49 protein-coding genes (2 of these 49 only partly in view) are annotated in these 56,499 nt (G+C 68.3%); 22 read left to right on the top strand and 27 right to left on the bottom strand.

Annotation, left to right across the window (positions count from 1 at the left end):
• Nucleotides 1-2,784, top strand: the 3' portion of a protein-coding gene (locus tag AC3DEZ_RS00285; protein WP_488386416.1) for a TonB-dependent receptor domain-containing protein. It extends 300 nt beyond the left edge of the window; 2,784 of the gene's 3,084 nt are visible here — the last part of the coding sequence; the start codon falls outside the window, past its left edge; it ends in the stop codon at nucleotides 2,782-2,784.
• A 95-nt stretch (nucleotides 2,785-2,879) separates the two neighbouring features.
• Here the strand turns inward: AC3DEZ_RS00285 and AC3DEZ_RS00290 are convergent, their stop codons facing one another.
• From AC3DEZ_RS00290 to AC3DEZ_RS00300, 3 genes are read right to left on the bottom strand one after another with little or no spacing between them, the layout of a single operon-like run.
• A complete protein-coding gene (locus AC3DEZ_RS00290; RefSeq protein ID WP_488387023.1) occupies nucleotides 2,880-3,440 on the bottom strand; it encodes a lysophospholipid acyltransferase family protein in 561 nt (186 codons plus the stop codon).
• Nucleotides 3,441-3,486: 46 nt separating this feature from the next.
• Nucleotides 3,487-3,921, bottom strand: coding sequence for an alternative ribosome rescue aminoacyl-tRNA hydrolase ArfB (arfB, locus tag AC3DEZ_RS00295; protein WP_447103837.1), 435 nt, complete (start codon nucleotides 3,919-3,921; stop codon nucleotides 3,487-3,489).
• Nucleotides 3,922-3,978: 57 nt separating this feature from the next.
• Nucleotides 3,979-4,854, bottom strand: a complete 876-nt coding sequence (locus AC3DEZ_RS00300) for a DUF5694 domain-containing protein (RefSeq protein WP_488386417.1) — start codon at nucleotides 4,852-4,854, stop codon at nucleotides 3,979-3,981.
• A 163-nt stretch (nucleotides 4,855-5,017) separates the two neighbouring features.
• On the opposite strand from AC3DEZ_RS00300, the gene AC3DEZ_RS00305 reads away from it, so the two are divergent.
• Nucleotides 5,018-5,572 (top strand): DUF2059 domain-containing protein, encoded by a 555-nt coding sequence (locus tag AC3DEZ_RS00305; protein ID WP_447103839.1) that lies wholly within the window; start codon nucleotides 5,018-5,020, stop codon nucleotides 5,570-5,572.
• An 86-nt stretch (nucleotides 5,573-5,658) separates the two neighbouring features.
• Here AC3DEZ_RS00305 and ung read toward each other — a convergent pair whose 3' ends face one another.
• From ung to rhlB, 5 genes are all read right to left on the bottom strand, one after another.
• Entirely contained in the window at nucleotides 5,659-6,381 is a 723-nt protein-coding gene (gene ung / locus AC3DEZ_RS00310; RefSeq protein ID WP_488386418.1) for a uracil-DNA glycosylase, read from the bottom strand.
• A gap of 133 nt (nucleotides 6,382-6,514) precedes the next feature.
• Nucleotides 6,515-7,342, bottom strand: coding sequence for a response regulator (locus AC3DEZ_RS00315; protein WP_447103841.1), 828 nt, complete (start codon nucleotides 7,340-7,342; stop codon nucleotides 6,515-6,517).
• Between the two features lie 9 nt (nucleotides 7,343-7,351).
• Nucleotides 7,352-8,293 carry a permease-like cell division protein FtsX gene (gene ftsX / locus AC3DEZ_RS00320; protein ID WP_488386419.1) on the bottom strand — a complete coding sequence of 314 codons (942 nt, stop codon included), beginning with the start codon at nucleotides 8,291-8,293 and terminating at the stop codon, nucleotides 7,352-7,354.
• Nucleotides 8,290-8,976: a cell division ATP-binding protein FtsE gene (gene ftsE, locus AC3DEZ_RS00325; protein WP_488386420.1), complete on the bottom strand. Its 687-nt coding sequence runs from the start codon at nucleotides 8,974-8,976 to the stop codon at nucleotides 8,290-8,292. The genes ftsX and ftsE overlap by 4 nt, the downstream gene beginning before the upstream one ends.
• Nucleotides 8,977-9,066: 90 nt before the next feature.
• On the bottom strand, nucleotides 9,067-10,749 hold the full coding sequence (rhlB, locus tag AC3DEZ_RS00330; RefSeq protein ID WP_488386421.1) for an ATP-dependent RNA helicase RhlB: 1,683 nt from the start codon (nucleotides 10,747-10,749) through the stop codon (nucleotides 9,067-9,069).
• Between the two features lie 222 nt (nucleotides 10,750-10,971).
• Between rhlB and trxA the strand changes: the two genes are divergently transcribed.
• The 4 genes from trxA to AC3DEZ_RS00350 all read left to right on the top strand — a co-directional run bounded on the left by trxA (nucleotide 10,972) and on the right by AC3DEZ_RS00350 (nucleotide 15,272).
• Nucleotides 10,972-11,313 carry a thioredoxin TrxA gene (trxA, locus tag AC3DEZ_RS00335; RefSeq protein WP_295375247.1) on the top strand — a complete coding sequence of 114 codons (342 nt, stop codon included), beginning with the start codon at nucleotides 10,972-10,974 and terminating at the stop codon, nucleotides 11,311-11,313.
• Nucleotides 11,314-11,506: 193 nt separating this feature from the next.
• Complete coding sequence (gene rho / locus AC3DEZ_RS00340; protein ID WP_447103845.1) at nucleotides 11,507-13,177, top strand: transcription termination factor Rho; 1,671 nt, start codon at nucleotides 11,507-11,509, stop codon at nucleotides 13,175-13,177.
• A gap of 70 nt (nucleotides 13,178-13,247) precedes the next feature.
• Nucleotides 13,248-14,156, top strand: coding sequence for a LysR family transcriptional regulator (locus AC3DEZ_RS00345; RefSeq protein WP_488386422.1), 909 nt, complete (start codon nucleotides 13,248-13,250; stop codon nucleotides 14,154-14,156).
• A 117-nt stretch (nucleotides 14,157-14,273) separates the two neighbouring features.
• Nucleotides 14,274-15,272: a cyclase family protein gene (locus AC3DEZ_RS00350; RefSeq protein WP_488386423.1), complete on the top strand. Its 999-nt coding sequence runs from the start codon at nucleotides 14,274-14,276 to the stop codon at nucleotides 15,270-15,272.
• 115 nt (nucleotides 15,273-15,387) lie between these two features.
• On the opposite strand, the gene AC3DEZ_RS00355 is transcribed toward AC3DEZ_RS00350, so the two are convergent.
• The 3 genes from AC3DEZ_RS00355 to AC3DEZ_RS00365 form a co-directional block, all read right to left on the bottom strand.
• Nucleotides 15,388-16,269 (bottom strand): energy transducer TonB, encoded by an 882-nt coding sequence (locus AC3DEZ_RS00355; protein WP_488386424.1) that lies wholly within the window; start codon nucleotides 16,267-16,269, stop codon nucleotides 15,388-15,390.
• Nucleotides 16,270-16,488: 219 nt separating this feature from the next.
• Entirely contained in the window at nucleotides 16,489-17,286 is a 798-nt protein-coding gene (locus AC3DEZ_RS00360) for an energy transducer TonB (protein WP_488386425.1), read from the bottom strand.
• Between the two features lie 40 nt (nucleotides 17,287-17,326).
• Nucleotides 17,327-18,121 (bottom strand): energy transducer TonB, encoded by a 795-nt coding sequence (locus AC3DEZ_RS00365; protein WP_488386426.1) that lies wholly within the window; start codon nucleotides 18,119-18,121, stop codon nucleotides 17,327-17,329.
• Between the two features lie 121 nt (nucleotides 18,122-18,242).
• On the opposite strand from AC3DEZ_RS00365, the gene AC3DEZ_RS00370 reads away from it, so the two are divergent.
• Nucleotides 18,243-20,066, top strand: coding sequence for a monovalent cation:proton antiporter-2 (CPA2) family protein (locus tag AC3DEZ_RS00370; RefSeq protein ID WP_488386427.1), 1,824 nt, complete (start codon nucleotides 18,243-18,245; stop codon nucleotides 20,064-20,066).
• 36 nt (nucleotides 20,067-20,102) lie between these two features.
• Here AC3DEZ_RS00370 and AC3DEZ_RS00375 read toward each other — a convergent pair whose 3' ends face one another.
• A complete protein-coding gene (locus AC3DEZ_RS00375; RefSeq protein ID WP_488386428.1) occupies nucleotides 20,103-23,417 on the bottom strand; it encodes an ankyrin repeat domain-containing protein in 3,315 nt (1,104 codons plus the stop codon).
• On the bottom strand, nucleotides 23,410-23,667 hold the full coding sequence (locus AC3DEZ_RS00380; protein WP_488386429.1) for a YcgL domain-containing protein: 258 nt from the start codon (nucleotides 23,665-23,667) through the stop codon (nucleotides 23,410-23,412). Before AC3DEZ_RS00380 ends, AC3DEZ_RS00375 begins: the two co-directional genes overlap by 8 nt.
• A 169-nt stretch (nucleotides 23,668-23,836) precedes the next feature.
• Between AC3DEZ_RS00380 and AC3DEZ_RS00385 the strand changes: the two genes are divergently transcribed.
• The 4 genes from AC3DEZ_RS00385 (at nucleotide 23,837) to hemF (ending at nucleotide 29,364) form a co-directional block, all read left to right on the top strand.
• On the top strand, nucleotides 23,837-26,221 hold the full coding sequence (locus AC3DEZ_RS00385) for a S9 family peptidase (RefSeq protein ID WP_488386430.1): 2,385 nt from the start codon (nucleotides 23,837-23,839) through the stop codon (nucleotides 26,219-26,221).
• Nucleotides 26,222-26,227: 6 nt separating this feature from the next.
• Nucleotides 26,228-26,767: a hypothetical protein gene (locus tag AC3DEZ_RS00390; protein ID WP_488386431.1), complete on the top strand. Its 540-nt coding sequence runs from the start codon at nucleotides 26,228-26,230 to the stop codon at nucleotides 26,765-26,767.
• 64 nt (nucleotides 26,768-26,831) lie between these two features.
• Nucleotides 26,832-28,382: a hypothetical protein gene (locus AC3DEZ_RS00395; protein ID WP_488386432.1), complete on the top strand. Its 1,551-nt coding sequence runs from the start codon at nucleotides 26,832-26,834 to the stop codon at nucleotides 28,380-28,382.
• Nucleotides 28,383-28,452: 70 nt separating this feature from the next.
• Nucleotides 28,453-29,364, top strand: a complete 912-nt coding sequence (hemF, locus tag AC3DEZ_RS00400) for an oxygen-dependent coproporphyrinogen oxidase (RefSeq protein ID WP_488386433.1) — start codon at nucleotides 28,453-28,455, stop codon at nucleotides 29,362-29,364.
• Nucleotides 29,365-29,424: 60 nt separating this feature from the next.
• Here the strand turns inward: hemF and AC3DEZ_RS00405 are convergent, their stop codons facing one another.
• Together AC3DEZ_RS00405 and polA are read right to left on the bottom strand one after the other, a co-directional pair.
• Nucleotides 29,425-29,901: a DUF421 domain-containing protein gene (locus AC3DEZ_RS00405; RefSeq protein WP_447105180.1), complete on the bottom strand. Its 477-nt coding sequence runs from the start codon at nucleotides 29,899-29,901 to the stop codon at nucleotides 29,425-29,427.
• Nucleotides 29,902-30,290: 389 nt separating this feature from the next.
• Nucleotides 30,291-33,056: a DNA polymerase I gene (gene polA, locus AC3DEZ_RS00410; RefSeq protein ID WP_488386434.1), complete on the bottom strand. Its 2,766-nt coding sequence runs from the start codon at nucleotides 33,054-33,056 to the stop codon at nucleotides 30,291-30,293.
• Nucleotides 33,057-33,152: 96 nt separating this feature from the next.
• Here polA and AC3DEZ_RS00415 point away from each other — a divergent pair, with 96 nt between their 5' ends.
• The gene (locus AC3DEZ_RS00415; protein WP_488386435.1) at nucleotides 33,153-33,458 is read left to right on the top strand and encodes a DUF2782 domain-containing protein; all 306 of its coding nucleotides are present in this window, start codon (nucleotides 33,153-33,155) and stop codon (nucleotides 33,456-33,458) included.
• Nucleotides 33,459-33,705: 247 nt separating this feature from the next.
• Here the strand turns inward: AC3DEZ_RS00415 and AC3DEZ_RS00420 are convergent, their stop codons facing one another.
• From AC3DEZ_RS00420 to AC3DEZ_RS00430, 3 genes are all read right to left on the bottom strand, one after another.
• Complete coding sequence (locus AC3DEZ_RS00420) at nucleotides 33,706-34,152, bottom strand: universal stress protein (protein ID WP_488386436.1); 447 nt, start codon at nucleotides 34,150-34,152, stop codon at nucleotides 33,706-33,708.
• An 83-nt stretch (nucleotides 34,153-34,235) separates the two neighbouring features.
• On the bottom strand, nucleotides 34,236-36,413 hold the full coding sequence (gene uvrD / locus AC3DEZ_RS00425; protein WP_488386437.1) for a DNA helicase II: 2,178 nt from the start codon (nucleotides 36,411-36,413) through the stop codon (nucleotides 34,236-34,238).
• Between the two features lie 48 nt (nucleotides 36,414-36,461).
• Entirely contained in the window at nucleotides 36,462-37,109 is a 648-nt protein-coding gene (locus AC3DEZ_RS00430; protein WP_488386438.1) for a TIGR00645 family protein, read from the bottom strand.
• A 110-nt stretch (nucleotides 37,110-37,219) separates the two neighbouring features.
• Here AC3DEZ_RS00430 and AC3DEZ_RS00435 point away from each other — a divergent pair, with 110 nt between their 5' ends.
• From AC3DEZ_RS00435 to AC3DEZ_RS00445, 3 genes are all read left to right on the top strand, one after another.
• Complete coding sequence (locus AC3DEZ_RS00435) at nucleotides 37,220-37,921, top strand: glutathione binding-like protein (protein ID WP_488386439.1); 702 nt, start codon at nucleotides 37,220-37,222, stop codon at nucleotides 37,919-37,921.
• Nucleotides 37,922-37,995: 74 nt separating this feature from the next.
• Entirely contained in the window at nucleotides 37,996-40,173 is a 2,178-nt protein-coding gene (locus tag AC3DEZ_RS00440; RefSeq protein ID WP_488387024.1) for a S9 family peptidase, read from the top strand.
• Between the two features lie 4 nt (nucleotides 40,174-40,177).
• Nucleotides 40,178-40,624: a cytochrome c oxidase assembly factor Coa1 family protein gene (locus tag AC3DEZ_RS00445; protein WP_488386440.1), complete on the top strand. Its 447-nt coding sequence runs from the start codon at nucleotides 40,178-40,180 to the stop codon at nucleotides 40,622-40,624.
• Nucleotides 40,625-40,642: 18 nt separating this feature from the next.
• Here the strand turns inward: AC3DEZ_RS00445 and AC3DEZ_RS00450 are convergent, their stop codons facing one another.
• From AC3DEZ_RS00450 to AC3DEZ_RS00460, 3 genes are all read right to left on the bottom strand, one after another.
• Nucleotides 40,643-42,379 (bottom strand): hypothetical protein, encoded by a 1,737-nt coding sequence (locus tag AC3DEZ_RS00450; protein WP_488386441.1) that lies wholly within the window; start codon nucleotides 42,377-42,379, stop codon nucleotides 40,643-40,645.
• A 320-nt stretch (nucleotides 42,380-42,699) separates the two neighbouring features.
• Complete coding sequence (locus tag AC3DEZ_RS00455; protein WP_488386442.1) at nucleotides 42,700-43,401, bottom strand: penicillin-insensitive murein endopeptidase; 702 nt, start codon at nucleotides 43,399-43,401, stop codon at nucleotides 42,700-42,702.
• A 9-nt stretch (nucleotides 43,402-43,410) separates the two neighbouring features.
• Nucleotides 43,411-43,860 carry a hypothetical protein gene (locus tag AC3DEZ_RS00460; RefSeq protein ID WP_488386443.1) on the bottom strand — a complete coding sequence of 150 codons (450 nt, stop codon included), beginning with the start codon at nucleotides 43,858-43,860 and terminating at the stop codon, nucleotides 43,411-43,413.
• 131 nt (nucleotides 43,861-43,991) lie between these two features.
• Between AC3DEZ_RS00460 and AC3DEZ_RS00465 the strand changes: the two genes are divergently transcribed.
• The 5 genes from AC3DEZ_RS00465 (at nucleotide 43,992) to hemB (ending at nucleotide 48,696) form a co-directional block, all read left to right on the top strand.
• Nucleotides 43,992-45,014 (top strand): chorismate transformation FkbO/Hyg5 family protein, encoded by a 1,023-nt coding sequence (locus tag AC3DEZ_RS00465; RefSeq protein WP_488386444.1) that lies wholly within the window; start codon nucleotides 43,992-43,994, stop codon nucleotides 45,012-45,014.
• Between the two features lie 64 nt (nucleotides 45,015-45,078).
• Nucleotides 45,079-45,327 carry a hypothetical protein gene (locus AC3DEZ_RS00470; protein WP_488386445.1) on the top strand — a complete coding sequence of 83 codons (249 nt, stop codon included), beginning with the start codon at nucleotides 45,079-45,081 and terminating at the stop codon, nucleotides 45,325-45,327.
• A gap of 178 nt (nucleotides 45,328-45,505) precedes the next feature.
• Entirely contained in the window at nucleotides 45,506-45,964 is a 459-nt protein-coding gene (locus AC3DEZ_RS00475) for a post-PEP-CTERM-1 domain-containing protein (RefSeq protein ID WP_488386446.1), read from the top strand.
• Nucleotides 45,957-47,573 (top strand): PA domain-containing protein, encoded by a 1,617-nt coding sequence (locus AC3DEZ_RS00480; protein WP_488386447.1) that lies wholly within the window; start codon nucleotides 45,957-45,959, stop codon nucleotides 47,571-47,573. Before AC3DEZ_RS00475 ends, AC3DEZ_RS00480 begins: the two co-directional genes overlap by 8 nt.
• A 133-nt stretch (nucleotides 47,574-47,706) precedes the next feature.
• Entirely contained in the window at nucleotides 47,707-48,696 is a 990-nt protein-coding gene (hemB, locus tag AC3DEZ_RS00485; protein WP_447103871.1) for a porphobilinogen synthase, read from the top strand.
• Between the two features lie 202 nt (nucleotides 48,697-48,898).
• On the opposite strand, the gene AC3DEZ_RS00490 is transcribed toward hemB, so the two are convergent.
• Nucleotides 48,899-49,795, bottom strand: a complete 897-nt coding sequence (locus AC3DEZ_RS00490) for a TolB family protein (RefSeq protein ID WP_488386448.1) — start codon at nucleotides 49,793-49,795, stop codon at nucleotides 48,899-48,901.
• A gap of 48 nt (nucleotides 49,796-49,843) precedes the next feature.
• Between AC3DEZ_RS00490 and aroE the strand changes: the two genes are divergently transcribed.
• The gene (gene aroE / locus AC3DEZ_RS00495; protein ID WP_488386449.1) at nucleotides 49,844-50,692 is read left to right on the top strand and encodes a shikimate dehydrogenase; all 849 of its coding nucleotides are present in this window, start codon (nucleotides 49,844-49,846) and stop codon (nucleotides 50,690-50,692) included.
• 19 nt (nucleotides 50,693-50,711) lie between these two features.
• On the top strand, nucleotides 50,712-51,062 hold the full coding sequence (locus AC3DEZ_RS00500; RefSeq protein ID WP_488386450.1) for a hypothetical protein: 351 nt from the start codon (nucleotides 50,712-50,714) through the stop codon (nucleotides 51,060-51,062).
• A gap of 27 nt (nucleotides 51,063-51,089) precedes the next feature.
• On the opposite strand, the gene AC3DEZ_RS00505 is transcribed toward AC3DEZ_RS00500, so the two are convergent.
• The 5 genes in view from AC3DEZ_RS00505 to AC3DEZ_RS00525 are tightly spaced (each overlapping or abutting the next) and all read right to left on the bottom strand, a layout consistent with a single transcriptional unit that may run on beyond the window.
• On the bottom strand, nucleotides 51,090-52,388 hold the full coding sequence (locus AC3DEZ_RS00505) for a DUF58 domain-containing protein (RefSeq protein WP_488386451.1): 1,299 nt from the start codon (nucleotides 52,386-52,388) through the stop codon (nucleotides 51,090-51,092).
• Nucleotides 52,385-53,377, bottom strand: coding sequence for an AAA family ATPase (locus tag AC3DEZ_RS00510; protein ID WP_488386452.1), 993 nt, complete (start codon nucleotides 53,375-53,377; stop codon nucleotides 52,385-52,387). The genes AC3DEZ_RS00505 and AC3DEZ_RS00510 overlap by 4 nt, the downstream gene beginning before the upstream one ends.
• Nucleotides 53,374-54,552 (bottom strand): DUF4350 domain-containing protein, encoded by a 1,179-nt coding sequence (locus tag AC3DEZ_RS00515; RefSeq protein ID WP_488386453.1) that lies wholly within the window; start codon nucleotides 54,550-54,552, stop codon nucleotides 53,374-53,376. The genes AC3DEZ_RS00510 and AC3DEZ_RS00515 overlap by 4 nt, the downstream gene beginning before the upstream one ends.
• Nucleotides 54,549-56,111 (bottom strand): DUF4129 domain-containing protein, encoded by a 1,563-nt coding sequence (locus AC3DEZ_RS00520; protein WP_488386454.1) that lies wholly within the window; start codon nucleotides 56,109-56,111, stop codon nucleotides 54,549-54,551. The genes AC3DEZ_RS00515 and AC3DEZ_RS00520 overlap by 4 nt, the downstream gene beginning before the upstream one ends.
• On the bottom strand, nucleotides 56,101-56,499 hold the end of the coding sequence (locus AC3DEZ_RS00525; protein WP_488386455.1) for a stage II sporulation protein M. 597 nt of this gene lie beyond the right edge of the window; 399 of the gene's 996 nt are visible here — the last part of the coding sequence; its start codon lies off the right edge, out of view; its stop codon occupies nucleotides 56,101-56,103. The genes AC3DEZ_RS00520 and AC3DEZ_RS00525 overlap by 11 nt, the downstream gene beginning before the upstream one ends.

Genomic DNA, 56,499 nt, shown 5'->3' on the forward strand with positions numbered 1-56,499 from the left:
CGCCAGGATGCCCCGCCGCGTCCGGCCCCCGCCGCCCGCCCTACTCCGGCTCCCACCGGCCAGTCCGTTGACGCCGCCGAGGAGCCTGTCACCCAACTCGAGAACGTACAGGTCACCGGTTCGCGCATTCCGCGCGCGCAGATCGAAGGCCCGGCGCCGATTACCGTGGTCACCGCGGAGCAGATCCAGGCCGCCGGCTTCACTTCGGTCCCCGACGTGCTGCGCTCGCTCAGCCAGAACAGCGGCAGCGTGCAGGGCCAGCAGAACACCACCAGCGCCCAGTCCACGCCCGGCGCGCAGGCAGTCGATCTGCGCGGCCTCGGCCCGAACCACACCCTGGTGCTGATCAACGGCCGCCGCATCGCCGACTTCCCGCTGCCGCTCAATGGCCGCAGCAACTTCACCGACGTCGGCAACATTCCGCTCGGCATGATCGATCGCATCGAAGTGCTGACCGGCAGCGCCTCGGCGGTCTACGGCTCCGACGCGATGGCCGGCGTCATCAACTTCATCCTCAAGAAGTCCACCGACGGCACCACCATCGACTACCGCTATGGCGACACCAGCCGCGGGGGCGGCGAGTCGCACAAACTCACCCTGACCACCGGCTTCGAGCGCGGCGAGTTCAGCGGCATCGTCGGCGTGGAATTCCTCGACAAGCGCCCGCTCTGGGGCTACGAGCGCAGCGTCCAGGATTCGACTCTGGATGCGCCGACCTCGCGCCGCCGGCTGCCTCGCCTCACCGCGCAGCTCTATGACTGGGACGATGACGTCAACATCGCGCCGGCGGACGGTTGCGCCGCGATGGCCGGCCTCAACGAGGGCACCACCGTGCTGGCCGAGGATCGCTTCGGCCAGCCGTACTGCGGCAGTGAACGCGCCATCGCGTATCGCACCATCCAGAACGAGCGCAAGGGCTACAACGCGTATGGCTCGTTCGAATACCGCTTCTCCGACACCCTGTCCTGGTTCGCCGATGTCCAGCTGGGCCGCCAGGAGGTCAAGCTGCTCACCGGCACCAACGGCAATGACGTGGTGAGCGATGTGATGGGCTGGGAATTCCACGACCCGGCGTCGACCGACAACAACGACAAGGTGTTCTACAACGCGACCACCGGCCACTACGAAACCTGGTCGCGCCAGTTCACGCCGGAGGAAATGGGCGGCCTGCGCAACCGCATGAACACCACCACGCAGAAGACCTTCGCGGTCACCACGGGCCTGCAGGGCGCTTTCGGCGAAGCCTGGAACTGGGAAGCGGCCTACAACCATTCGCAGTACAAGGCCGACGTGGGCATGCCCCGCATCCGGGCCGACGCGGCCAATCGCCTGTTCCTGGGCGAGCGCCAGGGCTATGACGCCGACGGTTACGCGATCTACAGCCCGGATCCGGCGCGCCTGTTCACCCCGCTGACGCAGGCCGAGTTCGCCAGCATCGCGGCGATGTCCACCTTCCATCCGAAGGCCGACAACGACAACCTGAGTTTCACCCTGGATACGCCGGCGCTGTTCACCCTGCCCGCCGGTGACGTCGGCTTCGCCGCGGCGGTCGAATACGGCAAGCAGTCATACGAGGTCAATCCCGATCCCTACGCGCTGACCGCCGACGCCTACTACGGCCCGCGCTATGGCGACGGCGAAGGCGATCGCGATCGCTGGAGCGTGGCGGGCGAATTCCGCCTGCCGCTGCTGTCCTCGCTGCAGGCCAGCCTCGCCGGCCGTTATGACCGCTACAAGTACGGCAACAAGAATCCGGGCAAGTTCACCTACAGCGCCGGCCTGGAATGGCGCCCGTTCGAAACGCTGCTGGTGCGTGGTTCCTACGGCACCGGTTTCCGCGCGCCGGACATGCACTACCTGTTCGCCGGCGATGACTTCTACCGCACCGTGTCGACCGACTACTACCAGTGCCGGACCGACGAGCCGGGCTTCAGCGACGGCGACTGCTACGACGACGGCAGCTGGGACATCAACACGTTCGACGTCTACACCGGCAACATGGATCTGGACGTGGAAACCAGCAAGTCGTTCACCGCGGGCTTCGTGTGGTCACCGGTGTCCAACTTCGATCTGGCCATCGACTACTACAAGATCGAAGTGTCCAACCAGGTGCAGACGCAGAGCCGCGAACTGCTGCGCTCGACCGAAGCCGATTGCCGCCTTGGCGTGACCGACAGCGGTGCTTCGGTCGATATCAACTCGCCCACCTGCGTGGACGCGCTCTCACGCGTCATCCGCGACCAGGACGGGTTCATCACCAGCGTGCACTTCAGCCCGATCAACATCGCCAAGGAGGAAACCTCGGGCGTCGACGTGACCGCCAACTACCGCCTGGCGACGGCCGTCGCGGGCGACTTCGCCTTCCGCGCCAACTACAACTGGACCCATCGCCACACCCGCCAGCTGTATCCGGGCGATCCGACCGAAGACATGCTGGACGTGAGCTTCGCCGACACCACGCTGCCGCGCACCAAGGGCAACGTCGGCGTGAGCTGGGACAAGGGCGCGTTCGGTGCGAGCCTGTTCGGCAACTACGTGGGCCGCGTGGCCAACTACAACAACGATGCGTGGACGCAGTCGACCTGGCGCTTCAATGCCGGCGCACGCTACGACGTGACCGATCACCTGCGCATCTCGCTGTCGATCAACAACCTGCTCGACAAGATGCCGCCGCGTGACGCCACCTGGGCGAACTATCCGTACTACGACACCTCGTGGTTCGATTCGTTCGGCCGCAGCTACTACCTGCAGTTCACCTGGAAACTGGGCGGCAAGGCGCTGTAAGCCAGCCACCGGTTCCGGATCGGCAATACGGAAAACCCGCCTCACGGCGGGTTTTCTTTTGGGTTCATTCCGACGGACGCGTCATCCGCGGGCCATCACGCGGTTCCGCGATTCTTGCCCTGCCACGGTCGGTACCAGGCGCGGATCGCGGCCATGTCGACCTCGGCGTCGCCGGTGGGGTAGTACACGTCGCCGATGCCGATGATCTTTTCGGGGTAATGGAAATAGGCCATCAGGATCGGCACCTGCGCCTGCTGGGCGATTTTGAGAAAGCCACCCTTCCACTTCTCCACCCGCTTGCGGGTGCCTTCGGGGGTGAGCGCGAACCACATCCGGTCCGAATCGCGGATCATCCGCACCGCCTGCTCCACCGTGCCCTGCGGCGAACTGCGGTCCACCGGCACCACCCCGAGCTTGCGCAGCAGCGGCGACAGCGGCCACCAGAACAGCTGCGCCTTGCCGAGCACGCGCACGTTGAAGCCCATCGCGATCTTCGCCGCCATGCCCCAGATGCCGTCCCAGTTGGACGAATGCGGCGCCACGATCAGGACCAGCCTGGGGATGTCCGGCAGCGTGCCCACCACCTTCCAGCCGAAGGTGCGCAGGAAGGTGCGCCCCATCCAGCGGGTGAACCGGTTCGGCGGCACCTGCGGCATGTTGGGCGGAATGACGGGGATGACGTCGTCGGCGTCGCTCAATCGTTTACTCCCAGTGGCTCTTCTGCGAACGACCACGCTTGACCTCGCTGCGCTCGCGCTTGGCGTCCAGGCGCCGGGCCTTGGCCGCGCGCGAGGGCTTGGTGGCGATGCGGGGCCGGGGCACGTGCATCGCCGCCGCGATGAACGTGGCCAGGCGCTCGCGGGCGTCCTGCCGGTTGCGGTCCTGGGTGCGGAAACGCTGGGCGTCGATGACCAGCACGCCGTCGTCGGTCAGGCGCCGGTCACGGCGGGCCAGCAGGCGTTCGCGCAGGGGCTCGGGCAGCGACGGCGAATGCGCCACGTCGAACCGCAGTTCGACCGCGGTGGCCACCTTGTTGACGTTCTGCCCGCCCGCGCCGCTGGCGCGCACGAACCGTTCGACGAGTTCGTCGTCCGGAATCGCCAGCGTGGGCGTGATGTCGAGTCGTCCGCTCCCCATGCGCGGATTGTAGTGGAGGTCGCATACCGCCCGCATGACAGCGGGCGGTCGCGGGGTTCAGGGACCCGCCGCCGCTCGCAGATAGGGCACCGGGTCCACCACCAGGAACGCCCCCGATTGCTCGGCGAACTGGCGCAGCAGCGGGGCGTGGCCCGCGCCGTAGATCACCAGCACCCGCTCCCGCGGTCCCGGGGCCAGGCGCACCAGCCGGGCGAAGATGCGCAGGTTGCGGCCATGCCAGTTCGCCAGCCAGTTCGACCCGGGCGCTTCGGCGTCGTCGCCCAGCATCGCGTAGTCGTAATAGCGGCGATGGCGGTCAGCCAGCGCCCGCGGCGTGTTCATGCGCGCGAGGGTGTCCGCCAGCGCGACTCCCGCGGGCATCGTGCCCTCCGCGCCGCGCGGGTCGCGGATGGCCGCCACCACGGCGTCCTTGCCGGTCCGGCGAGCGTAGGCGTCCCAATCCATGGACGCGATGTCGCCGGGCGGCATGCCGTTCCAGTCCCCGGCGTCGACGCGCGGGAGATCCAGCTGCGCGGCCAGGCGCAGGCCGATCTGATCCACTTCACTGCGCCCCAGCGCATACCGGCCGGCGCGGTAGTCCGCATAGCGCGCGTCGAGCCCGGCCTGCTCGGCGACCGGATGTTCCACCACGACCCGGGTCGGCGCGAACCTCGCGAGCGCCGCGACGAGGGTTTCGATCTCCGCCTGCCGCGCCGGGGTCATCACGTCGTCCACCTGCAGGTTCACCACGTCGCGGCCGTGATTGGCCAGGTGCGGCGTGCCGATCACCATCAGCCAGGGACGCTCGTGTGGCAGACGGTCGCGCAACAGGGATGCGGCGGCGGGCGCCACCGGCCCGGACGCGATGGCCGCGCCGCTGCACGCGGCAACCATCGACAGCAACAGGAACAACGGGAAACGGCAACGCGGCATCACGAAGCTCCGTTCATGGCGGACACGAGACAGGCTGCCGGATCCGGCTTCGCGCCTCGTGTGCGCATGGTCCCCATGACGATCGTCGGGCGCCCTCCTTTAACGCGATGTTTACTTCCACGTCGGCACCATGCAGGCCCGCCTTTGCCGCAAAGCCGCACTCATGACGAAACGCCTGATCACGCTGCGTCTGGTTTTCCTTGCCGGATGGATGTTCTTCGCGGGCGTGGCACTGGCGGCGGAACCCACGGACGCGGACATCGAGAAGCTGCTGCAGGCCTCGCGTGCGGAAAGCATGCTCAACGCGATCATTCCGCAGATGGAGACCATGCAGCGCCAGCAGTTCGATCAGCTGATGGCCGGCAAGGAAATGAGCCCCGAACAGCGCGCCGAAGCCGACCGGATCATGGCCAAGACCAACGAGATCATGCGCAAGGCGCTCTCCTGGCAGGAGATGCGGCCGCTGTACGTGGACGTCTACAAGAAGACCTTCACCCGCGAGGACGTGCGCGCGATCACCAAGTTCTATGAAAGTCCGGCCGGACGCAGCCTGCTCGACAAGACGCCCGCGCTGATGCAGAACCTGATGGGTGCCATCCAGCAGAAGATGGTACCGATGATGGAAGAGCTGCAAGCCGAGATCCAGAACGTCACCCCGGCCGCGGTGCCCGCGCCGCCGGTCACGCCATCGCAGCCGCGCCGCAAGAAGAAGCGCTGACGTAGAGCGCGGCCTGCTCCGCCGCGCGACCATCCCACACAAGAAAGCGCACCTCCGACGATTCCGCCCGCGAAGCGCGCTCCGCTCTACGCCAGAAGCGGATCCGCGGGCAGCTGCACGCGCGGTGGCAGGCGCCAGTCGATCGGGACCTGCCCGCGCTCCTGCAGGTAGCGATTGGCCGCCGAAAAATGCCCGCAGCCCAGGAAGCCCCGGTGCGCCGACAACGGCGAGGGATGCGGCGCGCGCAGCACCCGGTGCCGGCGCGCGTCGATGACCTTGCCCTTGGCCTGCGCGTAGCTGCCCCAGAGCAGGAACACCAGACCCTCGCGCTCGCGCGCCAGGGTTTCGATGACGTGGTCGGTGAAGCCTTCCCAGCCCTTGCCCTGGTGTGCGCCCGCGCGTGATTCCTCCACCGTCAGCACCGCGTTGAGCAGCAGCACGCCCTGTCGCGCCCACGGCAGCAGGCAGCCGTGATCCGGCGGCGCGATACCCAGATCGCTCTGGATTTCCTTGTAGATGTTGATCAGCGACGGCGGCACCGGCACGCCCGGCCGCACCGAGAAACACAGTCCATGCGCCTGCCCCGGCCCGTGGTACGGATCCTGGCCCAGGATCACCACCTTCGCGGCGTCGAACGGCGTGGCCTCGAAGGCGGCGAAGATCTGCGGCCCCGGCGGATAGATGCGCGCACCGGCCGCCTTGCGCTGGCGCAGGAACTCGGACAGCGCCTGCATCTCCGGCCTCAGCAGCCAGTCACCGACATGCTGTTTCCAGGAAGGCTCGAGCTTGATGCGTTCGTTGTCGGACATGGGGGAATCGGGAATCGGGAATCGGGAATCGGGAATCGGGAATCGGGAATCGGGACAAGCTTAGCCGCCATCAGGCCCATCCGCTTTCTTCGCTCTTGCGATTCCCTATTCCCGATTCTCCATTCCCGGCAACTCAGCGCCCTTCCATCCGCGCCAGCCGCAGCTGGAACAGCACCTTGGTCACCAGCAGGCGTTCCTCGATCGGCTTGAGCACCAGATCGTTGGCGCCGGCCTGCAGCAGCACGGCCTGGTTGTCGCGGTTGCTGTCGCCGGTCATCACCAGGATCGGCAGGCGGCGCTTGCCGTAGGCGAAGTCGATGCGGATCCGCTGCACCACGTCGCGACCGCTCAGTTCGCCCTTCAGGGTCACGTCGGTCAGCACCAGATCGAAACGGTGGGTGGACAGGCCGAGCGATTCGGCGGTGAGCAGGGCGAAGGCATCCTCGGCGCGCAGCACGTGCACCACGTTGAGCGATTGCCGCTCCAGCATGCGCTTGGTGGTCTCGGCGACCACGCGGCTGTCTTCCACGTACAGCACGGTCGCGCCGGCGATCGGTTCGGGCTGCACGTAGCCGCGGATGAAGGTGGCCAGCGCCTCGTGTCCGAGCGACTTGTCGAAATAGTCGGTGACGTACTCGTTGAAGCGTCGTTCTTCCAGGTGCTGCTGGGCATCACCGGACACCACGATCACCGGCACGTAGGCCTGCCCGGACGCTTCGCGCACGCTGCGCGCGATCTCCATGCCGTCGCCGTCGCGCAGCGCGAGCGCGGTGGTGACCAGGTGGATTTCACCCTCGGCCAGCGCCTTGCGCGCTTCGGCGATGCTGGCACAGCCGATCACGTTCACGCCGGGCAGATCCCGTTCGAGCACGTCGGCGATGAGCTTGCGCACCAGCTTGGAACCGTCGACCACCATCACCCGGGGGGCGTCGCTGATGAGATGCCGGAGCGCGTCGGACATGCGGGCGGGTCAGGTGGTGGTCGGGCGAGTCTGCCGCAAGAAGTGGCCGGTCACCAGCCATGCCCCCAGCCAGCCGACCACGCCCGCGCCGACCAGCACCGCGCCGGCCCGCAGCGGGTCCAGCCCGGTCAGGGCGAAGCGGCTGCCGTAGCTCTGCGCCAGGGTCGCCAGCGGCGCCTGCAGCGCGACCGCGGCGGCGGTCAGCAGCCCCAGCGCGATGGCACCCGCCACCAGACCGTACCAGGCGCCCAGGTAGATGAAGGGCCGGCGGATGAATCCGTCCGTGGCCCCCAGCAGCTGCAGCACGCCGATTTCCTCGCGCCGCGACTGGATGTCCAGGCGCACGGTATTGCCCACGACCAGCAACGCGCCGAGCCCGAACAACGCCGCCAGCACCCAGACCAGGCGTTCGCCGAAACCGAGCCAGCCGCGCAGGCGATCGCGCCATTGCGCGTCGTGCTGAACCAGATCGGCCTCGGGCAGGCGCTCAAGCATCGCCACCAACCCGGTTTCGTCGCCACGCGGCGTAATCTGCAGCAGGGTCGGCAACGGATTGCCTTCGAGTGCGTCCAGGCTGGCGCCCAGGCCGCTGCGCTCGCGGAATTCGGCCAGTCCCTGTTCGGGCGTGCGCAGTTCGACCTTGGCCACGTCGGCGCGGCCGCCCAGCTGGACCGCCAGCACCTGCGCGCGCGGCACCGGCACGTCGAGCTTGAAGAAGACGTCGATCTCGCGCGAATCACTGACGTCGCCAGCGAACTGCTCGACATTCGCCAGCGCCAGCCACAGTCCCAGCGGCAGCACGAACGCCACCGCCATCACTCCGATGGTCAGCACCGTCGCCCAGGGCCGGCGTACCAGCCGGCCGAGGCTGGAAACGAAGCTGTAGAGGTGCTGGTCCAGCCAGATGCCGAAACCGGAACGCGGACGCGAGAGGCGGTTGCTGTCGTTCATTCGGCCAGATCCGCGGGCGAGATGTCGTCGACCAGCTGGCCATGGTCCAGCACCAGCACGCGCTTGCGCATGCGCTTGAGCAGGGCCAGATCGTGGCTCACCACCAGCACGCTGGTGCCGCGCTCGGGCATCGAGGCGAACAGTTCCATGATTTCCGCGGCCAGGGTCGGATCGAGGTTGCCGGTCGGTTCGTCGGCCACCAGCAGTTTGGGTTCGGCGATGATCGCGCGGGCGATGCCCACGCGTTGTTGTTCGCCGGCCGACAGCTGGGTCGGCAGCGCCTTTTCGCGGTGCCCCAATCCCAGCCGCACCAGCACTTCGCGCGCCCGCTTATGGATATCGGTGCGCCGTTCGCCGCGCAGGATCAGCGGCAGCGAGACGTTCTCCATGATCGTGCGATCGGTCAGCAGGCGGTGATCCTGATGGACCGCGCCGACCTCGCGGCGATGCAGCGGGATGCGGCCGCCGCGTACCTTGAGCAGATTGCGGCCGGCGAACACCACCGCGCCGCGGCTGGGCCGCTCGCTCAGGTGGATCAGCTTGAGCAGCGTGCTCTTGCCGGCGCCGGAGTGGCCGGTGACGAACAGCATCTCGCCTTCGGCCACTTCGAAACTGACCTCCGACAGCGCCGTGTGGCCACCGGGGTATTGCTTGCTGACGTTTTCGAATCGAAGCACGCTCATGCCGCGATTATGCCGGAGCGCCGAACGCGGAAGCGATCCCCGCGCGTCGCCGGCACCGGTGCGTGACCGGTACCGGCCATGCCGGCGGCATCAGCCGCCGACCAGCGACTTCAGCTTGCGGCCCAGACGGCTGAAGAACGAGGGCTTCTCGTGCTTCTCGACCGCTGCCGTCGCGGACGTGGCCGAGGCGGGCTTCGCGACGGCCGCGGTCTCGGCGCCTTCCACCGGGCGGCCGTGGCGACGGCGGCGACGCTTGCGCGGCGCACGCTCGCCTTCGGGCAGCGCCGTCTGTGCGGCGGCCGGGTGGGTGACCGGGTTGGCGACCGCGTCGGGCGCCGGATGATCCGCGCGGGGCGGACGCGGCGTGCGCGGCTTGCCATCCCCGCGCGGCGCGCCTTCGCGGCGTTCGCCGCTGCGGCCACGCTCACCGCCACCGCCACTGCGACGGCGGTTGCCCTGGCCGGAGGAGGAACGCCCGCCACCGCGGCGCTGTTCCTCGGCGCTGCGCTGTTCGCGTGCCTCGCGGAAAATCTGGCCGATGCTCTCGTCTTCCCCGCCTTCGCCGCCTTCCACCGGCGCGCGCTCGGGGCGCGGCAACGCGGTCAGCACCTCGGCGGTGACCGCCTCGACCGGAATCTTCTGCTCGATGTAGGCCTCGATGTCGGGCAGCGACATCGCGTATCGCTCGCAGGCGAAGCTGATCGCGTCACCTTCGGCGCCCAGGCGGGCGGTGCGGCCGATGCGGTGGACGTAGTCCTCCGCGTCGAACGGCAGGTCGTAGTTGTAGACGTGCGAGACGCCATCGATGTGCAGGCCGCGCGCGGCCACGTCGGTGGCGACCAGGATTTCCAGCTGGCCCTTCTGGAAGCGGTTGAGCAGCGTCTCGCGCTTCTTCTGCGGCACATCGCCCGACAGGACACCGACCCGGTAGCCGGCGCGCTCCAGCGCGCGCGCGACACGCTCGACGAACGCCTTGGTGTTGACGAACACCATCGTGCGGGCGCCTTCGCTGCGCGACAGCAGGCCGAGCAGCAGCGGGATCTTCTCGTCGTCGGCCGGGAAGTACATGCGCTGGCGGACCCGCGCGGCGGTGACCGTCTCGGCCTCCACCACCAGCTTCTCCGGCTCGTTCATGTGCTCGTAGGCCAGTTCCAGCACGCGGTGGCTGAGGGTGGCGCTGAACAGCAGGGTCTGGCGCTCGGTGCGGATCGGCATGCGCCGCAGCAGGAACCGGATGTCCTTGATGAAGCCCAGATCGAACATGCGGTCGGCCTCGTCCAGCACGCAGACCTCGCAGGCGTGCAGGGAGACGACCTTGTGCTGCTTGACGTAGTCGATCAGTCGGCCGGGCGTGGCGATGATCACGTCCACGCCCTGCTGCAGCAGCTCGCGCTGCTTGTCGTAGTCCACGCCGCCATAGACCAGGGCGAAACGCAGTCCCAGATCGGCGCCGAACTTCACCGCGTCCTTGTGGATCTGGATGGCCAGCTCGCGGGTCGGCGCCAGGATCAGCGCGCGCGGGTCTTCCGGCTTGCGCTCGGCCAGCGCCGGCCGCGACAGCAGGCGGTTCATCACCGCCACCAGGAACGCCAGGGTCTTGCCGGTGCCGGTCTGGGCCTGCCCGGCGACGTCGCCTCCGGCCAGCGCGACCGGCAGCGTCAGCGCCTGAATGGGGGTGCAGCGGGAAAAGCCCGCGCTCTCCAGCCCGGCCAGCAGGGCCGGATGCAGGTCGAACGAGGAAAAAGTAATGTCGGTTAAAGGTTTGTCGCTCATGCTTTCTTCTTTGCGCCGCAGTGTTCCGTTGGCGCGACTGATAAGGGAGTGCTCGTGCTTGCATCGCCGTCGGCGGCGTCGCAAACTGCGCCCCCAAAGCCGGATCGCGCGGCCGCCAGGACTGCTTGATCTGGCCGCGGAACGCCCCAGTTTACCCCAATAGAGGTGGCCGTCCCCGGCCCCATCCGTCCGCGGCCCGCCGCGGCTCCGCAGGAGAACCCAGTGAGCGAAAAAGTAACCCATGTCGGCGACGCCGATTTCGAGGCCGCCGTGCTGCAGTCCGACGAGCCCGTCCTGGTTGATTTCTGGGCCGAATGGTGCGGCCCGTGCAAGATGATCGCCCCGGTCCTGGATGAACTGGCCCAGACCTACGATGGCCGCCTGAAGGTGGTCAAGCTCAACGTGGACGAGAACCGCGCCACCGCCATCAAGTACCACGTCCGCAACATCCCGCTGCTGCTGCTGTTCAAGGACGGCCAGGTCCAGGCGACCCAGGTCGGCGCGGTCGGCAAAGGCCAGCTGACCCAGATGATCGACAAGACGCTCGGCGCCCAGACCGCCTGAGCCGGTCCGGCCGGATGCCCGGCTGAACCCGCACGAACCCGTCGCGTCGCGGCGCTTGCCGTCGCCGCGACGCGGTGCTAGTGTCCGCACATCCGGCGCCTTTTCTGCGCCGCACCCTTCTGAGTCAACACACTCCCCGACCTGCCGCCGCGCGTTCAAGCCGGCGCTCGCCACCTTAGCGAGGAATCGCACTTTGTCCGACAGTAGCAACGAAACCGGCGCCCCCGCCGAGAAGCGCGTGCGTAAGCCGCGCGTCGCCAAATCCGTCCCCGAAGCCGCCACCGCGGCACCTCCGGCCGAAGCGCCGGCCCCCGCCGCGCCCCCGCCGCCCGCTCCGGCTCCTGCCGTCGAAGCGCCGCGCGCCGCCGCGCCCGCCCCCCAGCCGCCGGAAGGCGCCGGTGACGCCGGTGGCCAGTCGCAGCAGGGCCAGGGCGATGGCAACCGCTTCAACAACAACAACCGCCGCGACCGCTTCCGCAACCGCCGGGATCGCGACCGCAACCGCGACCGTTACAACGACGGCATGCCCGGCGACGGCAACGGTGGCGGCAACGAGAACTATGTCCCGCGCCAGATGCCGAGCGTTCCGGAAGGCTTCCCGCAGTACTCGCTGGGCGACCTCAAGCGCATGCCGGCGCCCAAGCTGCTGGAAATCGCCGAGCAGCTGAACATCCAGGAAGGCGTCGCACGCGCACGCAAGCAGGACGTCATCTTCGCCCTGCTGAAGGTGCTGACCCGCCACGGCGAAGGCGTGGCCGCCGACGGCGTGCTGGAAATCCTGCCGGACGGCTTCGGCTTCCTGCGCGCCGCCGAAGCCAGCTACCTGGCCGGCCCGGACGACGTCTACATCAGCCCCAGCCAGATCCGCCGCTTCAACCTGCGCACCGGCGATCACCTGTCGGGCCGCATCCGCTTCCCGAAGGACGGCGAGCGCTATTTCGCGCTGTCGACCATCGACACCATCAACGGCGAGCCGCTGGAAGCGTCGAAGAACAAGGTCCTGTTCGAGAATCTGACCCCGCTGTTCCCGCGTCGCCGCTTCACCCTGGAGCGCGGCAACGGTTCGTCGGAAGACATCGCCGGTCGCATCCTCGACCTGATGGCGCCGCAGGGCAAAGGCCAGCGCGCGCTGATCGTGTCGCCGCCCAAGGCCGGCAAGACGATCATGATGCAGCAGATCGCCACCGCCATCACCACCAACCACCCGGACGTGCACCTGATCGTGCTGCTGGTGGACGAGCGTCCGGAAGAAGTCACCGAAATGCAGCGCACCGTGCGCGGCGAAGTGGTGTCCTCGACCTTCGACGAACCCGCCGCGCGCCACGTGCAGGTCGCCGAGATGGTGATCGAACGCGCCAAGCGCCTGGTCGAGCACAAGAAGGACGTGGTGATCATGCTGGACTCGATCACCCGCCTGGCCCGCGCCTACAACAATGTCGTGCCCAGCTCCGGCAAGGTGCTGACCGGTGGTGTGGACGCCAACGCCCTGCATCGTCCGAAGCGCTTCTTCGGCGCGGCGCGCAATGTCGAGGAAGGCGGTTCGCTGACCATCATCGCCACCGCGCTGGTCGAGACCGGCAGCAAGATGGACGAGGTGATCTATGAAGAGTTCAAGGGCACCGGCAACAGCGAAGTGCATCTGAACCGCCGCATCACCGAAAAGCGCGTCTACCCGGCCATCGACATCAACCGCTCCGGCACCCGCCGCGAGGATCTGCTGATCGAACCGGAACTGCTGCAGAAGATCTGGATCCTGCGCAAGCTGCTCCATCCGATGGACGAAATCGCCGCGATGGAGTTCCTGCTGGACAAGATGAAGAACACCAAGTCCAACGACGAGTTCTTCGCTTCGATGAAGCGCTGAACCCGCAGCAAGACGGAAACGCCGGCCCAGGCCGGCGTTTCCATTTCCGGCCGCCTCTCCCGATACCGCCATGGATCAACTCAACGCGATGCGCGCCTTCCGGCGGGTCGTCGAACTGGGCGGCTTCGCCCGTGCCGCCGAGGATCTGGGCGTGTCGGCGGCCGGCCTGAGCAAACAGATCCGGCAACTGGAAGAACATCTGGGCGCGGTGCTGCTGCAGCGGACTACCCGGCGCATGAGCCTGACCGACGCCGGCCAGGCCTACTTCAGCGAATGCTGCCGCCTGCTGGACGAGATGGAACGGGTCGAGCAGGCGCTGCGCACGCAGGCCGGACAGGTCGAAGGCCGCCTGCGCGTCAACGCGCCGACCTCGTTCGGCCTGGCCGTGCTGTCGCCGCTGCTGGGCGGATTCCTCGCCCGTCATCCGCGGCTGAAACTGGATCTGGCGCTGGATGATCGCGTGCTGGACGTGATCGGTACCGGCTTCGACGTGTCCCTGCGCGTACGCAGCGCGCTGGAGGATTCCTCGCTGGTCGCGCGCCGGCTCGGCACCGTCCAGCAGATGCTGTGCGCTTCGCCGGACTATCTGCGGCGGCGTGGCATGCCGGGCACGCCGTCCGATCTGCTCCGGCACGATGTGCTCGCCTACGCGCTGGCCGACACGCCGGACAGCTGGCAACTTCAGGGCCCCGAAGGAACGACGCGGGTCGCGCTGCCGCCGGCGCGCACCGTCGTCAACAACAGCCTGATGCTGCGCGATCTGCTGTGCGCGGGTCTCGGCATTGGCGCACTGCCTTCGTTCCTGGCCGCGCCGGCCATCGCCGACGGCCGCCTGCAACGGGTCTTGCCGGCGTGCGGCTATCCCGCCCGGCAGGTGTACGCGATCTATCCCACCACGCGGCACCTGCCGCCCAAGGTGCAGGCCTTCGTCGATTTCCTCGCCCAGGCGCTTCCGCCGTTGCTGGCGAGCGATTCGTAACCGCCAGCGAATACTGTCCGCGCCCGCGCGGCATTTTTCGCCGCCGGTTCCACGCTCAAGCTGTGAATCCCCGGGCCGCCTGTCCCAGGCGCCTTCCCCACGAGGATTCCCGCAAACATGAGTGCTTCCCTTCCCCCCCTCCTGCGCCGCCTGGCGCTGGCCGCGCTGTTCACCGCGTCCCTGTCCGCCGCCGCGACCAGCCATGCCGGCGAAGTCGGCACCAGCCCCTGGGGGCCCGGCGATGAAATCGGCCGCCTCAACCTGATCACGCCCGAATCCCGGGCCGCGATCCTGTCGCGCGTCGACGGCCGTCGCGCCTACGACCTGGCCACCGACTACTACATCGGCATGCCCAGCTGGCAGGGCGCGGGCGACCCGCACTACCAGTTCTGGATGACCCATACGCCACGCGGCACCGCCGTCGACGATCCGATGGGCGTGGGCGATTCGCTCAATGCCAGCACCAGCTACACCGGTACCGCGTTCTCGATGTACAGCCACACCGGCACCCACATCGACGCACTCAACCATTTCGGATTGCACGGGCGGATCTGGAACGGCTTCAGCGCCGACCAGCATCTGGGCGATCGCGGCTGGCGCAAGGCCGGCATCGAGAAATTTCCGAACCTGATCGCCCGTGGCGTACTGATCGATGTCGCCGCGGCCAAGGGCGTGGAGATGCTGCCGGATCAGTACCGCATCACCCGCGCGGACCTGCAGGCGGCGCTGGCGAAACAGAAGGTGAAACTGCAGCGCGGCGACGTCGTGCTGATCCGCACCGGCCGGATGCGCCTGTTCGACCAGCCGGATGCCTACATGGCCAATCCGCCGGGCATGAGCCTGGACGCCGCGCGCTATCTGGTCGAGGACGGCGGCGCGATGGTGGTCGGCGCCGACAATCTGAGCTTCGAGACCTTTCCCTCGCAGGAACCCGAGGCCTACGTTCCGCTGCATACCTACCTGCTCGCCGAGCAGGGCGTGCCGATCATCGAACTGATCGCCCTGGACGAGCTGTCGCGCGACAAGGTCTACGAATTCGCCTTCATCGGCGGACCATTGAAGATCCGCGGCGGCGACGCGGCGCCACTGCGGCCGATCGCGCTGCCGCTGCGATAACCCCGCGGGCGATGGCGATCAATTGACCGGATCAGACGCGGCGATTGATTTCACCCGGTCATGGCAGGAACGCCCCGGCGGACGGGGCGTTCCCCGCGCCCAACGCCGGAGAGCCTCAACCCGACAGCGGCGTGAGCAGGCGCCGGCCCTTGCCGATCTCGTAGACGCCGCCGGCCACCATCGCATCCGGAGCGTCGCCCTCGCCATGCTCCGATTGCATCCACGGCACACTCTGGCGGGGGCCCGGAACATAGACCTCCCACCGGCCGTAGCCCGGCGCCTTCTTCTCGGGCATCTTGTAGTCCACGGGCACGCGCACCAGCCAGAATGCCGCGTCCGCCTCCGCTCCCTCCGTCGGCGGCTGGAAGGTCCACTTCCTCGCCACGACCAGGGCCGATTCGGAGAACGCGTCGCGGGCCTGCTGCATCAACCGCTCGTTGCCGACAAAGCCCAGATTTACCTGTTCGGCGATCACATCCGCGACCGTACCATCGCGCGCCACCTTGACCACCAGGTATACGGTGCCCTGTGCGCCCAGGCGCGCCGCGCCTCCCGGATAGGCGGGCGGCAAGAGCTTGACGCTCCGCACGGAGTCATTGCGTTTCTGGCGCTCTTCCGGACTGATCGCCTCGTCGCCGAAATGGCTGCCGCGGAGCGCCACCTGGAAGTCGCCATTCGGCAGCTTGTTGGCCACCACCCGCAGGCTCATCCGTGCCTTGCCGCGGCGCGCGATGCCATCGACCAGGATCGGTTCGAACTTCCAGCTCGCGGCGGCCTTGTCGATCAGGTCGGCTACGGCCGGTGGCAGTTTCTCGCGCTGATCGAGGTCCAGTTTGGCCACCGTGCCGTCCGGCTCGATGATGATTGCGCCGGTCACCAGCATGCTGGCTTCGACCTGCGCCCGGACTTCCTTGATGTCCGCCGCCGCCGTGCAGGCGATGCCGAGCAACAGCGCGAACGCCAGCCATCTCCCCATTCCGCGCATTTCCATGATCATGATGCTTCTCCTCTCCTGTTCGCCCGGCGCCGGAGCGCCTGCTCATTCCCCATGTGGATCAGCTTCCTCCTTCCAGCCGTCTGAAAGGCGAGTCCAACGCCATCGGGCGCTGATCGTCACCCTGCTTCATCGGCGCCACGCGTTCAGGCGCGGAAGCGCACATCGCTTCTTCATTTTTCCCTCGCCCCTCGATCTCCACGCAGGCCTTGGCGAGCGCACTCAGAGCGCGGTTCCCACCACGGGCGTCTTGAGTTTTACCGAATAGTCCAGCGCCAGCACTTCGCCATCCATCAGGCCGGTCGCATCGAATGCCTGCCGGGATGGCGCGAGCCAGGGAATCGGCCTGGCGGGACCCGCGGACTCGTAGTGCCAGCCTTCCCGGGGAGGGCGGTCCACGTTCATCCGATAGCTGATCGGCACGACGAGCGTGGTATCGCCTTCCGCGCGCAGGGCGGCGTCGACCGGCTCGAACCGCCAGCGCCGCGCGGCTTCCACCGAGGCTCCTTCCAGTAGCGCACCCCATTTCTCCGCTGCCCTGGCGTCGACTTTCTTGTAAGGCCAGGAGGTCTGCACGGCCACCGCGTCGGTCACCCGGCCCATGGCATCGACGCGAACCGCCACCAGGACATCGCCCCCCACGCCATTGATCGCCGCCTGCTTCGGATAGCGCGGCGGTTCCATCGACACGGCGTCGCGATAACCCGAGAAACGGACATTCTCGACCTGCAGCTGGAAACCTTCGGCCATCCTGCGTGCGATCAGCGTCAGATGCAGGCGTGCCTTCGCATGCGTGGCCTTGCCATCGCGCAGCACCGGCTCGAACGTCCATTGGCTTACCGAACGTTCGACCAGCGCCTTGACCGCAGGTGTCAGTTCCGTGTCGATCCGGTAGTCGAACACGGCGCCGGCGGGATCGATGCCGATCTCTCCGTTCACCGGCAATCGCAGTCCCGCCTCCTGGGCCAGCACGCTCGACGCCAGCAGCCACAGGACCAACCCCCAGAGCTTCTTCATCATTCCTTTCTCCGACTCGACACCCATGAATCCGGGTTCGGACCTAAAGCGCTGTTCCCACCACGGACGTCTTCAACTTCACCGAATAATCCAGCGCCAGGACTTCGCCCTGCTTCAGTCCGGAGGCATCGAAGTCCTGTTGTTCCGGGGCCAGCCAGGGAATGGGCATCGATGGGCCCGCCGATTCACGGCGCCAGCCCGCGTCGGGTGGCGTGGCCTCCCCCACCCAGAAATTGACCGGCACCACGAGGGTGGCATCGCCGGCTTCATGCAGCGCCGGATCCACCGGTTCGAAGGTCCATCGGCGCGCGGCTTCCAGCGATGCTTTTTCCAGCACCTTTCCCCAGTAACGCCGTCCCGCCTCGTTGACTTTGCTGTAGGGCCAGGATGTCTGCACCGCGGACGCGTCCACGACGCGTCCTTCCGCATTCACCCGGACCGCCACCAGGACACTGCCGCTGACCCCGCCCCTGGCGGCTTCCGCCGGATAACGCGGCGGCATCATCTTGATCGAAGCCCGGTAGCCGGAAAACCGCACGTGCTCCACCTGCAACTGGTAGCCGGTGGATACCGGGTGCGCGATCAGGGTCAGGTGCATGCGTGCCTTGGCATGGGTGGCGACACCGCCGCGCAGCACCGGCTCGAACTTCCATTGCCGGACCGAGCGCTCGACCAGCGCCTTGACCTGGGGCGTCAGCTCGGAGTCGATGCGATAGTCGAATACGGCGCCCGCCGGATCGATGCCGATTTCCCCATTGACCGGCATCCGCAGTTCCGCGGTCTGCGCATGGGCCACTGCAGCCAGCAGCCACAACGCGATTCCGCAAATCCCCTTCATCTCCCTCTCCCTGGATGAACCGCCGCCGAGCCTAGCGCGACGGATGGTCCACTTCAATTGGCGCGCACGCCCCGGCGGTCCGGGCCTGCCTGCATAATGACCGCCGACCCGAGGTGATTGCATGCACGGTAGCGGCCTGGAACTGACATTGGTGTTTCTGCTGGCCGCGGTCATCGCGGTGCCGGTGTTCAAGCGGCTGGGCATCGGCGCGGTACTGGCGTACCTGGTCGCGGGTGTGGTGCTGGGACCGGATGGCCTGGCGCTGGTCCGGGATGCGGACCGGATCCTGGACGCCGCTGAAATCGGCGTGGTGATGATGCTGTTCGTCATCGGCCTGGAACTGTCGCCGTCGCGCCTGCGGGTGATGCGCAAGCCGGTGTTCGGCGCGGGCGGATTGCAGGTACTGCTCACCGCGCTGGCGCTGGGCGGCATCGCCCTGTTGGCCGAACACCACTGGAAGACGTCGCTGGTCATCGGCCTGGGCCTGGCGCTGTCATCGACCGCGGTCAGCCTGCAACTGCTGTCCGAGCGCAAGGAACTGACCAGCGAGCACGGGCGCCTGGGCTTCGCCATCCTGCTGTTCCAGGATCTGGTGGCGATCCCGCTGCTGGCCGCGATCCCGCTGCTGGGCGGCGCCAAGAACGAAACCCTGACCTGGACCATGGTGTTCCAGGCCATCGGTGCGATGGCGATCGTCATCTTCGGCGGGCGCCTGGTCCTGCGGCACATGTTCCGGGTGGTGGCGCGCACGCGGATGCCGGAAGTGTTCACCGCCAGCGCCCTGCTGGTGGTGCTGGGCACGGCCTGGTTCATGCAGCTGGCCGGATTGAGCGCGGGCCTGGGCGCGTTCCTGGCCGGCGTGCTGCTGTCCGATTCGGAATTCCGGCACGAGCTGGAATCGCAGATCGAACCCTTCAAGGGACTGCTGCTCGGCCTGTTCTTCATCGCCGTGGGCATGGACATCGATCTGGATCGGGTGATCGCCGAACCGCAGATCATCAGCGCCGGCGTGCTGGTGCTGCTGCTGGTGAAGTTCGGCATCCTCTTTCTGCTCGGCCTGTGGCCGGGCCGGCTGGGCGTGCGCGGCGCGCTGATGCTGGGTGGCGCGCTGTGGCTGGGCGGCGAGTTCGCGTTCGTGGTGTTCAACGAAGCCGCGCGCGTGAAGCTGCTGGACGCCGACGTGCGCGATCGTCTGGTCGCCATCGTGGGCGTGTCGATGGCGCTGACCCCGTTGCTGATGATGGGCCTCTCGCGCTGGGTGTCGGGCATCGCCCGGCCCATGCAGGACCGGCGCGCCTTCGACGACATTCCGGATCAGACGCCGCAGGTGCTGATTGCCGGCATGGGCCGGTTCGGCCAGATCGTGGCGCGCGTGCTGACCTCGCAGCGGATTCCGTTCGTCGCGCTGGAACACAGTCCGGAAACGGTGGACACGCTGCGCCGGTTCGGCGGCGCGCGCATCTACTACGGCGATCCCACCCGCCCGGATCTGCTGCGCTCGGCCGGCGCGCAGCACGTCAGGGTGTTCGTGATCGCGATGGACGATCCGGACACCAACATCAAGGCGGTGCGGCTGATCCGCCGGATGTACCCGAACGCCAAGGTGCTGGCGCGCGCGCGCAACCGCCAGCATGCCTGGCGGCTGATGGATCTGAGTACCGAACCGTTCCGGGAGACGCTGGGAACCAGCCTGGAAATGGCCGAGCAGACGCTGGTGGCGCTGGGGCGTTCGCCGGAGGCCGCGGCCCAGCAGGCGCGGCGTTTCCGCGAGCATGACGAAAAGCTGCTGCGCGCGCAGTACCTGGTCTACGACGATGACGCGGCGGTCGTGCAGACCGCGCGCGACGCCGTCGGCGATCTGGAGAAGCTGTTCGAGGCCGATGCCAGCGACGAGGGTGCCGACGCTACCGCTCCGTCCACGGATGCCGCGCCGCGCGCGACCTGAGAGTCGCGCGCCGGGAAACCGGTTCGGGAACGGGACTCAGCCGCCGGGTTCGCGCAGGAAACGCGCCATCGACGCGCCGGGCGCCACCGGCACGAATTCGCCGGCCACGTCCACGAAACCGCGCATCACCGCGATCTCGCGCGGCGTGCGGTTGAGCGCATCGCGCAGATCCGGATCCGCGCCCGCGCGCAGCAACCGCTGGACCACCCGCAACAGGCCATGCAACGCGGCCAGGTGCAACGGCCCGAATCCGCGCGGTTCCTGGGTTTCCAGGGAAACCTCTTCATCCAGCAGGCGTTCGACGCCGGCCAGCACGACTTCCTCGTCGCAGGCCGTGCCCGGCTCCGCGCGCGCGCCCAGCAGCAGCAGCAGCGGCGTCACCGAACCGGCGGCGACCTGATCAGGTTCGGCGCCGGACAACAGCAGGGTGTCGAACAGCGCGACCAGCCGTGGCTTGTCGCGCGAGGTGAAGCCGTACAGCGCGGCGCAGTGCAGCGGCGTCAGGCCCTGCGCGTCGCCGGCATGCACGTTCGCACCCGCGGTCAGCAGGCGCGCGACGATGTCCGGCAATCCCAGCGCGGCCGCCAGCATCAGTACGGTGACGCCACCCGGCAGGCGGTGTTCCAGCGCCGCGCCGGCCTGCAGCAGCAGCGCCACGATGTCGGCCTGGCGCATGCTCACCGCCGCCGACAGCGGCGTGGCGCCGGTGTTGGCGGGGCGCTGCGGATCCGCGCCGCGGGCCAGCAACAGTTCCACCGCCGCGCGATGGCCGCCACCGGCCGCGCGCAACAGCGCGGTGCAGCCCTGGGTATCCGGCGAATCCACCGCGAAACCGAGATCCAGCAGGCGACGGACCGCGTCCGCGTCGCCGACCATCGCCGCGGCCGGCAGATCCGCTGGCCGCAGCGCACGCCGCGGCAATGCCCAGCCGCGCCAGTCCAGCCAGTCCGCCAGATCGCGACGGCCGCTGGCCAGAGCCACGCCCAGCGGCGTCTGGCCATCGGCGGCGCGCGAGTCCGGACGGGCGCCCTTGGACACCAGTTGACGCAGTGCCAGCTCCCGACCCAGGGCCGCCGCCAGATGCAATGCGGTCATGCCGTGGCTGTCACGCGCTTCGCGATCCACGCCGATGTCGAGCAGCCGATCCAGCAAACGCGACCAGCCGAGGCGAACCGCCAGCGCCAGCGGGGGATCGCCCAGCGGCGAGGACGCGAACGGATCCGCGCCGCGCTCCAGCAGATCGCAGGCGAACTGTTCCAGACCGCGCCCGACCTGTTCGCCGCGCGCGCAGGCGTCAAGGAATCGCGCCACGCCGCCCGCACCCGCCGGCGACGCCGCGCGGCGCAGCATCACCTGGATCGAGGCCATGGCGTCGCCGCCGCGCGAGAGCAGTGCGAACAGCGGCGTGTCGCCGGCCGGATCCAGCGCATCGGCATCCGCGCCCTGCGCCAGCAACCAGTCCAGCCGCGACGGCGACAACGCAATCTCGGGATCGTGCAGCAGCGTGCCCAGTTCCTGGCGCGAGGCCAGCCGGACCAGCGAGGACAGCTCGTCCCGCGGACGATCCGCGTGCAGGCCTTCGCGCAGCAGCGCGATGGGCGCGCGATCCGGTGGCGGCTGATCGTCGTCGCCGACGCTGACCGCGGACGGCAGCGGGTAGGCCGCGTCGAGCGCCGACACGATCGCCCAGCGGCCGGCCTCGGCGGCCAGATCCACCGCCCGGCGTCCTTGCGCATCGGGCTGATCCGCCACCACGCCCCAATCCAGCAGGCGCCGGATCAGGGCGGGCGAAGCGTTCTCCGAGACGCTCGCCACGCGCACGGCGTTGCGCTGCTCGGCGTCGCTCACGGTCGCGTCCACGCCGGCCTCGGCCAGCCGCTCCAGCACGGCGATGCGGCCGCCACGCGCGGCCTCCAGCCACGGCGTGCGCCCCTGGGCATCGTGCGCATGCACGTCGGCGCCTGCGGCCAGCAGCGTGTTGACGATGTCGATGTGCCCGGCCAACGCGGCCTCGTGCAGCGCGCTTCGGCGCAGGCCATCGCGGGTATCCACCTTGGCGCGGTGTTTGAGCAGCAATTGCACGCCGGCCGGATCGTCCTCCTCGGTGGCCGCCGCCGCCAGCAGCACCGGTTGCGCGTTCGCCGGCTCCGGTCGCGCGCCGCGTTCGAGCAGGAACCTGGCCAGTCGCCAGTTGCCGGCCACGCAGGCCACGCCCAAAGGCGTCAGGCCGTCCTGGTTGATGGCGTCGATCTCCGCGGCGGCGTCGCGCAGCAGCGCGACCACACCGGGATCGGAACTGCGCGCGGCATGATGCAGCGGGGTGTTGCCGTCGCTGTCGGCGACCCGCGGGTCGGCGCCATTGGCCAGCAGCGTGGTGACCGCGTCGGGGCGCCCATGCCAACTGTCGCGGGTGGCCGCCAGCAGCGGCGTCATGCCGGCATGGGCGTGGTTGAGATCCACGCCGTGGCCGATCAGGGTGCGCAGCAGGCGCAGGTCCGGCAGGACCGCCGCCAGCACCGCCAGGCTGCGCTGATCGCGGGAGGACGCCAACGGCAACGCATGCGGGTCGGCGCCCGCGTCCAGCAATTCCAGTGCGCGATCGACCCGGCCGGCGCGCGCGGCGTCGAACAGCGCCGTTTCCAGATCGACCTCATCCACCATCGGCGGAGCGACCGCTTCCTGCGTCGCCGATGCGGGAAGCGCGCCGGCGGCCATGTCCACCACCGGCAATCCGCGCGCGGCGGTGATGGACTGCATGCCCCAGTGCAGCACCGGCAGGATCACCACGTACAGCGGCGCGACGATTCCACGGGCGGCCACCGACAGCAGATCAGGCCAGGCCAGCGCCACTCCGCCGGCCACCGCCAGCGCGACCAGGGCGGCCACGCCCAGACCACGCCAGGCGTGGAAATCCCGCTCGGCCAGGGCGCGCCAATGCCAACCCAGACTGCCGGGTTCGCGCTCGATGCCCTGCCACAGCGGCCAGGTCCGCCACAGACCAATCAGCAGCACGCCCACCATCGCGCTCAGACCCAGCGCCGCCGCCAGGCTGCCGCTGTCCCGCAGGGCCGACAAAGGCCAGGCGATCAGCACCGCCACGGTGGCGAAGGCGGCTCCCCAGCCGATCAGCAGCGCCGGCAGCGACTCGCGCCAATCACGCGCGACCGGCAACGGCCTGCTGCCACGCCGCCAGGACCAGGCCAGGGCCAGGGCGGGCTGCGCCAGCCAGGCGCCCACGGCGGCGAGCGGACCGCCAACCCAGCCCAGCGCGGCCAGCGCCACGCCCAGCAGGCCGGCGATCGCGGCCAGGCGGCGCAGTCGGGATGCGGACCCGGGCACGGACTCAGGCATCGGCGCGTTCGCTGCTGTCCGGCGGTGGCGGGAACTGGATGTGGAAACCACGCGTGGCCAGATTGCCGCGCACCGCTTCGGCGTCCTCCCGGGCCAGCCTGCGGTCGGGGGTGAGGGCCAATTCCAGGACGAAGCTCAGATCGCCCAATTGGGTGCGCAGCGGTTCCGGCAGGCGGGTGAAGTCATCGCGCGTGGTCAGGTACACGTAGGTGTCCGCCTTGCGCAGGCTTTTGTAAACGAAGGCTTGCATCCGCGCGTACGCGTCCTGCCGGGAAAAGTAGGGAATGGCGGAGATTGTGGAGGAAACCGGTATGCGGCGAAACCCTGCACGTTCAGGCGTTCGCATGACCATCGGCTGGCGATGCGGACATCGCCGGCTGCTACGCTTGCGCCTTTCACACCGGCCTAACGGAAATCCCATGCGCCACGTTCTGCCTGCCCTGCTGCTGCCCCTGTCGTTGTCCCTTGCCGGGACCCTCGCCGCGCAGGAGCTCGCCGCGGACAAGACCACGCCGTTGACCATCGAACAGGTGATGGCGGATCCGGACTGGATCGGTCCGTCGGTCGAACGCGCGTGGTGGTCCTGGGATGGCCGGCATGTGCAGTACGAACTCAAGCGCCCCGGCAGCCTGGTCCGCGACACCTACGCGCAGGCCGCCGGTGGCGGCGCCGCGGCCGAACGGGTCGGCGACGCCGAACGCGGCGGACTGGATGCGCCCAACCCGCAGATCGACGCGCCCGGCCAGCGCATGGTGTTCGTCCGCAACGGCGATGTGTTCCTGCGCGATCTGCGCAGCGGCGCGCTGACCCAGATCACCCGCAGCAACGACACCGAAGCGCAGGCGCGCTTCGCCAGCGACGGTGGCGTGATCTGGCGCGACGGCAACGACTGGTACCGCTGGTCGCCGCAGGCCGGCGTTTCCCAGGCCGCGGTCCTGCGCGCGGAAAAGGATCCGGCCGCCGCGCCCAAGGCCGACGCCTTGCGCGAACAGCAACTGCGCACGCTGGAAACACTGGCGCGGGATCGCGCCCAGCGCGAGGCGGCGCGCCAGCAGGAAGCCACCTGGCGCAAGGCCGACGGCAGCCGCGCGCCGGGCCCGGTCTACCTGGGCGCCGATGTCGCCATCGCCGACAGCGCGATGTCGCCGGATGGCCGCTGGATGGTGGTGGTGACCCAGGCCAAGGGCGCGGACGAAGGCCAGGAAGGCAAGATGCCGATGTATGTCACCGAGTCCGGCTACGAGGAATTCCAGAATGTGCGCACCCGCGTGGGACGCAACGATCCGGTGCCGCAGTCGCTGTGGCTGGTGGATGTGGCGGCGGGCACGGTTCGCCCGCTCGGCTACGACGCGCTGCCCGGCATCGCCGAGGATCCGATGGCGGCCCTGCGCAAGGTGGCGGGCAAGGATCCGCTGAAGGGCAATCGCCCGGTGCGGGTGGAAAGCGAATCCACCGCCGCGATCGCGTGGAGCGACGATGGCCGCCAGGTCGCCGTGCAGATGCATTCCATCGACAACAAGGATCGCTGGATCGCCACGGTGGATCTCGCCAACGCGCGCCTGCAGCCGCGCCACCGGCTGACCGATCCGGCCTGGATCAACTGGAACAACAACGAGTTCGGCTGGCTGCCCGATGGCAGCCTCTGGCTGCTGTCCGAGCAGTCCGGCCATTCGCACCTGTACACCGTGCAGGGCGACGGCAAGCCACGCCAGCGCACCCGTGGCGACTGGGAAGCGACCTCGCCGGTACCCACCGCCGACGGCCGCGGTTTCTTCTTCCTGTGCAACCGGACCGCGCCCGGCGACTACGAAGTGTGCCGGCTCGATCTGGCCAGTGACGCGGTCACCGAGGTCACCGCGCTGGACGGCGTGGAACGCTTCGCGCTGTCGCCGGACGACCGCCGCCTGCTGGTGGCGCATTCCAGCGCCTACGTTCCCACCCAACTGTCGGTGCTCGACGCGGCCGGCGGCACGCCGACCGCGCTCACCGATACCCGCACCCCGGCGTTCAAGGCCCGCGAATGGATCCAGCCGGAAATCGTGCAGGTGCCGTCGAAGCACGGCGCAGGCAAGGTATGGGGCAAGTACTACGGTCCCAAGGTGATGGAACCCGGCAAGCGCTATCCGATCGTGATGTTCGTGCACGGCGCCGGCTATCTGCAGAACGTGCACCATCGCTATCCCACTTACTTCCGCGAACAGATGTTCCACAACCTGCTGGTGCAGCGTGGCTACATCGTGCTGGATCTCGATTACCGCGCCAGTGAAGGCTATGGCCGCGACTGGCGCACGGCGATCTACCGCAACATGGGCCATCCGGAACTGGAGGACTACCTGGACGGGCTGGACTGGCTGGTCGAGACCCGCCAGGGCGATCGCGATCGCGCCGGCATCTATGGCGGTTCCTATGGCGGTTTCATGACCTTCATGGCGCTGTTCCGCAAACCGGGCGTGTTCAAGGCCGGCGCCGCGCTGCGGCCGGTGGTCGACTGGACCCAGTACAACCACGAGTACACCGCCAGCATCCTCAACACGCCCGAGCTGGATCCGCAGGCCTATCGCGCGTCCTCGCCGATCGAATACGCCGCCGGTCTGCAGGACCACCTGCTGATCGCGCACGGCATGATCGACGACAACGTGTTCTTCCGCGACTCCGTGGTGCTGACCCAGAAGCTGATCGAACTGCACAAGGACAACTGGGAACTCGCCCCGTATCCGCTGGAGCGCCACGGCTTCACCCGTGCCGACTCGTGGCTGGACGAGTACAAGCGCGTGCTCAAGCTGTTCGAGAACAACCTGAAGTAACCGCCCATGCCGCCGGTGACCCGCTCGCAGTTCGTCACGATCATGGCCTGGCTCTCGCTGGGGCTGGCGCTGCTGGGCGTGGTGACCGGCATCCTGCAGGGCGCGATGCTGCTGGCGGCTCCGGTGGATCGGAGCCTGCTGGACACCTTTGCCGCCGGCGCCTCCGGCGTGGCATTGCCGCCGCCGCTGCCGTGGATGTTCGATCACATCGGCCTGTTGTTGCTGCTGTCCGTAATGTCTTCGGCGCTGTGGGCGGTGGCCTCCTGGGGGCTGCTGCAACGACGGGAATGGGGACGGTTCGGTTTCATCGTCCTGCTGGCCGCTGGCGCGCTGCTCGCATTCGCCGGCGCGTTCGCTTTCGATCGGCTCCTCGCCGATCTGACCCTCCAGGCCGGCATGGAGCCCGCCGATGTCGATCCCCTGCTGGCGAACATGCAGGCCGCGATGCGCGCGCTGATGTATGGCGGTGCGCTGGCGATGGCGCTTCTGCACGGCGCCATCGCATGGAAACTGTGCACGCCCGGGGTGCGCGCGGAGTTCCGCTGACACATCGGGGCGGGATGCCGTCGATATACTGGCGTGCATTTCCCCCCGAAACGAGTGTGTCTACATGTCATTTGCACGGACGCTGGCCCTGCGCGCCGCCTGCGCCTTCCTTGTCAGCCTGCCGCTCCTCGCGGTCGCGGCACCCGCGTGCGGTGTTTACCGCAGCGCCGACGGCAGTCGCGAACTCCGCATCGACAGCGCTTCGACCGCGACCGAGTACACCGACTACCAGGCGCCGCGTCCGCTGGCCCATCACACCCGGGCCGACGGCGGGATCACCGTCTTCGATCTGGCAAGCGCCTACAGCGAGACCTGGATGCCGGAGTCCGGTGATCGGGTGTTGCGTACCGAAATGAGCGAGGTGTACACGCTGGCGGAACCCGCGCGGTGCGCGTCGCCGCCACCGGCGCCCGCCGGAAGCTGCCGCGCGGATCTGGCGGGCTGCTTCGACGCCAGGCTCGACGCCGACGAGACAACCCTGACGCGCTGGTGCGAACAGGAAGGCCTGGCGTTCGCCTGTGTCGCGCTGATCGAGGGTTTCCAGGACACCGCCGACGGACAGGCGGGTGACGACACCGCGTCGGAATCGCCACCGCCGGAATGCATCGAAGGCGACCCGGCCTACTCCGCAACCGCCTGCGAGGAAAAGGCCAAGCAGGCGCTCACCCGCGCGTTCGCCGATGCGTTCAAGGGTATGTACGCGGACGATGTACCGCTTTCGGCGGCGCACCTGGACCGCAGCCTCGCACTCTGCCAGCGCGGTGGCTCGGCCAAGGTCTGCGGTGAAGCCGCAGAGAAGCTGTGGAGTGGCGGGCGTTACCTCGACGCGCGCAGCGCACTTTCCGTCGCCTGCGAGCGCGGACAGGACAAGGAAGCCTGCGGCAAGGCGACACCGTTGGCGGCATTGACCGCCGCCGATCTGATCGCCGCCGCGCCCGTCGCGCTGCCCTGCGGCGACTACGCGGCGGAGAGTGGGCTGATGTCCGAGCTCGGCTTTGGCGACGCCGGCCGGGTCGAAGGCGGCTTCGGCAGCATCATGCGCGCGCGTCTGGAGAACGGGCTGATCCGCATCCGCCATGACAAGGGCGGCGATTTCGTGTTCAAGGTGATTGGCGGTGACCGCCTGCTCGGACTGGACAGCTGGAACCGCTACGCGGTCTACCGGCGTGGCGAGGGCGGTGCGGATCGCTGTGCCCCGCCGCGCCAGTTCGTCGAGCATCCGCTGGTCGAGGACTGCCCCACCATCAGTCAGCCCGGCGGCGCCGATGCCTGCTGCAAGGCCGGCAAACTGCAGGGCTGCAACGCGCTGGGACATGTGCAGGCCTTGGCCGGCAACTGGGCCGCCGCGCAGCCGCACTACCTGCGGATCTGCGCGGCGGGCGTGCGTGTGGGTTGCGAGAACCTGACCCGGGCCCATGCGGAAACCGGCGACGAGTCCGTCATCGAATCGATGCGGGGCCTGTGCGCCAAGGATGAGCGCCACGTCGCCTGCGACGTGCTGGAAACCTCCAACTGGGAACAGATGGGCGTCGGCCGCGCGCTGCAGGACGCGCTCCGCGAACTGGAGCAGGAAGCCGGCGAAGACGCGCCGGAAGAAGACGAAACGGCGCCCTGACGATCGGCCGGCGCCGTCGCGCCGTTCCCTGGAGCGGCGGCGATGGCGCCTCGCCGTTAGAATGGCGGGCATGAACGACATCATGCCCGTCCGCGACTATCTCACCGACCTGCAGGACCGCATCTGCGCCGCCATCGAGGCGGCCGACGGGCAGGCCCGCTTCCAGGAGGATCTCTGGAGCCGGCCGGAGGGCGGTGGCGGCCGCACCCGCGTGCTGCGCGGCGGCGGCGTGTTCGAACAGGCCGGCATCGGGTTTTCGGATGTCTCCGGCAGCAAGCTGCCGCCGTCCGCCTCGGCGCACCGTCCCGAACTGGCCGGCGCGTCGTGGCGCGCGGTCGGCGTTTCGCTGGTGTTCCATCCGCGCAATCCCTTTCTGCCGACCACCCACGCCAACGTTCGCCACTTCCGCGCAGAGCGCGATGGGCAGGCGGTGGCATGGTGGTTCGGCGGCGGATTCGACCTGACCCCGTTCTATCCGTTCGACGAGGATGTGTTGCACTGGCACCGCACCGCGCGCGACTTGTGCGAGCCCTTTGGCGGGCAGGCGCGCTACGACGCGCACAAGCACTGGTGCGACGAGTATTTCTTCCTGAAGCACCGCAGCGAGACCCGTGGCGTCGGCGGCCTGTTCTTTGACGATCTGGGACAGGATTTCGATCGCGATTTCGCCTACCTGCGCGCGGTGGGCGACGGCTTCCTCGATGCCTACCTCCCCATCGTCGAACGCCGCAAGGACATGCCGCATGGCGAGCGCGAGCGAGAGTTCCAGCTGTATCGCCGCGGCCGCTACGTGGAATTCAACCTGGTCTACGACCGCGGCACCCTGTTCGGCCTGCAGAGCGGCGGCCGCGCCGAATCGATCCTGATGAGCCTGCCGCCCCATGTCCGCTGGGAATACGGCTACCGGCCCGAAGCCGGCAGCGCGGAGCAGCGCCTGCAGGACTACCTGCGCCCGCGCGACTGGCTGAACGAACTGGCCTGAGGCCGGGAGCTTCGCGGTTTCCCTGCGGATGTCTCCGGGGAAGCCGACGCGGGGCGGCCATCACGCATGTCGCGTCACCAGCGTGATGTGTCCGTTGGTTTCTAGCACCGCCAGATGGATCTCGTCGATCGCATCAATGCCCGCCTCGCGCATCGCCTTGTCGAAATCCTCGCGGCTGATCAGCTCGCGCCGCAGGACGTCCTTGTAGACCTTGCCCTCGCGCGCCAGCAGCACCGGCGAGCCTTCCACCAGCGCCTCGAACCGGCGGTTGCGCGCCGAGCCCAGCCCCACCAGCCAGTTGATCGCCATCAGTGTGCCCGCCAGCAGCAGGCCGCCGCCCACCGACGCGTCCTCGCCCAGCAGCGCGTTCTGCACCGCGTTGCCCAGCAGCACCACCAGCAGCATGTCGAACGACGTGAACTGGCCCATCGTGCGCTTGCCCGATACCCGGATCATCACCAGCAGCGCGAAGTAGACGATCACCGCGCGGGCGATGAAGCCCCACCAGGGCATCGACAGGTTGAAGGTTTGATGCAGGAAGGAATCCATGTTCGCCGCTCCGTTCGGGATGGCGACACGTTAGCGCGCCCGCTTCGCGCGGGGAGCCCGCAAATAAAAAGCCCCGAAGACCAGGGGGGGGTCATCGGGGCCAGGGGAACGGGACCTGGGGAGGGGTCGCCGTTCCGGGGAGATCGCTCCAGGGGATGGGAGAGATCCGCGACAGACGTTGCATCTGTCGCGAGTTATCTGACCATTTCCCACATGGATGGTTCGTGAAGATTACCGTTAAGAATCCGTGGAATTAAGGTCGCATTCATTTTATTGAACTGACTAGTTCAGAAATTGAAATCGCACCCTTTTTCGACATCCGCGGCGCAAGTTTCTGGTTCCCAACGGGTTTCCCGATTTGGACGTCCAAATCGATGTCAATGCGCCTGATCCCAGTCGTCGCCGACGCCGCTGTCGACCACCAGCGGAACGATGAGTTGCGCCGCCGACGACATCCGCGCACCGGCCTCGGCCACCAGCGTGGGCACGAAATCGGCATCGGCCTCGAACACCAGTTCATCGTGCACCTGCAGGATCATCAGCGCGCGCTCGCGGTGATCGGCCAGCCAGCCGTCCACCGCGATCATCGCCCGCTTGATGATGTCCGCCGCGGTGCCCTGCATCGGTGCGTTGATCGCGGCCCGTTCGGCGCCGGCACGCTGCCCCTGGGTGCCCTTGTTGATGTACTCCAGATACAGGCGACGGCCGAACACGGTCTCCACGTAGCCGTGTTCGCGCGCCTGCTGGCGGGTACGCTCCATGAAGTCGCGCACGCCCGGGTAACGGCTGAAGTACAGCGCGATGTAGTCCTGGGCCTCGCCCCGGCCGATGCCCAGCTGGCGCGCCAGTCCGAACGCGCTCATGCCGTACATCAGGCCGAAGTTGATCGCCTTGGCCGCGCGGCGCTCGTTGGAGCTGACGTCCTCCAGTCGCCGGCCGAACACTTCGGCCGCGGTCGCCTTGTGGATATCGGCGCCGGACTCGAATGCCCGCACCAGGCCGGGATCCTCCGACAGGTGCGCCATGATCCGCAGCTCGATCTGCGAATAGTCGCAGGCGATCAGCCTGCGTCCCGGCGGCGCCACGAAGGCCTTGCGGATGCGGCGGCCGTCTTCGGTGCGGATCGGGATGTTCTGCAGATTCGGGTCGGTCGACGAGAGGCGGCCGGTGGCGGCGCCGGCCTGGTGGTAGCTGGTATGCACGCGGCCCGTTTCCGGATTGACCATCTCCGGCAGCTTGTCGGTGTAGGTGCTGCGCAGCTTGGCCAGCCCGCGATACTCCAGGATGACGCGCGGCAGCTCGTGCTGGTCGGCGATCGCCTCCAACGCCTCCTCATTGGTGCTGGGCTGGCCGGTCGGGGTCTTCAGCACCGCCGGCAGCTTGAGTTCATCGAACAGCAGCGCCTGCAACTGCTTGGGCGAATCCAGGTTGAAAGTGCGTCCGGCCAGTTCGGTGGCCTTCTGCTGCGCGGCCAGCATGCGCTTGGACAGGTCCGCGCTCTGCCGGCGCAGTTCGTCGCCGTCGATGCGCACGCCGTTGGCCTCGATCCGGGCCAGCACCGGCACCAGCGGCATTTCGATGTCGCGGTAGACGCCCAGCAGGCCGGGTTCGTCCGCCAGCTTCGGCGCCATCACCCGGTGCAACCGCAGGGTCACGTCGGCGTCCTCGGCGGCGTAGCCGGTGGCATCGTCCAGCGCGACCTGCGAGAACGGGATCTGCTTGGCGCCCTTGCCCGCGACCTGCTCGTACTTGATGGTGTCGTAGCCGAGGAAACGCTTCGCCAGGCTGTCCATGTCGTGACGGTTGCTGCCGGAATTGAGCACGAAACTCTCCAGCATCGTGTCGTCGGCATAACCCTGTACCTCGACGCCGTGACGGCGCAGGACGTGCAGGTCGTACTTGCCGTGCTGGCCCAGCTTGGGCCGGCCGGGATCGGCGAACAGCGGCGCCAGCTTCGCCAGGGTCGCGTCGCGATCCAGCTGCGCGGGCACGCCCGGGTAGGTGTGGCCCAGCGGCACGTAGGCGGCCTTGCCCGGTTCCACCGCGAAGCTGAGGCCGACCAGATTGGCCTGCATCGCGTCGAGGCTGTCGGTTTCGGTATCGAAGGCGAATTCGGTCGCCGCCGCCAGGCGCGCGATCCAGGCGTCCAGCTGCGCCTCGGTCAGCACGGCCTCGTACTGCCCGGGGGCGGACAGCGCCGCGTCCACCGGCGCATCGGCGGGCGCCGATCCGGACACGAAGCCGGTTCCCCGGGCGCGTCCGGGCTCCTTCTCGGGGAGCGCGGCCCCGGTCGCGGCGCCGCCCTCCAGTTCCTTCAACGCCTGGTTGAAGCCATAGCGCGCGTACAGCTCGCGCAGTTCCTCGACATGGCGCTCGCGCAGGGCCAGCGTGTCCGGGCCGCCCTCCAGCGCGACGTCGGTCTTGATGGTGACCAGATCGCGATTCAACGGCAGCCGCGGCAACGCGGCGCGCAGGTTCTCGCCGATCTTGCCCTTGATGCCCTCCGCGGCGCCCATCACCGCATCCAGCGTGCCGTACTCGCCCAGCCATTTGGCCGCGGTCTTGGGACCACACTTCTCCACGCCCGGCACGTTGTCGACCGTGTCGCCCATCAGGGCGAGGAAATCGACGATCTGCTCCGGCCGCACGCCGAACTTCTCCATCACCGCCTCGGCCGAATCCATCCGGCTGCCGCTCATCGTGTTGACCAGCGTCACACCCGGCCGCACCAGTTGGGCGAAATCCTTGTCGCTGGTGGAAATCGTCACGTCCAGGCCCTGCGCCGCGCCCTGCAGCGCCAGCGTGCCGATCACGTCGTCGGCCTCCACGCCGTCCACGCACAGCAGCGGAAATCCCAACGCCTGCACGATCCGGCGCATCGGCTCGACCTGTGCGCGCAGTTCCTCCGGCATCGGCGGCCGGTTGGCCTTGTACTCGGGGTACAGCGCGTCGCGGAAGGTCGGTCCGCTGGCGTCCAGCACGAACGCCACGTAGTCCGGCCGTTCCTTGAGCGTGGCGCGCAGCATGTTGACCACGCCGAACAGCGCGCCGGTCGGTTCGCCTGAGGCGTTGGTGAGGGGCGGCAGCGCGTGGAACGCGCGGAACAGGTAGCTGGAGCCGTCGATCAGGACTAATCGTTTCATGCGGCGATTCTACGCTCCGACGTGGCTGCGGCGTCACGGCACCGATGCGGTGATTGGCGCATAATCCCGGCATCGGTCATTCTCCAGGAGTCCGCGATGTCCCGCATGATGTTGGCGCCCGCCGCACTCGCCGTGTTGCTGCTGGCGGGCTGCGCATCGATGGGCGGTGCCCAGGACGATCCGGCCGTGGATCTCGCCGACGCGCAGGTCGCGGTCCGCACCGAACCCAATGGCGACGTGATCGAGGAATACCGCGTGGCCGGCCAACTGCGCATGGTCAAGGTGACGCCGTCACGCGGTCCGGCCTATTACCTCATCGACGAGAACGGCGACGGCCGGCTGGACAAGAGCAAGGGCGAAGGCCCGGTGTCGCCGGTGTACTGGAAGATCTACGGCTGGTGAGTCGCGGTTTCGGTCGCGGATGGCGGTTTACGGGTTCGTGATGCCCTTCCCGCGACGGGAAGAAGACGCCTAGTTCCGGCGCGTGCCCCCATCCGCCCTTCGGGCACCTTCCCCCGCAGGCGGGGGAAGGAATTCATGTGCGCGGCCTGTGGCCGCGAGCCTTCCATCTCGCAGGGACCGGGGAGAGAAGGCCCATCCCTGTCGCGAGGCATCGGAAAGCCCGCGGCCACAGGCCGCGCGGTGAGAATCAGCGCACCACCAGCACCGGCACGTGGCTGTGGGTCAGCACTTCATGGGTCTGGCTGCCGATCAGCAGGCGGCCAAGGCCACGCCGACCGTGCGAAGCCATCACGATCAGATCCGCCTTCTGCTCGGCGGCGGCCTCGATGACGCCTTCGGCCGCGTAGCGGTCGCGGATGTGCACCGGTGTGATTACCAGGCCATGCGCCTGCGCGCGCCGGGTGACTTCCTCGAAGATCCGCTGCGCCGCTTCGTCCTGGGCCTTCTGGTACTCGGTGGAGAAGCGGTTGGCCGCGCCCCAGCCCAGGGCATCGTCGAACCCGGTGACGATGGGTTCGCTGACGGTCGCCACGGCGACCTGCGCCTTGAGCTGGCTGGCCAGCACCAGCCCCTGCTCCACGCCCTTCATCGCCAGCTCCGAACCATCGGTCGCTATCAGGATGCGTTGATACATGGGGATACCTCCGTCGTCATGGGGTGGAACCATTACACGCTGGAACGCCTCGCCATGCCTTGATCGGAATCAATCCAAGGGTGCTACACCGCCTGCAGATTGGCGTAGGCGAGCACCAGCCACTTGCTGCCTTCCTCGTCGAAACTGACCTGCACGCGCGCATGCGCGCCGCTGCCTTCGTAGTCAGTTACCACACCGCGCCCGAATTTCGCGTGCACGACGTTCTGGCCGAGCTTGAGCGTGGGCGACTCCACGGCGGCATGGCCCAGATCCCGACGCGGGCCATAGCTGGCCGCCGGACGCGATACCTGCACGCGCGGACGCACCTCGTTCAGCAGCGACGTGGGGATCTCGCGCAGGAACCGAGAGGGAATGCCGTACATGTCCTGGCCATGCAGGCGGCGCGCCTCGGCGAAGCTGAGCACCAGCTTCTGCCGCGCGCGGGTGATGCCGACATAGGCGAGCCTGCGTTCCTCTTCCAGCCGGCCGCTCTCGTCCAGTGATTTGTTGCTGGGGAACAGGCCTTCTTCCAGCCCCGCCAGGAACACCAGCGGGAACTCCAGGCCCTTGGCCGAGTGCAGGGTCATCAGCTGCACGCCGTCCTCGCCCGCCTGGGCCTGGCCTTCGCCGGCTTCCAGCGCGGCATAGGCGAGGAAGGCGACCAGATCGGTCATGCCTTCGCTGTCCTCGTCGTCGGTGCGGACGAAACGCGAAGCCACCGACACCAGTTCGTCCAGGTTGTCGGTACGCGAATCCAGCTGGCCGCGGCTCTCGGCGGCATAGTGCTCGCGCAGGCCCGAACGCATCAGCGCGTGGTCGATGCGATCCTGCAGCGGCAGCTCGCCGGTTTCGACGGCCAGCGTGTCGACCAGCGACAGGAAACCCGCCAGCGCGTTGCGCGCGCGCGCCGCCAGCTCCGTTCCGCCGGCCAGCCGGCGCGCGGCCTGCCACAGCGACAACGCATCGGTGCGGGCCAATCTGCGCACTTCGTCCATGGTGCGGTCACCGATCCCGCGCGCGGGCGTGTTGACCGCGCGCTCGAACGCCGCATCGTCATCGCGGTTGGCCATCAGCCGCAGGTAGGCCAGGGTGTCCTTGATTTCGGCGCGCTCGAAGAAGCGCATGCCGCCGTAGACCCGGTACGGCACCTGTTCCGACAGCAGGGTCTCTTCGAACGCCCGCGACTGGGCGTTGCTGCGGTAGAGGATGGCCGCGTCGTTGAGGCTGCCGCCGTCGCGCACCCACTGGCGGATGCGCTCGACCACGAAGCGGGCTTCGTCGATTTCGTTGTAGGCCGCGTAGAGATCGATCGGTTCGCCGTCGCCGCTGTCGGTCCACAGTTGCTTGCCGATGCGGCCAGGATTGTGTGCGATCACCGCGTTGGCGGCATTGAGGATGTTGGCGCTGGACCGGTAGTTCTGTTCCAGCCGGATGGTGCGCGCCTGCGGGAAATCCTTGAGGAAGCGCTGCACGTTCTCGACCTTGGCGCCGCGCCAGCCGTAGATGGCCTGGTCGTCGTCGCCCACCACGAACACGTGGCCGGTGTCGCCGGCCAGCACCCGCACGAAGGCGTACTGGATGGCGTTGGTGTCCTGGAATTCGTCGATCAGCAGCTCGCGGAAACGGTGGCGGTAGTGCGCCAGCAGCGCCGGGTTGTCGCGCAGCAGCTCGTGCGCGCGCAGCAGCAGTTCGGCGAAATCGACCAGGCCCGCGCGATCGCAGCGTTCCTGGTACAGCATGTAGGCGCGGCGCAGGGTGTCGGCCCAGATGTCCTCGCCCGGCTGCAGATGCTCGGCGCGCCGGCCCTCGTCCTTCTGCGCGTTGATCCACCAGGCGATCTGGCGCGGCGGGAACCGTGCCTCGTCCAGTTCCAGCTGCTGTACCACCCGCTTGACCAGGCGGATCTGATCGTCACTGTCCAGCACCTGGAAGGTTTCCGGCAGCTTCGCTTCCTGCCAGTGCAGGCGCAGCAGGCGGTGGGCCAGCCCGTGGAAGGTGCCGATCCACATGCCGCGGCTGCCGTTGCGCAGTTGCAGGTCCGCGCGCGCGCGCATCTCGCCGGCGGCCTTGTTGGTGAAGGTCACCGCCAGGATGCCATGGGTCGGCGCGCCTTCGACTTCGTTGAGCCAGGCGATCCGGTGGGTGAGCACGCGCGTCTTGCCGGAGCCGGCGCCGGCCAGGACCAGGTAATGGCCCGGCGGCGCGGAGACGGCCTCGCGCTGCGCCGGGTTCAGATCATCGAGTAGGTGAGAGACATCCACCGCGGCATTTTACAGGACACCGAGGTGGAAGCTCCGTCGGAGTGCGCCTCAGTGGGCGGCGGCGTGCTCGCGCTTGGGAGCGATGCTGCTCATCACCTTGTCGGTGTAGGCGATGCCGATGGCCGAAAGGATGAACGCGCCGTGGATGATGGTCTGCCACATCACGCCGACCGAGGTGACGGACGTGCATTTCACCGCGCCCAGGTCGTAGCCCGCCTTCAGCGCGGTGGCGACCGTGGAGAGCGCGTTCAGATGTTCCTGCGAACCACACGGCGGCAGGCCCAGCTCGCCCGCGCCGATGAAGGTCTTGAGCAGGTGGATGGAGGAGATGCCGATGATCGCCATCGCCAGCTTCACCTTCAGCACGCTGGCGTTGACGTGGCTCAGCCACTCCGGCTGGTCCGGATGATTGTGCAGGCGCAGTCGCGATACGAAGGTCTCGTAGCCGCCGACGATGACCATCACCAGCAGGTTGGAGATCATCACCACGTCGATCAGGCCCAGCACCAGCAGCATGATGCCCTGCTCGGTCAGGGTGTTGGCGCCATGGATCAGGTGCCAGAGTTCCTTCAGGAACAGGAACACGTAGACCGCCTGGGCCACGATCAGCCCGAGGTACAGCGGCAACTGGAGCCAGCGGGAGGCGAAAATCAGGTTCGGCAGGAAACCAAGGCGCGCGGGGGTCTGTTGCGACATGGGCGTCGGATGCAATGCTCGGGAAAGGGCGCAGGTTACCGGGCCGATCCCCTGCTGCCAACCCGCAGGCGGCGTTACACTCGGCGCTTTCATGCTCCGGGGCCCCCGCGATGATCGATCTGTACTACTGGCCGACCCCCAACGGCCACAAGATCACCCTGTTCCTGGAAGAAGCCGGGCTTGCCTACACCCTCAAGCCGGTCAACATCGGCGCCGGGGATCAGTTCAAGCCGGACTTCCTGGCCATTTCCCCCAACAACAAGATGCCGGCGATCGTCGATCACGCGCCGGCCGACGGCGGTGCGCCGCAGAGCGTGTTCGAGTCCGGCGCGATCCTGCTGTACCTGGCCGAGAAGACCGGCCGCTTCCTGCCGGCGACGCCGCGCGGCCGCATCGCCGCCCTGGAATGGCTGTTCTGGCAGATGGGCGGACTGGGCCCGATGACCGGGCAGATGGGCCATTTCAATGTCTACGCGCCGGAGCCGATTCCGTACGCCATCGAACGCTATGGCCGCGAGGTCGCCCGCCTGCATGGCGTGATGGACAAGCGCCTGGCGGAGAGCGCCTATCTCGCCGGCGAGGAGTACGGCATCGCCGATATGGCCAGCCATCCATGGATCCGCGCCTACGACAAGCTGCCGCCGGATTTCGAGGCGTTCCCGAATCTGAGACGCTGGCATGAAAGCATCGCCGCACGCCCCGCCACCCGGCGCGCCTATGCGCTGCGCACGCAGGTCAATCCCAATGCCGGCCAGCCGCTCACCGATGAAGAACGCAAACACCTGTTCAACCAAGGACCCGTGAAGTCATGAAGAAAGCGCTCGCCCACCCGTTGACCGGACTTTTCCTGGCCGCCTGCCTGACGGCCACCTGCCAGATTGCCGCCATGCCCGCCGCCCACGCCGAAAAACTCACCCTGGAAGCCCTGGCTGGCGACGCTTCGCTGTCCGGTCCGTCGTTGATGAAGGCCAAGACCTCGCCGGACGGCAAGCGGGTGACCTTCCTGCGCGGCAAGCAGGACAACCGTTTCCAGCTGGACCTTTGGGAATACAACATTGCCAGCGGGCAGACCCGGATGCTGGTGGATTCCAAGTTGGTGCTGCCCGGGACCGAGATCCTGAGCGACGAGGAAAAGGCGCGCCGCGAGCGCCAGCGCATCGCCGCGCTGTCGGGCATCGTCGATTACCAGTTCTCACCGGACGGACAGCGCCTGCTGTTCCCGCTGGGCGGCGAGCTGTACCTGTACGACCTGGGCAAGAGCGGTATCGACGCGGTGCGCAAACTGACCCGCGGTGGCGGCTTCGCCACCGACCCCAAGGTGTCGCCGAAGGGCGGTTTCGTCAGCTTCGTGCGCGAGCGCAACCTGTGGGTGATCGATCTGGCCAGCGGCAAGGAAATCCAGCTGACCCGCGATGGTTCGGACACGATCGGCAACGGCGTGGCCGAATTCGTCGCCGACGAGGAAATGGATCGCCACACCGGTTACTGGTGGGCGCCGGATGACTCGGCCATCGCCTTCGCCCGCATCGACGAGAGCCCGGTGCCGATCCAGAAGCGCTTCGAGGTGTACCCGGATCGCGCCGACATCATCGAGCAGCGCTATCCGGCCGCCGGCGATCCGAACGTGCTGATCCAGCTGGGCGTGATCGCGCCGAAGGGCGGCGCGCCGAAATGGCTGGATCTGGGCGCGGAGAAGGACATCTACCTGGCGCGGGTGAACTGGCGCGACGCGCGCCATCCCACCTTCCAGCGGCAGTCGCGCGACCAGCGCACGCTGGAACTGATCGAAGCGGATCTGGACAGCGGCAAGCAGCGCACCCTGATCACCGAGACCAGCAGAACCTGGATTCCGCTGCACAACAACCTGCGCTTCCTCAAGGATGGCCGCATCCTGTGGTCGTCGGAAAAGAGCGGCTTCGAACACCTGTACCTGCACGACAAGGACGGCAAGGAGATGGCGCAGCTGACCTCCGGCGACTGGACCGTCGAGGACGTGGCCGCGCTGGACGAGGCCAAGAGCCTGGTCTACTTCACCGCCACCGAGGCTTCGCCGCTGGAGCGGCAGCTGTACTCGGTCAGCCTGGCCGGCGACGCCAAGCCCGTCCGCGTCACCCGCGCCGAGGGCATGCACGGCGTGGCCTTCAGCGACAACGCCGAGGTCTACATCGACAGCTGGTCCAATCCGGCCACGCCGCCGCAGGTGGAACTGCATCGCGCCGACGGCACCCTGCTGACCGCCCTGGTGAAGAACGATCTGGCGGATCCGCAGCATCCCTATGCCAAGTACAAGGACGCGCATCGCCCGATCGAGTACGGCACCCTGTCCGCCGAGGACGGCCAGACCCTGCACTACAGCGTGATCAAGCCGACCGGCTTCGACCCGAAGAAGAAGTATCCGGTGGTGGTGTACGTCTATGGCGGCCCGGCCGGCCAGACCGTGAGCCGCAGCTGGGCGCCCACGTTCGATCAGTATCTGGCACAGCATGGCTACGTGGTGTTCTCGCTGGACAATCGCGGCACGCCGCGGCGCGGCGCGAAGTTCGGCAACGCGCTGTTCCGCAAGCAGGGCACGGTGGAAGTCGTCGATCAGCTCAAGGGCGTGGATTTCCTGAAGTCGCAGCCGTGGGTGGACGGGTCGCGCATCGGCGTGTACGGCTGGTCCAACGGCGGCTACATGACCCTGATGCTGCTGGCCAAGGCTTCCGACGCCTACACCTGCGGCGTGGCCGGCGCGCCGGTCACCGACTGGGGCCTGTACGACACCCACTACACCGAGCGCTACATGGATCTGCCGAAGTCGAACGTGGACGGCTACCGCGAGGGTTCGGTGTTCACCCATGTGGATGGCCTGAAGTCGCGGCTGCTGCTGATCCACGGCATGGCCGACGACAACGTGCTGTTCACCAATTCAACCAAGCTGATGAGCGCCCTGCAGCAACGCGCGGTGCCGTTCGAGCTGATGACCTATCCAGGCGCCAAGCACGGCCTGCGTGGCAAGGACAACCTGCACCGGTTGAAGGTCACCGAGGATTTCTTCCAGCGTTGCCTGAAGCCCGTGGAGTGACGACATGAACCAGATCCCCGTCCCGCCGCCGAACTGGTGGAGCCGCAACTGGAAGTGGTTCGTACCGACGCTGGTGGTGACGGGGATGGCCCTGGTCGCCGCGTTCATCCTGGCGATCATGAGTTTCGTGTTCGGCATGATGAAATCGTCCGAGCCCTACCAGACCGGACTTTCCCGCGCCCGCGCCGACGCCGCCGTGGTGGCGGCGCTGGGGGAACCGATCACGCCGGGCTATTTCGTCCAGGGCAACATTGATGGCAGTGCCGCGTCCGGCGAAGCGAACCTTGCCATTCCGCTCAAGGGCAGCCGCGGCGCGGCCACGCTGTACGTGGAAGCGAGCAAGCAGGCCGGCCAGTGGCGATACGACACGCTGGTGGTGGCCCTGGACGAGGGTGGCCAGCGGATCGATTTGCGGAATGGGGACGACGATGCCGGGGAATTCGGGGACTGACCCGCACCGGCACGCGCCTCAGAAGCGGTAGTCCGCGCTTTTCAGCACCAGACCGTCAGCGTCCTCGTGCCACCACAGGATGAGGGCCGCACGCGTCGTCGTTTCCAAAGGGATCATGCCGCTGGGGTCTGATCCGATCAGCGCGTTCCCGGGTATCTCGACGTCATCCAGGACAGCGGGAGCCAGCCAGCGCCCGGCCACCAGGTCATAACGGTCCAGCACCACCTGGAAGCGCCCGCCACTGCGCGTGTTTCGCTGTCCGCGGGGCGGTGCGAACCGACCTGCCGACACCACTGCCCCAATGCCATCGACATGGAACGCGCGCATCCGCCAGCCATCGTATTGGACGAGTCCCTCCGGCCGGGTGATCGGAGCTGCCGCACCCGCCTGCCATTCCCGCGCTTCCTGCATATCGGCGTTCGCCGCGTAATGCGCCAGCGCGCGTGATGAATTCCATTCCCCCGCCGCGTCGAAATCCGCGCCCCCCAGCGCGAACAACCGCGCGGCGCCTTCCCGCCACCATACGCGTGCGGGCCACGGCGTGACCGGCACCCGGTGCCATGCGCCCTGTGGATCGCGCAGCGCGCCCGCGGCGCGGTCGGCGCGCGCCCACAGGACGGCCACGCTGTCAGATGACGTGACGTCCAGATCGTAGAGGTCGCCTCCGCAATCGTCCTGCCAGCAGTCCGTCAATCGCTGCGGTTCGGACCACCGTCTGCTCCCCGGGGAACGGTGGGCGACGAAAACATCCTGGCCCAGCGGAGGTCTCGTGACTTCGCTCCAGGCGGCCCAGGCCGTGCCATCGGCATCGCTTCGCAACCGCGGCGAGCAGGCGACCTCGTTGACACAGCGCGTGAGGACTCGCGGCTTCTCCCAGCGCTGGGCCAGGACGTCGAAGCGGCTTGTCTTCAACTCGTCGCGGATCCGGGCAGCCAGCAGGAAAGGCCGATCGACCACTCGGTCGTTCCAGGCGACGGTCACGTTGCCATCGCCATCCATGGCCGCGGCGGGCGGTGTACTGACGCCATATCCGTATCCCGTCCGTCGCCGGTCCACGGGCTCCGCCTCGCTCCAGCGTTCCCGCGCGGCGTCGAAACGCGCGGCCAGGAGCGCATGGCGCTGCTGGGGCGCGACACGGCTGGACAAAGCCCGCACCGCGCGAGCCGGCGCGTCCACGATCTCCGACCAGATCACCGTCGCATCCCCGCCCGGCGCGACCAGAAGAACCAATTCATGCACCCCGGCCTGCAACGATTTGTCTTCGCGGGTAACACGTTGTGCCGTGGTCCACGTCGCTTGCCCCGCGACGCGACGCGCAACGAAGACATGCCGTCCCATCGAAGTGTCCTGCATCCAGGCCACAAACACCGTTCCCGCCGCATCCCGCGCCATCTGCAAGTTGAAGGAAAGCTGCCCGCGCGCCGTGGGTTCCGGGCCGATGCGAACCGCATCGCTCCAGGCACCGCGCGCGACATCACGGCGAGCGGCGCGCACGGTCGGGCCCTCGACCCAGGCCAGCGTGACGTTGCCCCTTGCGTCGGCCACCGCCCGCGCGTCGTCCAAGCGCTCCAACCGCGCGATCTCCGCGACGGGGCCTGCGCCAGTCGCACGCTCAGACACCTGCGCCATACCGCCGTCGTGCAGGTCGCGCTCGCCCGCCGAAACGGCGAACACGGATATCGCGAAGCCCCACCCCAGCAAGGCGCGGGTGATCGCCGCCGCCTTGCCGCACTTGCCCGTCGCTCCCGCACGCACCCTTCGCCACCTCACTTCCGGCAACCATTGTCGTGCTGGCTGGCTTCCAGAGGTGCTGCAGCCCTGAGGACCATCCTGCTTTCGGCAAAGTGATCCGGAACCGGGCCAGCCCAGATTTCCAGGATGTACATCTTGTTCCCCATGAATGCGATTGGATTGCGAAGAACAGCGTGTCGGTCACGGAATGCTGCTCTGGAAACGTTGCCAGCCGCCCGCGCCGAGACATTGTCCGATCCGCGATCATCTCTCCCTGGCCGGACGGCAATTCTAGGTTCGAAGCCCAGCCGGGAACATCGGAACCTTCCGACTGCTGGCGTGGCTCAATCGGACAGCGGTCGACAGACCATCCCGAAGTCGATGTGGTAATGCTCGTCGTGCCGGACCCAGGCCTGCCCCGGCATGAAACGCACCTGCCGGCGGATGAAGTCGCCGCGGCGGGTGCGGTACAGGGCCGGAATCAACGCCGGATCGAAGATGACCCGATCCACCGCGATGCCTTCGCGGCGGGCGGCGGCATGCACCGCGAACAGGTGTTCGGCAATGGCTTCGTAGTCGATGCGATACGGGCCGTGGCGACCCTGGCGATCGAACTCGATGCCATAGCCGAATTTGTTGCCCACGCGCGTGGGCAGCGGCACCGACCGGCCGGATTCGTCGAGCACCGGCACCATGAAATCCACCGCCAGTCCGTTCTGGTGGGTGCGGTGCGGACGAAGGGGCCCGCCCTGCGCCCAGCCCGATTCGCCGTAGACGAACACGCGACCGGGCATCGATTTTTCCAATGCGCCATAGGCGTTGGTGACGACCCTGACCACGCGCGAATGCGCATGGGTTCGTCCGAGGCGGACGCCCAGATCACTGTAGGGCTGGAAGTTGGCGCCCGACAGCGGAATACGCGCCGCGTTCTCCAGGCGGCCTTGGCCGGGCGTGCCGAAACAGGCGCTGTCGGCGGCGAGGCCGGCGGATGCGACGACCAGTGTGGCCAGTCCGGCCAGCACCGCCAGCCTTCCTGGCAGGCGCAAGCGGGCGTCCTAGCGCGTGGGCGGAACGGCCGCCGGCGGCGGCACCGCGCCCGGCGGCACGTAGATCGCCACGCCCGCCGCGCGTTTCTGGGTGGTCGGAATGCCGATGCCGACGCCGCCGCCACTGTGGCGCCCATAACTGCCGGCGCCCACCGACATGCCGACCGGCGAGCCGCTGGAACCCACGCCCATCAGGACCACGCCGTTGGCGCCCAGCGCCGCGGCCTCGCGCTTGAGCCGGGCGACCGCGGCATCGGTCTGGCCCTGGGTGCCGAAACCGACCGCGCTGGTGGATTCCAGCTGCGCGATTTCCACCGAACCCGGGGGCGGGGTGCTGTAGACCTGCACCTGGGCCGGATCGATCGGCGCGCGCGCCGTTCCCAGCATCACCTTGGACGTTCCGGCGCATCCGGTCAGCAGGATGGCCAACCCCAGCATGGCGGCAAGACGAACGGACATGGCACGACTCCCGTGGTTTGCGCCGGATCATCCGCCGCAGGGTCTGAATATGGCATATCCGCCATCGCGCGCCGGGATCCCCGGGCCGCGCGGTATCATGACGGCCTGTTCATGCGTATCCGTACCGAAAGATGAGCGTCGTCCCCGACTTCCGGCCCAGCACCGCACGGCTGGCGGTCGACCATGTCCCCGTCGCTTCGCTGGCCCGCGAGCTGGATCGGCCGGACACCCTCGCGATCTTCGGTTTCGGCGATGCCGCGCCCACCCGCGGCCAGGTGTCCGACCCCCGCTACCTGCACGTTCCGCTGCAGCCGCTCCATGGCACCGCATGCCTGGAAGTCTGGCGCTCGGCGGGCGCGGTCTCCTCCGGTGTCACCGACGACGGCGTCCACTGGGCCAGCGACGGCGAACTGCAGTTCGGTGTGCTGGAAATGGAGGAACCCGAAGGCGGCATCCTGCTGGCGGGCGAGCTCGTCTACCGCCGCCTGACCGACTTCTGGCAGGCCAGCGGCTACCCGCACCTGCTGCGCATCTGGAACTACCTCGACGCGATCATCCTGGGCGAGGGCGACCACGAGCGCTATCGCCAGTTCTGCGTCGGCCGCGTGCGCGGGCTGGGGCCGTTCGACACCGGCACCCTGCCGGCGGCCACCGCCGTCGGCAGCCGCGACGGCCGCCGCGTGCTGCAGGTGTATTGGTTGAGCGCGCGCGTGGCCGGCACGCCGCTGGAGAATCCGCGCCAGGTCAGCGCCTACCGCTACCCGCGCGAGTACGGCCCGCAGTCCCCGAGCTTCGCCCGCGCGCTGCTGCCGACCTCGGCGCCGGCGTTGCCGCTGTTCCTGTCCGGCACCGCCGCCATCGTCGGCCACGCCTCGCAACACACCGATTCGCTGAAGGCGCAGCTGGACGAGACCCTGACCAACCTGGACAGCCTGATCGGCGCGGCGCGCGGGCTGCGCCCGCAGCTGCCCGCGCACCTGGACGCCTCGGCGCGGCTGAAGGTCTACGTGCGCGACGCCGAAGACGCCGAAGACGTCGCGGCCCAACTGGCGGCGCGACTGGGCGGCGACGTGCCCTACCTGATGCTGCTTGGCGATGTGTGCCGGCGCGAGCTGCGGGTCGAAATCGAAGGCATGCACGGCCTGGTGGCTTGATCGCCGCCACGCCGCACCCATACTCGGGACATCGCCGGCCCTTTCCGGCGCGGAGACGACATCGATGGGTCTGATCAGTCTGCTGTGGGGCATCGTCGCGATGATCTGGATGGTGCTGGCCCTGATCCCGCTGCTGGGGTGGGGCAACTGGTTCCTGATTCCGTTCGCGGCGGTGGGCGCGATCATCGCCGCCACCGGCGTCCTGTTCACCTCCGCCGGCAACCGTGGCCGCGCCAAGACCGGCCTGGTCCTCAACGGCATCGTCATCGTGGTCGCCATCGGCCGCCTGATGCTGGGCGGCGGCATCGTCTGATCCGTCCGTCCGGAACGTAATCGCCATTGATTGAAGCGCCCGGCGGCGCGGCGCAGACTGCGCCCGCCGGGTTCCCCCGTTGCATTTGCCCGGCGCCGTCCGCCCCTGCGTCCTTGTACCCGGGCCGTCGCGATCCGGTGGGCGCAGGCGTCCCTGTTGTCCTGCAATGGAGCGCCTCATGAAGCACTCGCATCCGTCCTGGTGGCTGCTGGCGGGTTTCGCCGTCTGCCTGACCGCCCAGGCCAGTCCCCAATCCGCGCCGTCCGCGGCGACGCCCGCCCAGACCGACGCCACCGCCGTCGACAGCAAGGTCGCCATCGACCCCAGGACCGGCAAGCTGCGGCCACTGACCCAGGAAGAACGCCGGCAGCTCAGTGAACAGTCGCGCGGTACCGCCGCCAAGGCGCGTCGCGCCGAACCACCGGGCACGGGCAAGAAGGGCTTCGTGGCTCCCGCCACCGAGACCGAGGCGCAGGCCGGCCAGCGTCGGCTGCCCGCTGGCGGCGTGGCCCAGCCGGTACCGGAAAGCAGCATGACCGACCTGATGATCGTCCGCGGCGCGGATGGCCAGTTGCGCGTGGGCCACGCCGACGACGCATCGAAGCTGCCGCAGGCGAAGGAGGCCAGCGATGAATAGGATGATCCCGTTGCGCGCCGCCCTGCTGGCGGCCCTTGCCTGCGCCTTGCCGGCGACCGCCGCCGATCTGGTCCTGGTCAGCGGCGACGCCGGCACCGGACTGGGCCTGGACGATCCCACTCCGAAGGCGCCCGAAGGATTCAACCCCGGCACCACACTCGGCGCCCAGCGTACCCTCGCCTACCAGTTCGCGATGGATCTGTGGGGTTCGGTGCTGCAGAGCGATGTCACCATCTATGTCGGTGCCAGCTTCCAGCCGCTGGCGTGCACGCCGACCAGCGCGACGCTCGGCTCGGCCGGCACCACGTTCGTGTTCTCCGATTTCGCGCCCGGCGTGGTGCCCAACACCTGGTACTCCTCGGCGTTGGCGGACTCGTTGGCCGGCAGTGATCTCAATCCCGGCTTCATCGACATCAACTCGCGCTTCAACGGCGACATCGGCGTCAATCCCAACTGCCTGACCGGCCAGGACTGGTACTACGGACTGGACGGCAACACGCCGGCCGGCAAGATCAATTTCCTCAACGTGGTGATGCACGAGATCGGCCACGGCCTGGGCTTCCAGGGCTTCACCAACTCGGCCGGCGGTTTCCTCAGCGGACGCCAGGACATCTATTCCACCTTCGCCTACGACAACACGCTGGCGGCGACCTTCCCGCAGCTGACCGCCACGCAACGCGCCACCGCGCTGCGCAATACCGGACGACTGGTGTGGACCGGCGGCAACGTCAACGGCCAGGCCGCGCTGGTGCTGGACAACCGCAGCGTACTGAAGGTCACCGCGCCGGCGGTGATCGCAGGCAGCTACGACGTCGGCTTCGCCAACTTCGGACCGGTGCCTTCCACCGCCAATTTCGGCGGCACCGTGGTCGCGGCGCTGGATGTTGGCGTCAGCACCACCGACGGTTGCGAGCCGCTCGGCAACGCCGCCGCGGTGGCGGGCAACATCGCCCTGGTGGATCGCGGCAACTGCAATTTCGTGGTCAAGGCCGCGAACGTGCAGACGGCCGGGGCCACGGGCATGCTGGTCGCCAACAATGTCGCCGGGCAGCCGGCCATGGGCGGCAGCGATCCGGCGATCACCATTCCCAGCCTGGGCGTGTCGCAGGCCGATGGTGCGCTGATCCGCGCCAACCTGCCGGCGAGCGTCGGCTATGGCGTGGATGCGGCGTTGCTGCAGGGTGCCGACAACAGCGGGCGGGTGCGGCTGTACGCGCCGAATCCGTATGAAAGCGGCTCGTCGTTCTCGCACTACGACACCGCGCTGGTCCCCAATGCGTTGATGGAGCCGGCGATCACCTCCACCCTGCGTGGCGAGGTGAATCTGGATCTGACGCCGGCGCTGTTCCAGGACATTGGCTGGCAGCTCAATCCCGGCAACGCGCGCATCGGCAACTGCGCGACGAACGTGGACGTGGTCGGCACCGGTGGTCTGATTCCGGGCGCCAACGTGCAGGCCTGGAGCAATCTGTGCCTGCGCACCAACAGCAGCAAGGGTGCGTACCAGAGCTGCATGGACGCCTACAAGGGACGGGCGCTGGCGGCCGGTGTGCTGGTCGGCAACCAGGGCGGCAAGGTGATGTCCTGCGCGGCCAGGATCACCAAGTAAAAACAAGCGGATAGGCAGTCCCGGAACGGCGCCGAGAGGCGCCGTTCCCATGTCCGCGCGGGCCTGCGCGCATTGGTCGCAGATCCGCCGGGATCCGGGGGCGTATGATCGCGGCATCCCCCAGGAGCGAGCGATGGCTTATCCCTATACGCGTCCGCGCCGCATGCGTCGCGACGATTTCTCCCGCCGGTTGATGCGCGAGCACGTGCTCACCGCCAATGATCTGATCTATCCGGTCTTCGTCCATGAATTGAAGGGCCGCGAGGCGGTGCCTTCGATGCCGGGCGTGGATCGCCTGTCCATCGACGAACTGCTGAAAGTCGCCGAGCAGGCCGCCGAACTGCGCGTGCCGGTGCTGGCGCTGTTCCCGGTCACCGCGCCGGAAGCCAAGTCGCTGGATGCCGAGGCGGCCTGGGACGACGACGGCCTGGCCCAGCGCGCCGTGCGCGCGATCAAGCAGCGCTTTCCGGAACTCGGCGTGATGACCGACGTGGCGCTGGATCCGTTCACCACCCACGGCCAGGACGGCATCATCGACGACAGCGGCTACGTGATGAACGACATCACCGTCGAGGCGTTGGTCAAGCAGGCGCTGTCGCACGCGCGCGCCGGCGTGGACATCGTCGCCCCCAGCGACATGATGGACGGCCGCATCGGCGCGATCCGCGGCGCGCTGGAAGAGGAAGGCCACATCCACACCCGCATCATGGCCTACTCGGCCAAGTACGCCTCCGCGTTCTACGGCCCGTTCCGCGATGCGGTGGGCAGCGCCGGCAACCTGGGCAAGGGCAACAAGTTCACCTACCAGATGGATCCCGCCAACACCAACGAGGCGCTGCACGAAGTGGCGCTGGATCTGGATGAGGGCGCGGACATGGTGATGGTCAAGCCGGGCATGCCCTATCTGGACGTGGTGCGGCGGGTGAAGGACGAGTTCGGCGTGCCCACTTTCGCCTACCAGGTCAGTGGCGAGTACGCGATGTTGAAAGCCGCGTACGCCAATGGCTGGCTCGACGAACGCGCCTGCACGCTGGAAGCGCTGACGGCGTTCAAGCGGGCCGGCGCCGATGGCATCCTGACCTATTTCGCGCTGGACGCCGCGCGCTGGTTGCGCGAGGGCTGATTCGGGATTCGGGAAAGAGCATTGCTTTGCCTCCCCCTTTAAAAAAGGGGGATTAAGGGGGATTAAGGGGGATTTGCTCTTGGCGCCAGGAACATTCCCCCGTCATCTGCTGCGCAGATGCCTGCCCCCTTTTTAAAAAAGGGGCTGAAGTGGAAAGTTTCCTGCCGGGAGCCAGCATTTTTGCCGCTTCCTCCGTCATGATTCACGCCGGCAGGCAGCCCGTCTTGCCGCGCCGGGTCGGCGCCAGCGTCCGATAGATGTCCAGCTTGCCCGCGGCCGGCGCGCGCGCCGCGCCGCTCACCAGCATCTCATTGGGCCGCGAGGGATCCACCACCGGTCCCAGCGTGGTGCCCTCCGCCGAGTTGAACGACAGCGACCATGGCGCGATGCCGGTGTAGGCCTGGCCATCGCATTCGGCCACGAACAACTGGATGGGCTGTTCACCCGCGCGATCCGAACGCGCGAACACCAACGCCTTGCCGCCATCGAGCCAGGCGGCGTCGAATTCGTCCACCGCGGTGTTGATGCCCGGCACCGGCTTCGGATCGACGAACGCCTTGCCGTTCCAGCGCGCCACGAACAGATCATGACGGCCCGCGCCGCCGAAACCGTTGCTGGCGAACAGCAGCCGGCGTCCGTCGGCACTGGGCGTGGGCGCCCATTCGTTGCCGGCGCTGTTGACCCCCGGTCCCAGGTTTTCCGGCTCGCCGAATCCACCATCCGGCTTCACCGCGGCGCGATAGAGATCGTCGCCGCCATGGCCACCGGGCCGGTTGGAGAAGAAGTACAGCCAGCGCCCGTCCGCGCTGAGCAACGGGTCGAAGTCGTTGGCGGTCGAATTGATCGGCAACGGTTCGGGTTCGGCCCAGCGCTTGTCCCGCAGGGACGCCTGCCACAGGTCCCAGCCACCGGCGCCGCCCGCGCGATCAGTGCTTCCCCAGACGATCCGCTGGCCGTCCGGACTCACGCTGCCGCGCACTTCGGTGGCCGGCGTGGACACCACGCCCATGCCTTCGATGCCGAATTCGGCCAGCTGCCCGGCCGCGGCGGCTGAGAGTAGACTGCCGATCAGGACGGCAGCCGCCCGTGTTGGTTTCATGGTGTCGCTCCGTGCCGGTTCCCTCACCCACGGGATATATACCAAGCCATGTCCACCGTTCGTTACGCCGTTTTCGGCCATCCGGTCTCCCACTCGCTCTCGCCCCGCATCCACGCCGCTTTCGCGCGCCAGACCGGAATCCCGCTGGTCTATACCGCCATCGACGCGCCGCCGCATGAATTCGTCTCCGCGCTGGATCGTTTCGTCGGCGAGGGCGGCAAGGGCGCCAACGTGACCCTGCCTCTGAAGGAAGCCGCCTTCGCGATCTGCACGCGCACCAGCGAACGGGCGCGGCGAGCGGGCGCGGTCAACACCCTGAGCTGGAACGATGGCCAGTGGCAGGGCGACAACACCGACGGCATCGGCCTGGTGCGCGACCTGACCGGACGCAACGGCCTGGATCTGCGTGGCCGCCGCGCGCTGATGCTGGGCGCCGGCGGCGCCGCGCGCGGCGTCGCCCCGGCGCTGCTGGATGCCGGCGTGTCGGAACTGATCGTGGTCAACCGCACGCCCGAGCGCGCCGATGCGCTGATCGACGCGATGGGCGAACCGGATCGCGCGCTGTCGCGCTACTGGCAGGATCTCGGCGACATCGGCGACTTCGGCCTGATCGTCAACGCCACCTCGGCGGCGCGCGATGGCGGCGAGGATTTCGATCTTCCGTTCACCCTGACCACGCCGCGCACCCTGGCCGTGGATCTGAACTACGGCGAGGCCTCCATCCCGTTCCTGGCCTGGGCCAAGGCCGCCGGCTGCCGCGACGCGGTGGACGGCCTGGGCATGCTGGTGGAACAGGCCGCCGAAGCCTTCGAAGCCTGGCATGGCACGCGCCCGGACAGCGACGTGGTGTACGCCGCGCTGCGCGGCAAGGATGCGCTGCTGGTGACCGCCGACTGACCTTTTCCGGAGATACCGCATGGATGCACTTTCAATTCAAATACTGACCGTGGCGGCCTACCACCTGCCCCACCTGCTGGCCTGCGCCATCGCGCTCGCGCTGCTGTGGATGTGGACGCAATCCTCGCCCGGCCGCGTGGTTGCGCTCTGGGGCGCCGGCCTGCTGCTCGGTTCGGCCCTCCTGCAATTGACATTGAGCCTGGTGCAGACGCTGCACATTCACCGGATGGCGGAGAGCGGCTCGGCGCCCGGCAGCATCTTCGCGATCATTTCGGCGGCGAATCTGCTGATCGGCGTGATCGCCTCGGTCGGACTGGTGCTGCTGGCCTGGGGCGCCAGCAAGGCGATGCGCGCGCGCAACGCCCCGTGACGATGGCGCGTTGTTCCCGCGGAAGCGCTACAGCAGGCCGTCGCGCTTGACCGCCAGGTAGCGTTCCACCAGCGCGGCCGGCAGATCCGCGCAGGTCACGTCCAGCACCATCACGTGATGGCGGCGCAGGGCATCGTGGGCAATCGCGCGCTGTTCCAGGTAGCGGGCGATCGCGCCGGCATGGACCGCGCCGGAAAGATCCTTCACCGGCGCGGACAGCGCCTCGTCCAATTCGCGCTCGCGCAGGCTGGCCACGCAGACCAGGTGGCGCTTCTGCAGCAGGCGCACGGCCGCCAGCAGTTCCTCGATGTCCTCGTCGCGCACGTTGGTCACCAGCATCACCAGCGAACGCCGGCGCTGGCGCAGCGACAGTTCGGTGGCCGCGGCCAGGTAGTCCGTCGCCACCGGCTGCGGCTGCAGGTCGTAGCTGGCCCGTAGCAGGGTGTCGATCGCGCCCATGCCGCGCTGCGGCGCGACCCAGCGGCGTTCGCCGCCGCTGGCGCCCAGGCCGACCGCGTCGCCCTGGCGCAGGGCCAGGTAAGACACCACCAGGCTCGCGTTGAGCGCGTGATCGAAATGGGACAGGCCGCCTTCGCGCGCCATCATCCGGCGGCCGGTGTCCATCAGCATCACCAGTTGCTGGTTCTTCTCGTCCTGATACTCGCGAGAAATCAACTTGCGCGCGCGTGCGGTCGCCTTCCAGTCGATCTGGCGCAGGCTGTCGCCCACCCGGTACTCGCGCATCTGGTTGAAATCGGTGCCCTCGCCGCGCCGGCGCTTGAGATGCGCGCCGACCAGGCGCGAGGCCTGTTCGGCGCTGAACAGCGCGAAGCGGGTCAGCGGTGCGAAATCCGGATAGACCCGCACCGTGCGCGGCTCGTCGAGTTGCCGCGACTGCCACCACAGCCGCAGCGGCGAATGCAGGCGGACCTGCACGCCCGCGAACACCGCGTCGCCGCGCTCGGTCGGGCTCAGGCGGTAGTGGAACGACGTGGTCTCGCCGCGCCGCAGGCGCAGCCGCTGTGGCAGGCCCTGCATGGTCCAGTGGCCGGGGTGGAGGTCGAACACGTCCACGCGCTGCGGCACGCGGGTCTCCAGCCGCACCACGATCTCGCGCGTGATGCCCAGCGGCCACGCTTCCGGCATTTCCCGCACTACCGTCGGCGAGGGCCGCAGCAGCAGCAATAGCGCGTCGAACGAGGCCAGCAGGATGACCACCGCGCCCGTGCCCAGCCAGATGGGCAAAGGCACACCGGCGAACAGCACCGCCAGGCCGGACAGGCCCCACAGCGCCAGGCAGGCGATCAGTGGCCAGGCGGGCCTCATTTGCGCGGCGCTTCCACCTTGGCCAGCAATGCGCGCAGCACATCATCCGGGGATTGGCCCTCGATCTGCAGTTCCGGCGCCAACGCGATGCGATGCCGCAGCGCGGGCGTGGCGATGTCGCGCACATCGTCGGGCGTGACGAAATCGCGTCCCTGCAGCACCGCCTGCGCACGCGCCGCGCGCACCAGCGCGATGCTGCCGCGCGGGCCGGCGCCGAGCGAGATGCCGGGCCATTTGCGGGTGGCGGCGACGATGCGGACCGCGTAGTCGATGACCTGTTCGTCCACCGTCACCGCGGCGGTGCCGCGCTGCATGGCGATGATGTCGGCCGCGCCGAGCACGCGCCGGACCTGCGACAGATCGAAATCGCCGGCGGTGCGGCCGGTGGTGATCGCATCGACCATCCGCTTTTCGTCGTCCAGCGCCGGATAGTCGATCAGGATTTTCAGCAGGAAGCGATCCAGCTGCGCTTCCGGCAGCGGGTAGGTGCCTTCCTGTTCGACCGGGTTCTGGGTGGCCAGGGTCATGAATGGCGGCGCCAGTTCGAACGACTTGCCTTCGATGGTCACCTGCCCTTCCTGCATGACTTCCAGCAACGCGGACTGGGTTTTGGCCGGCGCGCGGTTTATCTCATCGGCCAGCAGCAGGTGGGTGAAGACCGGGCCCCGCCGGATCTTGAAGCTCTCGGTCTTGGGGTCGTAGACGGCATGGCCGCTGACATCGCTGGGCATCAGGTCCGGGGTGAACTGCACGCGCGCGTAGGTCAGTTCCAGCGCCTGCGCCAGCGCGCGCACCAGCAGGGTCTTGCCCAGGCCGGGCACGCCCTCGATCAGCACGTGGCCGCCGGCCAGCAGCGCGATCAGGATCTGGTCCAGCACCTCGGCCTGGCCGATGAACGCCTTGGACACTTCCTCGCGCACCTGGGCGGCGCGTTCGGCCAGGAGTTCGCCGGTGAGTGCGCCTGCCGGCGCGGCGGTGGAATCGTTCATAGTCGGTTTCTCAGCTGGATCAGGGTGGAAATGCGGTCGCGGAAGCCGGCCTTGTCGTGCGTGGACGGCGTCTGCAGGGCGGTACGCACGGCGTCGACGGGAACGCCCAGGCGTTCGGCCACCGCTTCAGCCTGGGCATCGCCCGCCAGTGCGGCGGCGACGGGGTCGCGCCGGCGCAGGCGGGCCAGGAATGCCTGCCTCGCGGCGGTGTAGAGCAGCACGCCGCGCCCGTAGCGGAACAAGTGATCGCCGCTGGCGCGCACATGCTCCAGCAGCGATCGCCGATCCATCGGCGGTGCCGGCAACGCCGGGCCGAACGGCTGCATGCGCGACCACAGCCACGCCATCAGCGCGATCAGCAGCGGCGCCCACACCATCCAGCCGCGGAACAGGATCGTGCGCAGCAGCGAGGGCATGTCGGCGGCATAGATCAGATGCATGGTGCCGGCGCCGTAGTTGGGCGCCAGCAGCTGGCGTGCCAGCGCCTGGTGCGGCACATCGCGCAGGCCGCCCAGCGGGCGCTTGAGCGGATCCCCGAACGGATTGCCGGATGCGCCCTGGTTCACCAGGAAATCGAAATCGGCCAGCACGTCGACATGGCCATCCCCGTGCCCCAGCCGGGCGAAGACGTAGCCCGCATCCAGATCGCCCCAGGCGAGTTCCGGTTCCACGTCGTGCAGGCGGAACCGGCGTCCGCGGCAGAATTCCACGTGCGGGCGCTGGCCCTCCACCTGGAAATCGGCGCAACTGCCCTCGTCCTGCGTTTCGACGCCGAGGGACGCGAACAACAACGGGTCAGGACTGCCGTCCCAGAGTTTCGCGGGTGGCGTGCGCACCAGCAGATGGCCGCCGCCCTCGACCCAATCCAGCAATCGTTCGGTCTGGAGCGCGTCCAGGCCGCCGGCCTCGTTGAACAGCAGCACGGTGTCGCGCGGTCCCGGCGGATGCGCGTCCAGCGCGAGGCGCTGCCGCGACTGCGCCTTCACCCCATCGGCCTCCAGCGTCCTGCGCAGCGCGTACAACGGGTTGTAGGCCGCTTCGCCGCTGGGCGGCAGGTACAGGGTCTGTTCGACCCGATGGTAGTTGCGCTGGAACCAATGGACGCCCGCGGCGGCCAGCAGGCCGCCGAGCACGACCAGGCCAACGATGAGCGCCGTCCGGGTGGAGCGCTTCATGCCAGCCACCCGCCGCGCGCCTGCATCTGTCCGAGCAGGGATTCGAATTCCGCCTCTTCCGGCAGACGCTGGGCGTAGGCCGCGTATTGCCAGACCCGGACGACCCGGGCGAACAGCTGCCGATCCTCGGCCTGCGCCATCCGCCTCGACAGCCGCAGACACTCCGCCTCGGTGGCGCCCGGCGGCAGCTCCACCTGCGCGTGCCGGCCCATCGCCTGCACGCCGGCGCGGTACACCAGCGCCAGCGCGTCGCGCGCGCGTCCTTCGCGCCACAACCGGCGCGCGACGGTGGCCACATCGTCGGGCAACGCCTCGGCCACCATCGCCGGTTCGCGCGTGGTCCCGGTATCGAACCCCGTGGCTTGGCCGCCTCCCTTCCCGCGCATCCACGGCAACCAATAGCGTGCGGTCAGCAGCAGGGTCAGCACCAGCAGGCCGGCCAGGATCCACAGGCCCCATTCGGCGAGGAAGGCGAACATCGCCACCACGCCCTGCAGCCATGCCGACCGTGGCGGCGCCTGCTCTGGCTTGGCGGTCGCCTTGTCGATGCGTTCCCATTGCTTCTGCACGACGGTGCGGTTGAGCGACGGATCGCGATAGGCCTGTTCGCCCGCGCGACGGAATGCGTCGTCATCCACCCGCTGATCGCCGAACACTTCCGGCAGGGTCGGTGGTTTCGGCGCCGCGTCCGCGTCACTGGATTCGTGCGGCGCCGGCGCGTCCGGCGCGTCCTGTGCCCGCGCCGGTCCCGCCATTGCTCCGCCCAGCACGGCGAGCGCGACGATCAGCGTCGACGCGCCCCGGGCGAGCCGGCCACGCAGCTTGCGGAACACGATCTCCACGTCCCAGGCTTCCAGCTGGGTGCGACGGTTGAGGTACAGACCGAATCCGGCGCCGACGAAGAAGGGCTCGATCACCGACACCGCCATCCACGCCATCGCGTTGAGGCCGATCTTCACCCAGACCGGCGACTGCTCGGCGATCAGCGTCCAGGTGGTGCGCAGGGTTTCCGGCAGCAGATCCAGCGGCGTGAACATCAGGATGCCGGCGATGCCGCCCAGGAACAGCGCGCCCTCGAAATGCAGGCACACCAGGGTCAGCAACGCCGCGTTGCCGTAGATCGCCCCGCCCAGCACCCGTCTGCGCTCGCGCAGCCGCTGGCCCTGCACGCCTTCCAGCAGATCCACCGGCAGGTACAGCGAGCGCGCCGGGCTGAACCGGCGCCAGGTCAGGTAGTGCGGTATCGGCTTCCAGCCCCAGGTCGCCTGCGCGCGCAGGGTCTCACGCGTCCCGGGCACCGCGCCGAACACCGCACGCGAGGCCACGTAGAGCGGGATGCGGTCGAATACCGGCTTGAGCCACCACATCAGGAATCCGGCCAGGCCGATCAGGTCCAGCGCCCAGCCGGCCGCGTTGAGCAGCGCGAACACCGGCAGCGTCACCAGCAGCCAGGGCTTCCAGATCGCCGCCGCGTGCCGGCGCACCAGCGCCATGCCCAGTTCCATCGCCTCCCAGGAGGAACGCGCGCGCAGCTGGACGGTGAGCTGCTCAAGCCTCATCGGTGGTTCCCCGGCCGCCGCGCCACAGCCACAGCAGCACCAGCGTCCACAGGGTCGCCGAGACGCCGTACTTGACCGATGCGGGAATCGACTGGATCGAGGACCAGAACGCCTCGATGAAGGCGGCGATGAAGAACATCAGCGCCGCGCCCAGGCAGATCCGCGCGCCTTTCCAGCCGGCCTCGACCAGCGCATCGACGCGCCGCCGCCGTCCCGGAGCCAGCAGGTTGTAGCCCAGCCGCAGGCCGGCGCCGCCGGTGATCACGATCGCGGTCAGTTCGAACGGCGCGTGGCCGGCGACGAAGCGCCACAGCGGATCCGCCGATCCCATCTGCTGCAGATGGCCGAACGAGGCGCCGATGTCGACACCATTGAAGATCAGGACGTA

This window comes from Pseudoxanthomonas sp. 134C1 (genome assembly GCF_057773065.1).

What these genes read in the sequence shown, in the direction of transcription:
- AC3DEZ_RS00290 (WP_488387023.1), bottom strand. Translation starts at nt 3,440, where the DNA reads ATGCCGCAGGTGCCGCCGAACCGGTTCACCCGCTGGATGGGGCGCACC.
- arfB (WP_447103837.1), bottom strand. Translation starts at nt 3,921, where the DNA reads ATGGGGAGCGGACGACTCGACATCACGCCCACGCTGGCGATTCCGGAC.
- AC3DEZ_RS00300 (WP_488386417.1), bottom strand. Translation starts at nt 4,854, where the DNA reads ATGCCGCGTTGCCGTTTCCCGTTGTTCCTGTTGCTGTCGATGGTTGCC.
- AC3DEZ_RS00305 (WP_447103839.1), top strand. Translation starts at nt 5,018, where the DNA reads ATGACGAAACGCCTGATCACGCTGCGTCTGGTTTTCCTTGCCGGATGG.
- ung (WP_488386418.1), bottom strand. Translation starts at nt 6,381, where the DNA reads ATGTCCGACAACGAACGCATCAAGCTCGAGCCTTCCTGGAAACAGCAT.
- AC3DEZ_RS00315 (WP_447103841.1), bottom strand. Translation starts at nt 7,342, where the DNA reads ATGTCCGACGCGCTCCGGCATCTCATCAGCGACGCCCCCCGGGTGATG.
- ftsX (WP_488386419.1), bottom strand. Translation starts at nt 8,293, where the DNA reads ATGAACGACAGCAACCGCCTCTCGCGTCCGCGTTCCGGTTTCGGCATC.
- ftsE (WP_488386420.1), bottom strand. Translation starts at nt 8,976, where the DNA reads ATGAGCGTGCTTCGATTCGAAAACGTCAGCAAGCAATACCCCGGTGGC.
- rhlB (WP_488386421.1), bottom strand. Translation starts at nt 10,749, where the DNA reads ATGAGCGACAAACCTTTAACCGACATTACTTTTTCCTCGTTCGACCTG.
- AC3DEZ_RS00345 (WP_488386422.1), top strand. Translation starts at nt 13,248, where the DNA reads ATGGATCAACTCAACGCGATGCGCGCCTTCCGGCGGGTCGTCGAACTG.
- AC3DEZ_RS00350 (WP_488386423.1), top strand. Translation starts at nt 14,274, where the DNA reads ATGAGTGCTTCCCTTCCCCCCCTCCTGCGCCGCCTGGCGCTGGCCGCG.
- AC3DEZ_RS00355 (WP_488386424.1), bottom strand. Translation starts at nt 16,269, where the DNA reads ATGATCATGGAAATGCGCGGAATGGGGAGATGGCTGGCGTTCGCGCTG.
- AC3DEZ_RS00360 (WP_488386425.1), bottom strand. Translation starts at nt 17,286, where the DNA reads ATGATGAAGAAGCTCTGGGGGTTGGTCCTGTGGCTGCTGGCGTCGAGC.
- AC3DEZ_RS00365 (WP_488386426.1), bottom strand. Translation starts at nt 18,121, where the DNA reads ATGAAGGGGATTTGCGGAATCGCGTTGTGGCTGCTGGCTGCAGTGGCC.
- AC3DEZ_RS00370 (WP_488386427.1), top strand. Translation starts at nt 18,243, where the DNA reads ATGCACGGTAGCGGCCTGGAACTGACATTGGTGTTTCTGCTGGCCGCG.
- AC3DEZ_RS00375 (WP_488386428.1), bottom strand. Translation starts at nt 23,417, where the DNA reads ATGCCTGAGTCCGTGCCCGGGTCCGCATCCCGACTGCGCCGCCTGGCC.
- AC3DEZ_RS00380 (WP_488386429.1), bottom strand. Translation starts at nt 23,667, where the DNA reads ATGCAAGCCTTCGTTTACAAAAGCCTGCGCAAGGCGGACACCTACGTG.
- AC3DEZ_RS00385 (WP_488386430.1), top strand. Translation starts at nt 23,837, where the DNA reads ATGCGCCACGTTCTGCCTGCCCTGCTGCTGCCCCTGTCGTTGTCCCTT.
- AC3DEZ_RS00390 (WP_488386431.1), top strand. Translation starts at nt 26,228, where the DNA reads ATGCCGCCGGTGACCCGCTCGCAGTTCGTCACGATCATGGCCTGGCTC.
- AC3DEZ_RS00395 (WP_488386432.1), top strand. Translation starts at nt 26,832, where the DNA reads ATGTCATTTGCACGGACGCTGGCCCTGCGCGCCGCCTGCGCCTTCCTT.
- hemF (WP_488386433.1), top strand. Translation starts at nt 28,453, where the DNA reads ATGAACGACATCATGCCCGTCCGCGACTATCTCACCGACCTGCAGGAC.
- polA (WP_488386434.1), bottom strand. Translation starts at nt 33,056, where the DNA reads ATGAAACGATTAGTCCTGATCGACGGCTCCAGCTACCTGTTCCGCGCG.
- AC3DEZ_RS00415 (WP_488386435.1), top strand. Translation starts at nt 33,153, where the DNA reads ATGTCCCGCATGATGTTGGCGCCCGCCGCACTCGCCGTGTTGCTGCTG.
- AC3DEZ_RS00420 (WP_488386436.1), bottom strand. Translation starts at nt 34,152, where the DNA reads ATGTATCAACGCATCCTGATAGCGACCGATGGTTCGGAGCTGGCGATG.
- AC3DEZ_RS00430 (WP_488386438.1), bottom strand. Translation starts at nt 37,109, where the DNA reads ATGTCGCAACAGACCCCCGCGCGCCTTGGTTTCCTGCCGAACCTGATT.
- AC3DEZ_RS00435 (WP_488386439.1), top strand. Translation starts at nt 37,220, where the DNA reads ATGATCGATCTGTACTACTGGCCGACCCCCAACGGCCACAAGATCACC.
- AC3DEZ_RS00440 (WP_488387024.1), top strand. Translation starts at nt 37,996, where the DNA reads ATGCCCGCCGCCCACGCCGAAAAACTCACCCTGGAAGCCCTGGCTGGC.
- AC3DEZ_RS00445 (WP_488386440.1), top strand. Translation starts at nt 40,178, where the DNA reads ATGAACCAGATCCCCGTCCCGCCGCCGAACTGGTGGAGCCGCAACTGG.
- AC3DEZ_RS00460 (WP_488386443.1), bottom strand. Translation starts at nt 43,860, where the DNA reads ATGTCCGTTCGTCTTGCCGCCATGCTGGGGTTGGCCATCCTGCTGACC.
- AC3DEZ_RS00465 (WP_488386444.1), top strand. Translation starts at nt 43,992, where the DNA reads ATGAGCGTCGTCCCCGACTTCCGGCCCAGCACCGCACGGCTGGCGGTC.
- AC3DEZ_RS00470 (WP_488386445.1), top strand. Translation starts at nt 45,079, where the DNA reads ATGGGTCTGATCAGTCTGCTGTGGGGCATCGTCGCGATGATCTGGATG.
- AC3DEZ_RS00475 (WP_488386446.1), top strand. Translation starts at nt 45,506, where the DNA reads ATGAAGCACTCGCATCCGTCCTGGTGGCTGCTGGCGGGTTTCGCCGTC.
- AC3DEZ_RS00480 (WP_488386447.1), top strand. Translation starts at nt 45,957, where the DNA reads ATGAATAGGATGATCCCGTTGCGCGCCGCCCTGCTGGCGGCCCTTGCC.
- hemB (WP_447103871.1), top strand. Translation starts at nt 47,707, where the DNA reads ATGGCTTATCCCTATACGCGTCCGCGCCGCATGCGTCGCGACGATTTC.
- AC3DEZ_RS00490 (WP_488386448.1), bottom strand. Translation starts at nt 49,795, where the DNA reads ATGAAACCAACACGGGCGGCTGCCGTCCTGATCGGCAGTCTACTCTCA.
- aroE (WP_488386449.1), top strand. Translation starts at nt 49,844, where the DNA reads ATGTCCACCGTTCGTTACGCCGTTTTCGGCCATCCGGTCTCCCACTCG.
- AC3DEZ_RS00500 (WP_488386450.1), top strand. Translation starts at nt 50,712, where the DNA reads ATGGATGCACTTTCAATTCAAATACTGACCGTGGCGGCCTACCACCTG.
- AC3DEZ_RS00505 (WP_488386451.1), bottom strand. Translation starts at nt 52,388, where the DNA reads ATGAGGCCCGCCTGGCCACTGATCGCCTGCCTGGCGCTGTGGGGCCTG.
- AC3DEZ_RS00510 (WP_488386452.1), bottom strand. Translation starts at nt 53,377, where the DNA reads ATGAACGATTCCACCGCCGCGCCGGCAGGCGCACTCACCGGCGAACTC.
- AC3DEZ_RS00515 (WP_488386453.1), bottom strand. Translation starts at nt 54,552, where the DNA reads ATGAAGCGCTCCACCCGGACGGCGCTCATCGTTGGCCTGGTCGTGCTC.
- AC3DEZ_RS00520 (WP_488386454.1), bottom strand. Translation starts at nt 56,111, where the DNA reads ATGAGGCTTGAGCAGCTCACCGTCCAGCTGCGCGCGCGTTCCTCCTGG.